The sequence below is a fragment of the Paraburkholderia oxyphila NBRC 105797 genome (genome assembly GCF_000685075.1).
GTDB lineage: Bacteria > Pseudomonadota > Gammaproteobacteria > Burkholderiales > Burkholderiaceae > Paraburkholderia > Paraburkholderia oxyphila.
Map to the genome: position 1 here is coordinate 1 of NZ_BAYD01000059.1, position 56,128 is coordinate 56,128.

55 protein-coding genes and 1 pseudogene (1 of these 56 cut by a window edge) are annotated in these 56,128 nt (G+C 65.6%); 27 read left to right on the top strand and 29 right to left on the bottom strand.

Features of this window, described 5'->3' with window-relative positions; all coding sequences use genetic code 11:
• Nucleotides 1-149: 149 nt before the first annotated feature.
• Complete coding sequence (locus BO1_RS30025; RefSeq protein WP_028220714.1) at nt 150-2,237, bottom strand: T6SS effector phospholipase Tle3 domain-containing protein; 2,088 nt, start codon at nt 2,235-2,237, stop codon at nt 150-152.
• Nucleotides 2,238-3,077: 840 nt separating this feature from the next.
• Between BO1_RS30025 and BO1_RS53355 the strand changes: the two genes are divergently transcribed.
• A complete protein-coding gene (locus BO1_RS53355) occupies nt 3,078-3,338 on the top strand; it encodes a DUF4148 domain-containing protein (RefSeq protein WP_043287210.1) in 261 nt (86 codons plus the stop codon).
• 162 nt (nt 3,339-3,500) lie between these two features.
• On the opposite strand, the gene BO1_RS58090 is transcribed toward BO1_RS53355, so the two are convergent.
• The 4 genes from BO1_RS58090 to BO1_RS53360 form a co-directional block, all read right to left on the bottom strand.
• Nucleotides 3,501-3,905: a hypothetical protein gene (locus BO1_RS58090; protein WP_084688275.1), complete on the bottom strand. Its 405-nt coding sequence runs from the start codon at nt 3,903-3,905 to the stop codon at nt 3,501-3,503.
• Between the two features lie 128 nt (nt 3,906-4,033).
• Nucleotides 4,034-4,228, bottom strand: coding sequence for a YqaE/Pmp3 family membrane protein (locus BO1_RS30045; RefSeq protein WP_028220716.1), 195 nt, complete (start codon nt 4,226-4,228; stop codon nt 4,034-4,036).
• A gap of 28 nt (nt 4,229-4,256) precedes the next feature.
• Nucleotides 4,257-4,451 carry a DUF1653 domain-containing protein gene (locus BO1_RS30050; protein ID WP_028220717.1) on the bottom strand — a complete coding sequence of 65 codons (195 nt, stop codon included), beginning with the start codon at nt 4,449-4,451 and terminating at the stop codon, nt 4,257-4,259.
• A gap of 49 nt (nt 4,452-4,500) precedes the next feature.
• Nucleotides 4,501-4,812: a TetR family transcriptional regulator C-terminal domain-containing protein gene (locus BO1_RS53360; RefSeq protein ID WP_052409656.1), complete on the bottom strand. Its 312-nt coding sequence runs from the start codon at nt 4,810-4,812 to the stop codon at nt 4,501-4,503.
• Here BO1_RS53360 and BO1_RS53365 point away from each other — a divergent pair.
• Nucleotides 4,811-5,164, top strand: a complete 354-nt coding sequence (locus BO1_RS53365) for a glutathione binding-like protein (protein ID WP_052409657.1) — start codon at nt 4,811-4,813, stop codon at nt 5,162-5,164. The genes BO1_RS53360 and BO1_RS53365 overlap by 2 nt on opposite strands.
• Nucleotides 5,165-5,270: 106 nt before the next feature.
• Here BO1_RS53365 and BO1_RS30060 read toward each other — a convergent pair whose 3' ends face one another.
• Nucleotides 5,271-5,984 carry a GntR family transcriptional regulator gene (locus tag BO1_RS30060; RefSeq protein ID WP_028220719.1) on the bottom strand — a complete coding sequence of 238 codons (714 nt, stop codon included), beginning with the start codon at nt 5,982-5,984 and terminating at the stop codon, nt 5,271-5,273.
• A 246-nt stretch (nt 5,985-6,230) separates the two neighbouring features.
• Here BO1_RS30060 and BO1_RS30070 point away from each other — a divergent pair, with 246 nt between their 5' ends.
• From BO1_RS30070 to BO1_RS30105, 7 genes are all read left to right on the top strand, one after another.
• Complete coding sequence (locus BO1_RS30070) at nt 6,231-7,514, top strand: cyanate transporter (RefSeq protein WP_052409658.1); 1,284 nt, start codon at nt 6,231-6,233, stop codon at nt 7,512-7,514.
• Between the two features lie 274 nt (nt 7,515-7,788).
• Nucleotides 7,789-8,256, top strand: a complete 468-nt coding sequence (locus tag BO1_RS53370) for a hypothetical protein (protein WP_156992465.1) — start codon at nt 7,789-7,791, stop codon at nt 8,254-8,256.
• A gap of 429 nt (nt 8,257-8,685) precedes the next feature.
• Nucleotides 8,686-9,360: an NADPH-dependent FMN reductase gene (locus BO1_RS30085; RefSeq protein WP_028220721.1), complete on the top strand. Its 675-nt coding sequence runs from the start codon at nt 8,686-8,688 to the stop codon at nt 9,358-9,360.
• A 461-nt stretch (nt 9,361-9,821) separates the two neighbouring features.
• Nucleotides 9,822-10,115: a hypothetical protein gene (locus BO1_RS30090; protein ID WP_028220722.1), complete on the top strand. Its 294-nt coding sequence runs from the start codon at nt 9,822-9,824 to the stop codon at nt 10,113-10,115.
• Between the two features lie 64 nt (nt 10,116-10,179).
• Nucleotides 10,180-11,112, top strand: a complete 933-nt coding sequence (locus tag BO1_RS30095) for a hypothetical protein (protein WP_028220723.1) — start codon at nt 10,180-10,182, stop codon at nt 11,110-11,112.
• Nucleotides 11,113-11,184: 72 nt separating this feature from the next.
• Nucleotides 11,185-12,639: an indoleacetamide hydrolase gene (gene iaaH, locus BO1_RS30100; RefSeq protein ID WP_028220724.1), complete on the top strand. Its 1,455-nt coding sequence runs from the start codon at nt 11,185-11,187 to the stop codon at nt 12,637-12,639.
• 58 nt (nt 12,640-12,697) lie between these two features.
• On the top strand, nt 12,698-13,501 hold the full coding sequence (locus BO1_RS30105) for a transporter substrate-binding domain-containing protein (RefSeq protein ID WP_028220725.1): 804 nt from the start codon (nt 12,698-12,700) through the stop codon (nt 13,499-13,501).
• A gap of 107 nt (nt 13,502-13,608) precedes the next feature.
• Here the strand turns inward: BO1_RS30105 and BO1_RS30110 are convergent, their stop codons facing one another.
• Complete coding sequence (locus BO1_RS30110) at nt 13,609-14,121, bottom strand: DUF3455 domain-containing protein (RefSeq protein ID WP_043287237.1); 513 nt, start codon at nt 14,119-14,121, stop codon at nt 13,609-13,611.
• A gap of 71 nt (nt 14,122-14,192) precedes the next feature.
• Nucleotides 14,193-14,732, bottom strand: coding sequence for a hypothetical protein (locus tag BO1_RS59570; RefSeq protein WP_156992466.1), 540 nt, complete (start codon nt 14,730-14,732; stop codon nt 14,193-14,195).
• 174 nt (nt 14,733-14,906) lie between these two features.
• On the opposite strand from BO1_RS59570, the gene BO1_RS30120 reads away from it, so the two are divergent.
• From BO1_RS30120 to BO1_RS30135, 4 genes are all read left to right on the top strand, one after another.
• Nucleotides 14,907-15,164, top strand: a complete 258-nt coding sequence (locus BO1_RS30120) for a FeoA family protein (RefSeq protein WP_028220727.1) — start codon at nt 14,907-14,909, stop codon at nt 15,162-15,164.
• Nucleotides 15,161-17,014 (top strand): ferrous iron transporter B, encoded by a 1,854-nt coding sequence (feoB, locus tag BO1_RS30125; RefSeq protein WP_028220728.1) that lies wholly within the window; start codon nt 15,161-15,163, stop codon nt 17,012-17,014. The genes BO1_RS30120 and feoB overlap by 4 nt, the downstream gene beginning before the upstream one ends.
• Entirely contained in the window at nt 17,011-17,328 is a 318-nt protein-coding gene (locus tag BO1_RS30130) for a DUF6587 family protein (RefSeq protein ID WP_028220729.1), read from the top strand. Before feoB ends, BO1_RS30130 begins: the two co-directional genes overlap by 4 nt.
• A gap of 130 nt (nt 17,329-17,458) precedes the next feature.
• Nucleotides 17,459-18,241 (top strand): CDP-diacylglycerol diphosphatase, encoded by a 783-nt coding sequence (locus BO1_RS30135; RefSeq protein ID WP_028220730.1) that lies wholly within the window; start codon nt 17,459-17,461, stop codon nt 18,239-18,241.
• Between the two features lie 15 nt (nt 18,242-18,256).
• Here the strand turns inward: BO1_RS30135 and BO1_RS30140 are convergent, their stop codons facing one another.
• Nucleotides 18,257-18,760, bottom strand: a complete 504-nt coding sequence (locus BO1_RS30140) for a MarR family winged helix-turn-helix transcriptional regulator (protein ID WP_028220731.1) — start codon at nt 18,758-18,760, stop codon at nt 18,257-18,259.
• Between the two features lie 66 nt (nt 18,761-18,826).
• Between BO1_RS30140 and BO1_RS30145 the strand changes: the two genes are divergently transcribed.
• Nucleotides 18,827-19,300: a carboxymuconolactone decarboxylase family protein gene (locus BO1_RS30145; protein WP_028220732.1), complete on the top strand. Its 474-nt coding sequence runs from the start codon at nt 18,827-18,829 to the stop codon at nt 19,298-19,300.
• Between the two features lie 66 nt (nt 19,301-19,366).
• Here BO1_RS30145 and BO1_RS30150 read toward each other — a convergent pair whose 3' ends face one another.
• The 4 genes from BO1_RS30150 to BO1_RS30165 are packed head-to-tail and all read right to left on the bottom strand — an operon-like array spanning nt 19,367 to nt 25,044.
• Nucleotides 19,367-21,376, bottom strand: coding sequence for an acetyl/propionyl/methylcrotonyl-CoA carboxylase subunit alpha (locus BO1_RS30150; RefSeq protein ID WP_028220733.1), 2,010 nt, complete (start codon nt 21,374-21,376; stop codon nt 19,367-19,369).
• A 35-nt stretch (nt 21,377-21,411) separates the two neighbouring features.
• Nucleotides 21,412-22,203 carry an enoyl-CoA hydratase/isomerase family protein gene (locus BO1_RS30155; protein ID WP_028220734.1) on the bottom strand — a complete coding sequence of 264 codons (792 nt, stop codon included), beginning with the start codon at nt 22,201-22,203 and terminating at the stop codon, nt 21,412-21,414.
• A gap of 26 nt (nt 22,204-22,229) precedes the next feature.
• On the bottom strand, nt 22,230-23,837 hold the full coding sequence (locus BO1_RS30160) for a carboxyl transferase domain-containing protein (protein WP_028220735.1): 1,608 nt from the start codon (nt 23,835-23,837) through the stop codon (nt 22,230-22,232).
• Between the two features lie 25 nt (nt 23,838-23,862).
• Nucleotides 23,863-25,044, bottom strand: a complete 1,182-nt coding sequence (locus BO1_RS30165; protein ID WP_028220736.1) for an isovaleryl-CoA dehydrogenase — start codon at nt 25,042-25,044, stop codon at nt 23,863-23,865.
• A 220-nt stretch (nt 25,045-25,264) separates the two neighbouring features.
• On the opposite strand from BO1_RS30165, the gene BO1_RS30170 reads away from it, so the two are divergent.
• Nucleotides 25,265-26,017, top strand: a complete 753-nt coding sequence (locus tag BO1_RS30170; RefSeq protein WP_028220737.1) for a TetR/AcrR family transcriptional regulator — start codon at nt 25,265-25,267, stop codon at nt 26,015-26,017.
• A gap of 134 nt (nt 26,018-26,151) precedes the next feature.
• Nucleotides 26,152-27,162 carry a DUF2891 domain-containing protein gene (locus tag BO1_RS30175; RefSeq protein ID WP_028220738.1) on the top strand — a complete coding sequence of 337 codons (1,011 nt, stop codon included), beginning with the start codon at nt 26,152-26,154 and terminating at the stop codon, nt 27,160-27,162.
• A 113-nt stretch (nt 27,163-27,275) separates the two neighbouring features.
• Here the strand turns inward: BO1_RS30175 and BO1_RS53380 are convergent, their stop codons facing one another.
• The 5 genes from BO1_RS53380 to BO1_RS53385 form a co-directional block, all read right to left on the bottom strand.
• The gene (locus BO1_RS53380) at nt 27,276-28,766 is read right to left on the bottom strand and encodes a chemotaxis protein CheW (RefSeq protein ID WP_052409660.1); all 1,491 of its coding nucleotides are present in this window, start codon (nt 28,764-28,766) and stop codon (nt 27,276-27,278) included.
• Between the two features lie 81 nt (nt 28,767-28,847).
• Nucleotides 28,848-29,345, bottom strand: a complete 498-nt coding sequence (locus tag BO1_RS30185) for a chemotaxis protein CheD (protein ID WP_028220739.1) — start codon at nt 29,343-29,345, stop codon at nt 28,848-28,850.
• Complete coding sequence (locus BO1_RS30190; RefSeq protein WP_028220740.1) at nt 29,332-30,183, bottom strand: CheR family methyltransferase; 852 nt, start codon at nt 30,181-30,183, stop codon at nt 29,332-29,334. The genes BO1_RS30185 and BO1_RS30190 overlap by 14 nt, the downstream gene beginning before the upstream one ends.
• A gap of 15 nt (nt 30,184-30,198) precedes the next feature.
• Nucleotides 30,199-31,896 (bottom strand): methyl-accepting chemotaxis protein, encoded by a 1,698-nt coding sequence (locus BO1_RS30195; RefSeq protein ID WP_028220741.1) that lies wholly within the window; start codon nt 31,894-31,896, stop codon nt 30,199-30,201.
• A gap of 459 nt (nt 31,897-32,355) precedes the next feature.
• Nucleotides 32,356-33,459, bottom strand: a complete 1,104-nt coding sequence (locus BO1_RS53385; protein WP_407670018.1) for a DUF3443 family protein — start codon at nt 33,457-33,459, stop codon at nt 32,356-32,358.
• A 65-nt stretch (nt 33,460-33,524) separates the two neighbouring features.
• Between BO1_RS53385 and BO1_RS62110 the strand changes: the two genes are divergently transcribed.
• A complete protein-coding gene (locus BO1_RS62110) occupies nt 33,525-33,881 on the top strand; it encodes a Cys-every-fifth RiPP peptide CefA (RefSeq protein WP_176572808.1) in 357 nt (118 codons plus the stop codon).
• A 41-nt stretch (nt 33,882-33,922) separates the two neighbouring features.
• Here BO1_RS62110 and BO1_RS30205 read toward each other — a convergent pair whose 3' ends face one another.
• Entirely contained in the window at nt 33,923-34,390 is a 468-nt protein-coding gene (locus BO1_RS30205; protein WP_156992467.1) for a DUF2844 domain-containing protein, read from the bottom strand.
• A gap of 594 nt (nt 34,391-34,984) precedes the next feature.
• On the opposite strand from BO1_RS30205, the gene BO1_RS30210 reads away from it, so the two are divergent.
• A complete protein-coding gene (locus BO1_RS30210; RefSeq protein WP_028220743.1) occupies nt 34,985-35,341 on the top strand; it encodes a hypothetical protein in 357 nt (118 codons plus the stop codon).
• A gap of 25 nt (nt 35,342-35,366) precedes the next feature.
• Nucleotides 35,367-35,888, top strand: coding sequence for a YMGG-like glycine zipper-containing protein (locus BO1_RS30215; RefSeq protein WP_043287222.1), 522 nt, complete (start codon nt 35,367-35,369; stop codon nt 35,886-35,888).
• Nucleotides 35,889-36,054: 166 nt separating this feature from the next.
• On the opposite strand, the gene BO1_RS53390 is transcribed toward BO1_RS30215, so the two are convergent.
• On the bottom strand, nt 36,055-39,285 hold the full coding sequence (locus BO1_RS53390) for a transglycosylase domain-containing protein (RefSeq protein ID WP_084688276.1): 3,231 nt from the start codon (nt 39,283-39,285) through the stop codon (nt 36,055-36,057).
• A 314-nt stretch (nt 39,286-39,599) separates the two neighbouring features.
• Here BO1_RS53390 and BO1_RS30225 point away from each other — a divergent pair, with 314 nt between their 5' ends.
• Entirely contained in the window at nt 39,600-39,932 is a 333-nt protein-coding gene (locus BO1_RS30225) for a hypothetical protein (RefSeq protein ID WP_028220745.1), read from the top strand.
• 186 nt (nt 39,933-40,118) lie between these two features.
• Nucleotides 40,119-40,400 (top strand): hypothetical protein, encoded by a 282-nt coding sequence (locus tag BO1_RS30230; protein WP_028220746.1) that lies wholly within the window; start codon nt 40,119-40,121, stop codon nt 40,398-40,400.
• 215 nt (nt 40,401-40,615) lie between these two features.
• On the opposite strand, the gene BO1_RS30235 is transcribed toward BO1_RS30230, so the two are convergent.
• A complete protein-coding gene (locus BO1_RS30235) occupies nt 40,616-41,335 on the bottom strand; it encodes a response regulator transcription factor (RefSeq protein WP_028220747.1) in 720 nt (239 codons plus the stop codon).
• Between the two features lie 233 nt (nt 41,336-41,568).
• Between BO1_RS30235 and BO1_RS30240 the strand changes: the two genes are divergently transcribed.
• Nucleotides 41,569-43,092, top strand: a complete 1,524-nt coding sequence (locus BO1_RS30240; protein ID WP_028220748.1) for an MFS transporter — start codon at nt 41,569-41,571, stop codon at nt 43,090-43,092.
• 117 nt (nt 43,093-43,209) lie between these two features.
• Here the strand turns inward: BO1_RS30240 and BO1_RS30245 are convergent, their stop codons facing one another.
• The 3 genes from BO1_RS30245 to BO1_RS60335 form a co-directional block, all read right to left on the bottom strand.
• Nucleotides 43,210-43,479, bottom strand: a complete 270-nt coding sequence (locus BO1_RS30245) for a hypothetical protein (RefSeq protein WP_028220749.1) — start codon at nt 43,477-43,479, stop codon at nt 43,210-43,212.
• A gap of 134 nt (nt 43,480-43,613) precedes the next feature.
• Entirely contained in the window at nt 43,614-44,045 is a 432-nt protein-coding gene (locus tag BO1_RS30250; RefSeq protein ID WP_028220750.1) for a DoxX family protein, read from the bottom strand.
• A 251-nt stretch (nt 44,046-44,296) separates the two neighbouring features.
• Entirely contained in the window at nt 44,297-44,458 is a 162-nt protein-coding gene (locus BO1_RS60335; RefSeq protein WP_167338408.1) for a hypothetical protein, read from the bottom strand.
• Between the two features lie 283 nt (nt 44,459-44,741).
• Between BO1_RS60335 and BO1_RS30260 the strand changes: the two genes are divergently transcribed.
• The gene (locus BO1_RS30260) at nt 44,742-45,587 is read left to right on the top strand and encodes a helix-turn-helix domain-containing protein (protein WP_043287227.1); all 846 of its coding nucleotides are present in this window, start codon (nt 44,742-44,744) and stop codon (nt 45,585-45,587) included.
• A gap of 201 nt (nt 45,588-45,788) precedes the next feature.
• Nucleotides 45,789-45,947: pseudogene (locus tag BO1_RS58095) on the top strand (MFS transporter); the annotation flags it as partial.
• 58 nt (nt 45,948-46,005) lie between these two features.
• On the opposite strand, the gene BO1_RS53400 reads toward BO1_RS58095, so the two are convergent.
• Nucleotides 46,006-46,464 (bottom strand): universal stress protein, encoded by a 459-nt coding sequence (locus BO1_RS53400; RefSeq protein WP_043287229.1) that lies wholly within the window; start codon nt 46,462-46,464, stop codon nt 46,006-46,008.
• 822 nt (nt 46,465-47,286) lie between these two features.
• Here BO1_RS53400 and flhD point away from each other — a divergent pair.
• Together flhD and flhC are read left to right on the top strand one after the other, a co-directional pair.
• Nucleotides 47,287-47,607, top strand: a complete 321-nt coding sequence (gene flhD, locus BO1_RS30275) for a flagellar transcriptional regulator FlhD (protein ID WP_028220752.1) — start codon at nt 47,287-47,289, stop codon at nt 47,605-47,607.
• 9 nt (nt 47,608-47,616) lie between these two features.
• Nucleotides 47,617-48,222, top strand: a complete 606-nt coding sequence (gene flhC / locus BO1_RS30280; protein WP_028220753.1) for a flagellar transcriptional regulator FlhC — start codon at nt 47,617-47,619, stop codon at nt 48,220-48,222.
• Between the two features lie 308 nt (nt 48,223-48,530).
• Here flhC and BO1_RS30285 read toward each other — a convergent pair whose 3' ends face one another.
• The 4 genes from BO1_RS30285 to BO1_RS30300 all read right to left on the bottom strand — a co-directional run bounded on the left by BO1_RS30285 (nt 48,531) and on the right by BO1_RS30300 (nt 55,569).
• Nucleotides 48,531-50,138, bottom strand: coding sequence for an efflux transporter outer membrane subunit (locus BO1_RS30285; RefSeq protein ID WP_028220754.1), 1,608 nt, complete (start codon nt 50,136-50,138; stop codon nt 48,531-48,533).
• 63 nt (nt 50,139-50,201) lie between these two features.
• On the bottom strand, nt 50,202-53,387 hold the full coding sequence (locus BO1_RS30290) for an efflux RND transporter permease subunit (protein WP_028220755.1): 3,186 nt from the start codon (nt 53,385-53,387) through the stop codon (nt 50,202-50,204).
• A 73-nt stretch (nt 53,388-53,460) separates the two neighbouring features.
• On the bottom strand, nt 53,461-54,678 hold the full coding sequence (locus BO1_RS30295; RefSeq protein ID WP_028220756.1) for an efflux RND transporter periplasmic adaptor subunit: 1,218 nt from the start codon (nt 54,676-54,678) through the stop codon (nt 53,461-53,463).
• 66 nt (nt 54,679-54,744) lie between these two features.
• Nucleotides 54,745-55,569, bottom strand: a complete 825-nt coding sequence (locus BO1_RS30300; RefSeq protein WP_028220757.1) for an alpha/beta hydrolase — start codon at nt 55,567-55,569, stop codon at nt 54,745-54,747.
• Between the two features lie 368 nt (nt 55,570-55,937).
• Here BO1_RS30300 and BO1_RS30305 point away from each other — a divergent pair, with 368 nt between their 5' ends.
• Nucleotides 55,938-56,128 carry the 5' portion of a LysR family transcriptional regulator gene (locus BO1_RS30305; RefSeq protein ID WP_028220758.1) on the top strand. The gene runs 814 nt beyond the window's last position, so only the first 191 of its 1,005 coding nucleotides appear in the window; its start codon is at nt 55,938-55,940; the stop codon falls past the right edge of the window.

Below are 56,128 nucleotides of genomic sequence, written 5' to 3' on the forward strand. Positions count from 1 at the left end.
GCTCATATCGGAGACCTCAATACCGGTGCTCTTCCTGTACTGGTAAGAGCCAAAGAGAATGAAGGACACCCAGACTATCACCAGAACCGTCAGCGCCGACAGATAAACGCGCAATCCAGGACGCGTAGATTCCGTCAATATATTAATCATTATCTTTTCTCGCGATCCCGGAAGGTTTCGGCATCGACCATATTGGGAGGCTTCTTTGGCACCAGGCTGTCTGGAAACGTACCGAATCTGTAGTACTCAAAGCTCGCTTTAATCAAGGCTTTCGACATTTCTTCGAATTTTGAAATATAATAAACATTCCTTTGAATAGTTTTGTAGACATTCGAATCAATCTTCCAGTCCGCAATCGCAATCAACAGGCTGCGCACAACCGGATCGTCGAGACTTCTGGCTTGTCCTATCGCCACATCCATTGCCGCCACACGACGGATATTGTTGGAATCACGCAAGATCGCCGAGTGATACGAGTTTCTGTCCCACGCCTTCTTGTCCTTCTTTTCAAGACGCTGGCGTACCTCATTCGGCGTCTCTGACCGTATGTACGCGGGCGCTCCGCCAGTCGAGAGCGTCACCGAATCAGTGTGATCTTCCGGGTCCGGTGACTGGCTGTTGAACCATTCCATGACCTTCCGATAACCGCCGTTGAAAACCTCCTGCGGCACATCCTGCATGGCGATTCCACGAATGGAGGCGGTCGCATTGGGATTGCCCAGCAAGGTATCGCGAGAAACGTAGTCCGGCTTATCCCAGCCAGCATGGGTGACGTCACCCTTGATGCCCTCGTCGCCGTACAGGTTCGGCGCATAAGGCGGCACGATGGCCTCCGCATTGATCAGCCGTTGCTCGATCTTGCGGCCGCTGCCCACGATGGTCCCGTCGTAATACTCGGGTGGTTGGCCTACGAATCGAGGTTCGCCAAGATAATCGGTTGTTTTTTTGCTCCAGAGCCGCTGATAGAAACGGTGGCTTTTCAGCGTCTCCATCGCCTTGAGCCGAGTGGTTGATTTTTGCGGCATCCCGAGGATTTTCTTTGTCCCCTGCCATGTCTCCTCGACAGTATCCGGCACCCCGTGCGTGCCAAGACCCTGGACATTCGGCAGGTCGACCGTCGTGTCGTCGGTACAGAAGTACAAATACACCTTGCCGCGATTGTCGCGCTCGGCAAACACGTGAGTGGAGCCGTCCTTGTCGAGGCGGGTTGCTTGCGTGGGAGTCCATCCTTTACCGGTGCGGCCGCCGTGCAATGGATTGCTCGACTCCAACTCACCGAGCGGCGGATTCGGATTGGGTGACGACGTGACTGCCTTGACGATGTTAATCAGCGTGTTGAGTTTGCCGCGCAACGTATAGGGCGTGGCGTCCGGCTGGACCAGTTGTGCCGCTATCGACTCGGTCAGGCTGTACGGCGTATCGACCATGATTACGCAATCCGCGCATCGCTCATGGTTCTCCGCCAGAAAAGCCTGCGCCAGCAGCGTGATCAAGGTGCCCTGGCTGTGCGCCATGATGCTGACCGTTTCGTTCGAATCGATTTTGCGGATTTCATGCACGAGCATCGCCAGGCGCCTGGCAGCCAGCGCGAAATAGCGCCGATGCGGACTGTTACCGCTGTACTGATAGTCGCTCATCATCATGCCGGCGAGCTGGTTCAGCGGGTTGTCCGTCCAGCCTGGATCGAACATCGCGGGGATGTTGGTGGTCGCATTGTTGAACATGCCACCGCCCTTCGCGAAGTGCTTGCTCAGGCGATTGCCGTGAATGTCCTGGTACTGCCCGCGCAGTGTCGACGGGTTCTTCTCGCCACCCTTGATTTCGTCCGGCGCGGCGCGATATCCCCAGTAAAATGGGATGAACATGCTATGGGTTTGCTTCGGCCCCTCCGTAATTTCAGTGCGCTGATACAGATACGCGTCGGGGTCGTATTTCGTGTCCTTCCACTGATCGAAATCCGGGTCTTTAGCGGTGTATTTCAGTGCTTTCCTGAAAGCGATACCATACTCCCCCGGCTTCAAATCCCTGCGGCAAAGACGCTCGTTGAGCCCCTCGCACAGGCCTAGCTCGATATGGTCATAATTCGCGCCGGGGTCGTTCACGCCGTGCAGAAAAATCACGACACCGGGCCTGTCGGCCGGCACTTCGATATTTTTGTAGCCGGGGCGGTTTGGCAGCGTGACACCTGTGCCCTGGGCGACGACATGATATCCATCAAACTGACTGCTAACGGCCATGGTTCGTCCTGTTGCCTGTTCAAAGCGGTCACGATCACGATCTTGACGATACGGATCGCGTCATCGTTCATCTGATCGGTCAATCCGTTTGCGTTACCGATGCGTTCCTTGACGCTGCCGTCGTCCAATGTGATGCGCGGCGACAGCAGCCGTTGGCGCAGTGTCGCCGGGGATGTGCGGCCGGAAGCACAGCTCCATCGGCAAGCGTTGATCGACTTTCTGTAGGACTGCAAAGTGGTTGGACCGCACGATTGAAGCGCGGCGAACAGTCGCTGGTGACTCCATTTGTGCCGACCGTGATGTCGTCCGCGCCGACCTTCAGTCGGTCGACTCGTTATATTCGTCTGAGAATATCAAAGTTACGTAACATCGTGCCGTCAGCCTACCAATTTATGACGCAATTTGACATTTACCTGAATATCGACCAACCCGAAGCGCCGTCCCGACCATCTGACCAGTGGCCCATAAAATAGGGAATTATCGTGCAGATTTGATCAAGGCCTTCATGGACCAGCCCATGTATTCGCCAGCGGTCGTTGCGCAGCCAGCCTCCGAAGGATCGTCGAGTCGCCAGTGGTGGCCTGGCTTCAATGCCTCGCTGGGCGGAAAAAGCCCGTCAGGGCAGGCAGCAGGCATGGCAAAGCAAGATAGGCCCGAAACCAACACTCCATCCAGCCCCTTCAGCGAAATAACCAGACGAAATACGCGCTGGATTGTTGTCGCCAGGAGAACACTGAATTCGCTTTATCAGTATTTACCCTGATGCCCCGAAGACCTAAAGTGTCGCCATGGGTCACGCCATCGCGCGGACCTCTAATAAAGAACTTGGAGGTTACAGTTATGAAGTCGATCATCAAGGCCGCAGTCGTTGCCGCCATCATCACCATTCCGGCGCTTTCGTTCGCCCAATCGCAAGAGCAGCCGGTCACGCGCGCGCAAGTTCGCGCCGAACTCTCCCAACTGCGCGCCGCGGGCTACGATCCGAGCGACTGGATGCACTACCCCGAAAACATTCAGGCTGCGGAAGCGAAGGTCGCTGCCGACAAGGCGAACACGGCCTACGGTCCGTCGACGACCGGCACGTCGCAATCCGGTCAGTAAACAGGCTTGAACGGGCGTAGCCGCGCAGTCGCGGTTGCGCCGCTGTGATTCAGGTGCCGTGGGCCCGGCCAGCAAAGGCTGCGCCGAAGCAAATCAGGCCCGCCACTCGAAAGAGCGGCGGGCCTGATCGTTTCTGCCGTTGATCGATTGGTGCCACGGCCGTCAGTGACGGCCACCTCCGCCGTGACCGCCGCCACGTCCACCACCTCCACCGGAGGGTCCCCACGGGCCGCCACGGCCTCTGCCGCCATGCCAGCCGCCTGAATCGCCGCCGCGGCCGCCCCCATGCCCGCCACCCGGATCGCCGCCGCGGCCGCCATCCGGTCGCCCCTGCCATCCGCTGTGGCCGCCGTCATACCAGCCGCGGCGGTCGTAGTCTCGATCGCGGTAATACCCGCCGCCACCGCCCCAAATGCCGATATTCACGCTGCCATACGCAGGCGTGGCATAGCCAGGCGCGTAGCCGGAATCGTAATAACCGGGTTGACCATAGCCGTAGTCGTAACCCGGTGCCACGCACCCCGCAAGCAGTGCAACGGCACCGGCCATCAGCGCATATTTGAGCATGGCGAAGCCTCCTTTCCGTTTGTAAGAAAAGAGCGCCAGTCTTAAGTTTTCGCTGAATTGTGAGCGTGGGTTACGAATGCGACGGCCCGGTCTGCCGATCCGGCAGCCAGCCGCATCATCGTTTGACCTTAGCTGCGGCGGCCGAGCGCGTCGTCGATCTTGCGGTCGGTCTTATATTGGCTGAGCGAATACACGGCCCAGATAGCGGCGGGAATCCAGCCGATCAACGTGATTTGCAGGATCAGGCAGATGATGCCCGAGATCGGCCGGCCAATCGTGAAGAACAGCAACCAGGGCAAAACGAGTGCAATCAGTAGACGCATCCTGGGACAAGCCTCACAAGTAAAAGAGTCAGTTGACGGGAGCGAATCGCGGTATGAGCGCGCCTTCGAATTCGACCAGTTCGAAGAAGACGGAAGCGGGCCGCGTCCAGATCGTGCCGTTCGCGGCCCGGTACACGATCATCGTGACCGTTGGATCGGATTCAAGCGTCGCCTCGCAAATCAGTTCGTAAATGCCACCCTTGTAGTGCCGATATCGCACCATTGCCTTTCCCTCATCGATCGCGCAAATCGATATTGCGCACCGCCGTAGTTTAGCAACGGTTCGCGGGTGGCTTCGAGGTCGCGTTCGTCTGCGCCGCCGTGCCGCAGATGAGCGCCACGCCCGCCACCGCCGTCGCGCGCACACCGCACGCGGCTCGCCGGCGCGCGCGCAGGGCGATGCTGTGCAAGAGCGCCGATGCCACGCGTGCCAGCATCGCCGGATCGGCATCCGCCGCCAGTTCGCCTTGCTGCACGGCGTGCCGCAGACGACGCTCGAAGGCCTTGTCGAACGCGCGCAGGCCAGTCGCGAGGCGCTCGCGTACCGCCGCGCCGGCCTCCGGCACGCGCGAGCGTGCGCGCATGCAGCAGTGGCTCGGCTTCATCGGCACGGAACTGCACAAGGGCGTGTTCGTGCCGCTGCTGGGCCAGGGCGTGGATGAAGCCGTGAAGCGCTACGCGCGCGACAAGGTGGACAAGCGCTTCGCACTGCTCGAAGCGCATCTTGCCGGGCGCGCGTATCTGCTCGATGCGTTCAGTGTCGCCGATGCCTATCTGGTCACCGTGCTCAACTGGGCCCCGTATGCGGGCATCGATCTCGCGCGCTGGCCCGCCGTTGCGGATTACGCGCGGCGCTTGCGCGAGCGCCCGGCCGTCGCGCGCGCCATGGCAGAAGAACTCGAGCTTTTCAGACGCGAACGCGAAAAGCAGCAGTAGCGGACGAGCTGGCGCGAGTTACGCTCGCGCGCCTCCGAGACGGGCCGCTATCGCTGCGTTGATGCAGCGTTTTCGCGGCGTCGTTGCGTCGGCGCGCGCCACGCGCTCAAGTCGCCAGATCGGCGAACACGGCCTTCAGGTCGCGGCCCGTGCGCAAGCGCGCCTGCCGGACCACCCGCTCCTCGATTTCGGCCAGGTGCGCACGCGCGGTGGCAAGCGCCGCCGCCTGATCGCCCGCCTCCAGCGCCGCGATGATCTGCGCGTGCTCGTCGGGCGCGCACGAAGTGGCCTTCGAAGGATCGAATAGCGCCTTGTAGAGCTCCGTGCGCGCAACGAGGGGCGCGAGCACCGCCACGAGCGCCGCGCCGCCCGCGAGCTCGGTCAGGATCAGATGGAACTGGCCCGCGAGGCGCACCGCCTCGTCCACGCGGTCCTCGTGCAGCGCCTTCTTCTCGCTGCGCACGTGCGCGGCGAGCTGGCGGCGCATGCCCGCGTCGAGTGCGCCGCACAGACTCACGACGACACCCGCCTCGATCACCTGACGCGCCCGGTACGTCGCGCGAATATCCTCCTCGGAGGGCGACGGCACGAAGGCGCCGCGATTGGGCTCGAGCTCGAGCTTGCCTTCGAAGCCGAGGCGCGCGAGCACCTTGCGCAGCGCGCCGCGCGTGCAGCCGAATGCGGCCGCGAGCTCACGCTCGACGAGCTGCTGGCCCGGCACAAGCTTGCCCTGCAGGAGCGCCGAGTTGATCGAGGCGTAGACGAGCGCTTCGACGTCGTCGGCGCTTTCGTCCGCGACGCGCGCCGCATTGGCGGCCATCGCGTCATCGATATGAGGGGGTTCACCCGTGCGGGCGGATCGTGTTGTCGATGCCATGAAAGAAGGCGGATACGAACGGAATCAGGCGGCATTGTAGCGACGCGCCCGCCCAGACAAAATATACGCAGCGCATGCACCCGCGTCATTTTCGCCCTATACCGGGAATAGCTGCAGCAACCATAATTGTTGACAATTACATTGTACAATGGTCAACCAAATATCGCTATTAAAGTTGACCGGATCAGCATGAGTTCCCCCTCCATCGATTCCCGCCAGTACGCCATGGCCGTATCGGCGCGTACGAGCGCGCTCGCCTGGTACGCCGCCATCGTCGCCATCGGCTTGAACCTGCGGCCGCTGCTCACCTCGATCAGCCCGCTCATGGCGACCATCCGCCAGGCCACCGGTCTCTCGTTCTATGGCGCCTCGCTGCTCACGAGTCTGCCGGTCGTCGCGATGGGGCTGGGCGCGTTCGGCACCGGCCTGCTCGCGCGGCGGCTGGGCGAGACGCGTGGCGTGGCGCTCGGCCTCGTCGCCATTGCAGCGGCTTGCGGCGCGCGCGCATTCGCGTCGACGGGCGGCGCGCTCATGCTCACGGCCACGGCGGCCGGCGCCGGCGTCGCGGCCATCCAGGCCCTGCTGCCCGCGGTGATGAAGCAGCGCTTCGCTCACCGCGTACCGCTCGCGATGGGGCTCTTTTCGGCATCGATCATGGGCGGCGGCGGCCTTGGCGCGAGCCTGAGCCCGCTGGCCGCGCGCCTTGGCGGCTCGTGGCACGCGGGGCTTGCCGTCTGGGCCTTGCCAGCGCTCGCCGCGCTCGCGCTGTGGATCTGGCTCAGCCGCAGCGCGCAGCAAGGCGCGCAGGCCCGGACGAGCGCGTCGGCAAGCAAGACGGCCGAAGCGGCCGGCGCGCCCCTGCATGTGCCGGTATGGCGCAAGCGCCGCGCATGGACGCTCGGCCTGCACTTCGGCCTCGTGAACGGCGGCTATACGAGCCTCGTGGCGTGGCTGCCCGCGTACTACCAGCAGCACGGCGCGAGCGTCGCGGCCAGCGGCTCGCTGCTCGCCGCCATGACGGTCTTCCAGGCCATCTGCGCGCTCCTGCTGCCGCTCGCGGCGGCCCGCTTCAAGGACCGCCGCCCCTGGCTCGTCGCCGGGCTGACCGCGCAGTTGATCGGCATCGTCGGCCTCACCGCCTGGCCCGAAGCCGCGCCGCTTCTGTGGGTGGCGTTCGCAGGCGCGGGACTCGGCGGCACCTTCTCGGTTTCGCTCGTGACCGCGCTCGATCACTCGGGCGATCACCGCATCGCAGCACGCCTCGTCGCGTTCGTGCAGGGGCTCGGCTTCGTGATCGCGGCGATCGCACCAGTCGTGGCCGGCCGCGTGCGCGACCTCACCGGCGGCTTCACCGGCGCGTGGATCATGCTCGCCATTTGCATCTCCTCGATGATCGTGCTCACGCTGGCTTTCTCGCCGCGCAGCTATGGCCACTGGCTCGGACGGCACGGCGCTACCGCCTCCGACGCCTGAGCCAGGGCCGGTTCACGCCCGGAACCGGCCCTGCGGCCCTTCGCACGCGGGTTGCCCCATCCGCGCAACATTGGCGCAACATCGGCACGATATGCTCCGTCAAACGTTTGCATTCACCGCTGTACGAATGTACAGTGCGTGCAGCCGACCCTCCGTGCCGCCCACTTGCCGTACCGGACCGCGCCGCCTTCAGGCAGGCGCGTCCGTCAGCCTCGCGCACTGCGCGAGGCCGGTGCAGCCAGGCGGGTCTGCTCACCGAAACGGAGATCACGACGTGCGATTCATTTTGACGGGGACCTTGCTGTGCGTCCTCGCATCCAGCGCACTCGCTGGGGAACACTACACCGAGGTCTGGAATCCACCGGAGGCACGCGTGCCCGCAGCACGCACGCAAGACGCCCATCCGGCCACGCCCGGGAAGAAGACCCACGCCCACCATGGCACGAAGCACAAGCTCACGACCGCCGGGCGCCTGGGCGCGCGCAAGGTGGCCGAGCCCGCGGTACGCGCTTCGGCAGCCACCGTGCCGATGCTGCCCACGGTGCCCAACGGCGCGGGCCACGGAAGCGCGAAGCCGAACCGCGACCGCACGCCCTACATCCCGCCGCAGATCGGCCCGGACGGCAACGTCCTGCAAGTGAGCTACGCGCCCCCCGCACCACCGGCACGCGGCGCGCAAAGCCCGTTCATGCCCGTGCCCACCGTCCCGGCCACCGCGCCGTCCATCTCGCGCACGCACTGAGCGCCGCCGTCTCCAGCCCAGACCAGAATCGCAAAAAAAAGCCCCGTCACCTTGCGGTGCGGGGCCGAATCCCATGTCAAGGAGATGCTCATGGAGGAGACGGTTTCATCGTAGCCGCGCCCCTCGGGCCGACCAACCAATGCTTTCAGCTATGCATATGGCGCGTTGCACGCACAACCGACCCTGCCCCGTATGCATATCCTTAGAACAAAAAGTCGTTTCGCGCGGGCCGGCGCGCTCACTAAGATGACAGTTCAGGCTTCGGTCAGACTAAAACGAGGCTATAGCCAGGCCAACCAGGCGCGAACAAGGCGTTAGCCGGGCTTCACCCGCGCCAGCCCGGAGTCGGGCACCGGGAGCGAAATCACGCGTTGCCGCGCGTCGCCGAAGGCCCGTACCGAGCCCCACCGCATATCCGAGGAGCACCCCTTGAGCATTACCGATTCCAGACACCGCCCGCTCGTGGTCGGCATTGGCGGCACGACGCGCGAAGCGTCGTCGACCGAGCGCGCACTCGCCTTCGCGCTGCGCGGCGCGGAGCAGGCCGGCGCGCGCACGCGGCTGTTCGGCGGCACCTTCTTGCACAGCCTGCCTCACTACGCGCCCGAAAGCGGCACGCTCACCGACGCCCAGCGCGAGCTGATCGAAGCTGTGCGCGCCGCGGACGCCGTCATCATCGGGACGCCCGGCTATCACGGCGGCGTCTCGGGCCTCGTGAAGAATGCGCTCGACACGCTCGAAGAGTTGCGCGCCGACGCGCGCCCGTATCTCGACGGCCGCGCCGTGGGCTGCATCGTCACCGCCTATGGCTGGCAGGCCGCCGGCTCGGTGCTCACCTCGCTGCGCTCGATCGTGCACGCGCTGCGCGGCTGGCCGACGCCATTCGGCGCCGGCATCAACACGCTCGAGACGCGCTTCGAGAGCGCGCATCAATGCTCGGATGCGAAAGTCGTCGATCAGCTCTTCACCGTCGGCCAGCAGGCCGCGCAGTTCGCGCTCGCGTTCGACGCGCAGCGCGCCGCCTCTCAGGCTGGCGACGCGCGCGCAATCGCGGCCGGCGCCGGCGCGGCGCGCAATGAGGATCGACTCAGCCTCGCCGTTTGAAGCGGCATTCGGAACGTTGTCCGCGTGCTCCGCGCACGCGCGGTTCCATCCCTGACTTGCGTTGCACCATGGGCTGCTGACCCGGGCGCCATCCCGGTGCAGGCCTCCCCAATGCGAGGCGCGCCAGGCGTGCCCTGGCGTGCCTCGCGTACATGTTGCGCGCCGCTTCCCCCTCTGCTGCGCACGCGCTGCGCGCGCTTGCGCACACAGGCACGCGCGTTGCGTCATCCAGCACACAGACGCTTCGCGCCGCGCGATCCACATTGAAGGCAAACCGTAATCTCGCCTCATCCTGATCATTCTGCTGACCGTTCCAGGCCACCCGTGATTTGCTTGCGACGAATGATTGGTTCCACCCGCGCGCGGCAGCCCCTACGCTTCATTCGTACCGGGAAACGAGCAACGAGGCGCCCATGCGTAATACGCACAAGAGCAGGACGCACCAGCAGGATGCAGAGGCCATGAACGCACCTATCCGCTATAAAGGCTACGAAGTCGCGCCAAGCGCACAGCAGCTTCCGAACGGCCTGTACGCCGCCAATCTCACGATCGGCACGCTGTCGGCCGCGCCGGCGCCGTCACAGCCCGCGACGGGCACTCCATCGAACGACGCGTCGGACGCGCTGCGAAGCGCCGCGCGCGGCGCGCTTGTCTCGTTCGACGCGCTCGACTACTTTTTCGACGAACGCCACGCGCTCGCCTACGCCTGCCGCTGGGCGCGCATGTGGATCGACGAACAGCGCCGCTGCGCGTGACGCCGCCGCCATCCTTACAGTTGTGACAGAATAGGAGTCAAATCACCGTCCTCTTTCACGCTCAATGGCCGACACCCTGACGCATCCAGCCGAAGGCGCAAGCGTTGACGAAAGCGCCCTCGCCGACCAGGACGCCGCACTGCGGCACTGGACGCACGACACGCCAGGACCCATCAGGATCGGATCGGACGAACATCGGACGATGTTCTGCCGGATGCTGCTGGACACGCACGATCCCTACCGCCCCGCCGTGCTCGACTGGCCGAAGCTCGAGCCCGACGCGCTGCGGCGCCTGACTTCGCTGCCGATCTGGGACATCGCCGTGCAGACCGAGGGCCGCGCGTCGATCCGCGTGAAAACCTATGCGGCCACGGTGACCGATCCGCTCTTGCGCGCCGCCATCGACATGGACGGCGACGAAGAAGCGCGCCACAAGGTCGTGCTCTCGCATCTCGTCGAGGCCTACGGCATCGCACTCGCCCCCGAGCCCAGCTACCCGCCGCCGAAACATCCGGCATGGGCGTGGATGTTCACGGGTTACAGCGAGTGCGTCGACAGCTTCTTCGCCTTTGGCCTGTTCCGCTCCGCGCAGCGCTCGGGCTTTTTCCCCGCCGGGCTCGTCGAGACCTTCGAACCCGTGATCCAGGAAGAAGCGCGCCATATCCTCTTCTTCGTGAACTGGGTCGCGTGGTATCGCAAGAATCTGCCCTGGTGGCGCCGGCCGTGGCACTCGCTGCGCGTCGCGGCAATCTGGATCAAACTGGTGTGGGACCGCATGGCGATCGCGCGCGGCATCGACGCCGACGGCGTCGCGCACGACTCGAACTTCCTGCCCGCCAACCGCGAAGTGCTGGGCGACTCGCTCAAGCCGCGCGAAATGATCGAGTTGTGCCTGAGCGAAGACGAGGCGCGCATGCGGGGCTACGATTCGCGCCTGTTGCGCCCGACGCTCGTGCCCACGCTCGCCCGCATCGCGCTGCGCTTCATGAAGAAGTAGCGCGCGCACCGGAGCACCCGGCGCGGGCGCATCGCGAGCCTCGCCTCCACGGCCGCACGAGAAGGAGATTGCATGACCTGGACTGTCGACCAGCAACTGGCGCTGACCGCGACGCAAGCCGTCGAGGCCATCCGCGCGGGGCAGCTCAAAGCCGCCGATTACGTCGCCACCTTGCTCGCGCGCGCGCAGGCGCTGGAGAACCTCAACGCGCTCACGACGCTCGATGTGGAAGGCGCGCTGGCCGCCGCGCGGCGCATCGACACGCTCGGCACGAACGAGCGCGCGCATCTGCCGCTCGCGGGCCTGCCCGTGGTCGTGAAGGACAACATCAACACGCGCGGCCTGCAGACCTCCGCGGGCACACCCGCGCTCGAAGGCTTCGTCCCCGCGCGCCATGCGCCTTCGGTGCAGCGGCTCGTGGATGCCGGCGCGATCCTGCTCGGCAAGGCCAATATGCACGAGCTCGCGTTCGGCATCACGAGCACGAATCTCGCGCCGCACGCGGGCCCCGTGCGTAACCCCTGGGACCCCGAACGAATTCCCGGCGGCTCGTCGGGCGGCACGGCCGCCGCCATCGCGGCGCGCATCGTGCCTGCGGGCCTCGGCACCGACACCGGCGGCTCCACGCGCATACCGGCCGCGCTGTGCGGCATTGTCGGCTTGCGCCCGAGCGTGGGCGACGGCGGCACCCAGCGCCGCTACCACGACCCGCAGGCCGTCGTGCCGCTCACCCATACACGCGACACCGTCGGGCCGATGGCGCGCACCGTGGCCGACACCGCGCTCATCGACGGCGTGATCACCGGGCACGGCCCGCTCGCCCAGGCCGCCGTGACGAACCTGCGCGTGGGCTTGCCCGCGCCGTTCTGGGCGGACCTCGAGGCCGCGACCGAGCGTGTGGCCCGCGCGGCGCTCGCGAAACTCGAGGCGGCCGGCGTCACGCTCGTGCCCGTGGAAATGAGCGAAGTCTTCGCGCTCAATGAGCGCGTGAGCGTGGCCATCGCGCTGCACGAGCCGATCGAGGACCTGCAGGCGTGGCTCGTCGCGAATCCCACCCACGCACGGACCGTGGCGGACGTGGTGGCGCGCATCGCGAGCCCGGACGTGCGTGCGGGTTACGACGACATCCTCGCAGATACGCGCGGCAGCGACTACCAGACGGCGATGACCCTATGGCGGCCGCGGCTGCAGCAGCTCTATGCGCAGACCTTCGCCGCCAGCGGCCTTGACGCGCTGCTCTTTCCGACGACGCGCCTCGCGGCGGTGAAGATCGACGGGGTGAACGGATCGTCGAGCGTGTCGATCGATGGCGGCGCACCGATCGACGAACTGGAGGCGTATCTGCGCAACACCGATCCCGCGAGCAACGCGGGCATCCCGGGCCTCGCGCTGCCCGCGGGGCTGATCGATGGACGGCTGCCGGTCGGCCTCGAGCTCGACGGGCCGACCGGCAGCGACCGCAGGCTGCTCGCGATCGGGCTCGCGTTCGAGGAGATTTTGGGGACATTGCCGGCGCCGGAAATTTGACGGGGTAACATGCTTTGGCGCGGCGTCGCGCACTATTCGAAGAACCTGGAGACGAACAATGAAGCTTTCGAAGCTCTTCCTTACCGGCGTACTGGCCGTATCGGCTTTTAGCCTGACCGCCGTTGCCGCTCATGCGGAAGACCTGCTGGACAGCGTCAAGCAGGCCGGGGTGCTCAAGATCGGCCTGGAAGGCACGTATCCGCCCTTCGACTCCCGCAACAGCCAGGGTGAGCTCGTGGGCTTCGACGTCGACGTCGCGAAAGCGGTGGCCGCCAAGCTGGGCGTGAAACCCGAGTTCATTCCCACCGAGTGGAGCGGCATCATCGCGGCACTGCAGGCCGGGAAATTCGATGTGATCGTCAATCAGGTGACCATCACGCCGCAGCGTCAGCAGGCGCTCGATTTCAGCCAGCCCTATACCTATTCCGCCGCCCAGTTGATCCAGCGCGCCGACGACAGACGCGAGTTCAAGTCGCTCGACGAGTTCAAGGGCGACAAGAAGCTCGGCGTGACGCTCGGGACGAACTATGACCAGATGGCGCGCGCCGTGCAGGGCATCAACGTGCAGACCTACCCGGGGGCGCCCGAAAAGCTGCGCGATCTGGCGGCGAAGCGCATCGACGCGACGATCGACGACCGCTTGATGCTGCCATACATCATCAAGACTTCACAGCTGCCGCTGCGCCCGGGCGCGGTGCTCCAGGGCGCCAATCAGGAAATGGGCATTCCGTTCCGCAAGGGCAATCCCAAGTTCGAGAAGGCGATCAACGATGCGCTGACTTCGTTGAAGCAGGACGGGACGCTGAAGAAGATCTCGGAGCATTGGTTCGGGACCGATGTGACGGTGCCGATCGCGCAGTGATCTTTGAGAGCTTTTACTCGCGCACGTCGGCTGGGTAAGTGGTCGGCGTGCGTGCCAGAGATGAATGTGATCGACCTATCCATAAGGATTACGAAGAAAGATAGCCACTACCGATAGAAAACATAGTCCGCAAGATAAGGCGAGCTGCCAACCTGGTGTTCTGTCGAACACGGCGCGGGAGGCATCAGCCCGCCGACAGTATGTACACGCTGTACATACCGGATTGCCGACAGCGTACCGGCACCGCCCGCGCCATGCGTTTCAAGCAAGAGTTGCGGGATGCTTGCCGACGTTTCACTGGGCCGTTGCGCAATCACATGCCCCACAATCCGGCTGCCATCCTCGGCCTCCCATGAAGGCCCTGCGCCGTGCCGAACCACCGCGTGACCGCTCGGATCGAACAGCGTTGCTTGCGGGCTCTTGAACACCCAACCCAAACGATGCTGCGCGTCGAACTCACACGAATAGTTCTGCACGCCCGACGCGTTCAGCGTCATCACGCGTTCTGCCTGCGGTGGATCGATCGATGCGGCGGCAGGGCCCGCAGGCGGCATCGCACACGCCCCCAGCATCGATACAACGGCAGCCGCCAAGCCTGCTTGCAAAGCATTTCTGAGCATGGTTTTCACCCCGGCGAAATGAAGCACGACCCAAAGCGTTGACCGATCAGCCAACTCGCCCATCGACTCCGCTAGCGGTGATAGTACGCGCACTCTTCCTTGCGGCCCCGTTCCTTGCACCTTATGACGTCGCGGACTACCGGCAATAACTGCGCGGCGCCAAATGCCAGTTCGACGACGAGGAAAGGCACAATCAGCGGCGTAGCACCGTGATAGAGCGCGACACCCTCCCATAAAGCGAAGAGCACGCGCGCAACGCCATCGAACAAGCCGTGTGCAGGCACGGTGCGCCAGAGACGAACGGCGGCCCAGACAAGCACGACGGAGCCCAGCAAGTTGGCAAATAGCGTATGCACTGGGTCGAACGGCGGCACTGGGGTCGTGCTCATCGCCGCAGCCGTATCGAGCATGGCGCGAGCATTCGCGCGGCGGCGAATCCCGAACTGGAATTGTCGAAGCTGCTGAGCGCAAAGCTGAAGGTAGTCGAGTCGCGTATTGCCGAGTTCGAAGCCCTTCGTCAGGAAATTGCTTCCCGAATTGGCCAGACGTGTCCGCTGCGGGCTTGACTGAAAGTGGCCGCACGCGGCCAGACGAGGCCTGGCGATCCCCACGTCTCTCCCCCATGCGTCAATTCCACGCACCCACCCATCCGCCGCCCGCCCCAGCCCGCCGTTCCCACCTCACACCGCATCTGCATCAACCCGCCCCGGCCCGATTGGCCACCCAATCCCTTTCATCGCCGTTACAATGAGAACCGTTCTCATTTCAAGACGGCAAGAATCCCCATGCGGTTGACCGACCTGACCAAGGGCGCCACTGCCTACGTCGAGCGCGTCGATGACGCCTCGGCCCGCGACCCCATCGCCCAGCGTCTGCGCGATCTCGGCTTCGTCCCCGGCGAGCCCGTGCGCGTCGTCGCGCGCGCGCCGTGGGGCGCCGATCCGCTGCTCGTGCAGATCGGCTCGACGCGCTTCGCGCTGCGACGCGCGGAGGCGCAGCGCGTGAGCGTGAGCCTGAACGTCGACGCGGGAGCCGCCGCATGAGTCAGGCACCGCTGCGCATCGCCCTCGTTGGCAATCCCAATTGCGGCAAGACCGCGCTCTTCAATCTGCTCACGGGCGCGCGCCAGAAGGTGGCGAACTATGCGGGCGTGACTGTCGAGCGCAAGGAAGGCCGCTTTGCCACGCCCACGGGCCGTCACATCCAGGTGCTCGATCTGCCCGGCGCCTACAGTTTCGATTCGGCCAGCCCCGACGAGCGCGTCACTCACGACGTGCTGCTCGGCCGCTATCCGGGCGAGGCGGCGCCCGACCTGATCGTCTGCGTCGCCGACGCCACCAACCTGCGCCTGCATCTGCGCTTCGTGCTCGAGGTCAAGCGCATGGGCCGTCCGGTCGTGCTCGCGCTCAACATGATGGACGCCGCGAAACGCCGGGGCATTCAGGTGAACGTCGCCACGCTCTCGCGCGAGCTCGGCATGCCCGTAGTCGAGACCGTGGCCGTGCGGCGCGGGGGTGCCCAGGCGCTCATCGAGCTGATCGACCGCGCAGGCACCGATGCGTCGCCCGCTTCGCATGAAGGCAGCACGAGCCAGAACCACGACGCCGACCTGCACGCCACCGTGCGCCGCATCCTCGCCGACGCCGTGACCATGCCGCGCGCCACCGACGCGCGCGACGACGCCATCGACCGCTTCGCGCTGCATCCGGTATTAGGCCCGCTGATTCTCGCGGTGGTGATGTTCCTCGTGTTCCAGGCCGTTTACTCGCTCGGCAAGCCGCTCACCGACGCCATCGGCGACGCCTTCGGCTGGCTCGGCGGCGTCGTGGGCGCGGCGCTGCCCGACGGCCCGCTGCGCAGCCTCGTCACCGACGCGCTCTTCGGCGGCGTAGGCACCGTGCTCGGCTTTCTGCCCGAGATTCTCGTGCTGTTCTTCTTCATCCTCGTGCTGGAGGAGTCGGGCTATCTGCCGCGCGCGGCCTTCCTGCTCGACCGCATGATGGTTTCGGTCGGCTTGACGGGCCGCTCGTTCATTCCGCTCCTGTCGAGCTTCGCCTGCGCGATTCCCGGCGTGATGGGCACGCGCAGCATCTCCGATCCGCGCGACCGGCTCGCCACGATACTCGTCGCGCCGCTCATGACGTGCTCGGCGCGCCTGCCCGTCTACGCACTGCTGATCGGCGCGTTCATTCCGCACCGGCTGATCTTCGGCGTATTCAATCTGCAGGGGCTCGTGCTGTTCGCGCTCTACGCGGCCGGCATCGTGGGCGCCATGGCCGTGGGCTGGGTGATGAAGAAGCTGCGCCGCGACCGTGGCGAGCACGCGCTGCTGATGGAATTGCCGTCGTACCGCCTGCCGCGCGCGCGCGACGTCGCAATCGGCTTGTGGGAGCGCGGCTCGATCTTCCTGAAGCGCCTCACCGGCATCATCCTCGCGCTGACCGTGCTGATGTGGTTCATCTCCACGTTCCCCTCGCCGCCCGATGGCGCGACGCAGCCGGCCATCGACTACACGATCGCGGGCTATCTCGGCCGCGCGCTGCAATGGCCGTTCGCGCCGCTCGGCTTCAACTGGCAGATGAGCCTCGCGCTGATTCCCGCGTTCGCCGCGCGCGAAACGGCGGTGGCCGCGCTCGCGACGGTCTATTCGGTGGCGAGCGGCGATGGCGACATCGTCGCGCTCGGCCACACGCTCGTGCAGAATTTTTCGCTGGCCAGCGCGCTTTCGCTGATGGCATGGTTCGCGTTTGCGCCGCAGTGCATGTCGACGCTCGCCGTGATCCGCCGCGAGACGCGTTCGTGGCGCGCCGTGGTGATCTCGTTCAGCTATATGTTCGTGGTGGCCTACGCGGCCTCGTTCATCACGTACCAGATCGCGAGCCGCTTCTTATGAGCACGAGTCTCGTTCTTCAATATGCGCTCATCGCGCTGCTCGTAGCCGCAAGCCTGTGGACGGCGCTGCGCAAGCTTGCGCCCACCACGACCGCGCGCTGGCAAGCCGCCGCCGCGGCTGCGCTGCTGCGGCCGCAGCGAGGCGCATTCGCACAACGCCTGGGCCGCTTCGTGCAGCCGAAAGGCGCCACGGGCCATTGCGGCGACGGCTGCGGCACGTGCGGAACCTGCGGGCCGGCCGATGCGCCTGTCGATGCCCGCGCCGATGCCTCCTCGCGCGAGCAGCCCGTTACGTTCCACCCGCGCCATAAATAAGCGCGTCACCTTGTTTCGGCTACACTCGCGGCAGCAAGGCCAGCCCGTGCGAGCGCGCCGTGTGCAAGAGCGCGGCGAAACGCATCGCGCGGTCCGTTCCCGATTTGCCCGACTCTCCCGTTTAGCGCCGATGCCTCACGTCCCCACTTTTGCCGCCCATCGCAAGTCTGCCTTTGCAGCGCTATGCGTTTCGCTCATTGCAGCGTTCGGTGCCACCGGCTGCGTGCGCCTCTCCACGCTCGACGCAAACGGGCTCTGGAAAGTCGTTGGCGAACAATGCGTGGCGAACGCGCGCGACAGGGGCGACCCCGGCCCGTGCACGACGGTGGACTTCCAGAAGCGCTATGCGGTGCTCAAGGACATCAACGGACGCGCGCAGTATCTGCTGATTCCCACCGACCGCGTATCGGGCATCGAAAGCGCCGAGATACTCTACGGCGGTTCGCCCGAATATTGGGTAGGCGCATGGGCCGCGGGCCGCTACGTGGACGCCAAACTGAAAACGACGCTCGCGCCCACCCAGCTCGGCCTCGAAATCAACTCGTCGCAACAGCGCTCGCAGGACCAGTTGCATATCCACGTCGATTGCATGCGTAACGACATTGTCGATGCGCTCGCGCCGTATCGTCGCGACACACCCGGCACGTGGCGCTGGACGACGCTGGACGGCAAGCGCTACCGCGTCACGCGCGTGACGCGTCTCGACGACGGCGGCAACCCGTTCCGCGTGGTCGCACGCGACCTGAGTGCGCAGCAAAGCATGGCTGTGCAGACGATCCTCGTGACCGGTGCCGGCCCCGACACCGCGCGCGACGGCTGGCTCGTCGTCAATAGCGGTCTCGACGTGGAAGGCGGCACGGGCACCGCCGAAGGCCTGCTCGATCATTCGTGCGCGCTCGCTCGCGCGCAATAACGCGGCGCGCGACGCTCATACGGCATCGTCTTCGCGTGCCAGGCGCGCCAGCCAGCGGCGAATCACCTGCTCTTCGGCGGGCGTGAAGCCTTCGGTCATCTGCGCCTCGAGCTTCTTGACGCGCGCGCGGCACTGCTTGAGCAGCGTCTCGCCTGCGCCGCTCACCTCGATCTGCTGAATGCGTCCGTGCACCGGATGCGGCCGGCGCTCGATCGCGCCGCTGCGCTCGAGGTTGGCGACGATCACGCTGACCGTCTGCGGCGTGAGCACCGCGAGCCGGGCGAGATCGGCTCCGGAGATGCCGGGATAAGCCGCGAGCATCGTCAACACCACGAATTGAGGCGGTGTGATCGCGAGGTCGGCCAGCGCGCGCTCCATGCGCAAGCGCTGCGCCGCGCCCGCCTGGCGCAGCAGATAGCCCATATGGCCGGCCTCGCCGCGCTTGCCCTCGCCCGGTGCAGGAATGAGCGGGTTGCGCTCGCCGTCGTGCTTCGGCGCAGATGTCACAGTCTTGCGCATGATGTCAGAGTTCGAATATGATATTCGTGCTCTGATATTATCCTGTCACCGACGCGAGGTCCAGTCATGTCCAGCCCATCCTCCCGCATCAGCTACGAAACTTTCAGGCGCGACGCCGCGCAGGTGGCCGCCGCGCTTACGGCCATGAGCAAGGCCGTCGACGAGTCGGGGCTCGAAAAGCCGCTCACTGAATTGCTGAAGATCCGCGCGTCGCAAATCAATGGCTGCGCGTTCTGCATTCAGTTCCACCTGAATATCGCGCGTGAGAAGCATGTGCCGCGTGCAAAGCTCGATCTGGTGGCGGCGTGGCATGAGGCGCCCGCGCTCTATACCGAGCGCGAGCAGGCCGCGCTGGCTTACACGGAAGCGCTCACGTCGAAGCTGCACGAGGGTGTGAGCGACGCGTTATACCAGAAGGTGGAAGAGCAGTTCCCCGGTGCGCAGCTGGCGTTTCTGACTGCCGCCATTGCCAACATCAACGCATGGAACCGGATTGCTGTGGCGTTGCAATTTGCGCCGCCGGTTAAGGAAGAAGCGTAAAAAAATGGCGTTTCGCTCTCGCGAAACGCCCCAGGGTAAAACTCTCAGGTCTTCACTCTCAGATCATCACTCGGCTTCCAGCATCAGCAGTTGGGCACCGTCGGCGACCTGGTCGCCCACGCCATAGAGCACCTCGGTCACCTTGCCCGCCGCTGGCGCGCCGATGGTGTGCTCCATCTTCATCGCCTCCATCACGATCAGCGGTGCGCCCTTTTCCACCAACGCGCCCGGCTCCACGAGCACCGCGATCACCTTGCCCGGCATCGGCGCCGTGAGGCGGCCTTCGCCGTGCTCCGCGTCCGCCGCGTGCGCAAGCAGGTTCTGCCATTCGAACACCATGGCCGTGCCAAGGCAGAACACGTGGAAGACATCACCGTCGATGAACACACGGCCCGTCACGCGCCTGTCGCCTATCGTCACGCCGTATTCGTCGGTGCCTTCGCCGCGCCACCACGTGTAGCGCGCTTCCTCGCCCGCCAACGATAGCGTCTGTGCACCGCCGTCCTGCGTGAATGCCGTCGTGTACGCCGCATCGCTTTCGACATCGCGCCATTCGAAGGTCTGCGCAAAGCCGCCATTGAGCCGCCAATGCGCGAGCGCCTGCCACGGCGATGCGCCCTGCCCCAAGCCGCCCTCGCGCGCGATCAGCGCCGCGCAAGCCAGCGCGAGCACCTCGCGCAGCGGTTTGTTCTGCGGCGCGAACAGCGCGTCGTTGTGACGTTCGATCAGGCCCGTGTCGAGATCGGCGCTCGCGAACGGCTCGCAGGTCACGAGCCGATGCAGGAACTCCACGTTCGTATGCGGACCGACGACTTCGCATTCCTCGAGCGCCCGGCGCATGCGCGCGAGCGCATCGTCGCGCGTCGCGCCATGCACGATGAGCTTGGCGATCATCGGGTCATAGAACGGCGTGATCGTGTCGCCCTCGCGCACGCCGCTGTCGATGCGCACGCTCGCGCGCTCGCCCGCGTCGCCAATCCTGAACTCGACGCCCGCGGGCATGCGCAGATGCTTGAGCGTGCCCGTCGAAGGCAGAAAGCCGCGCGCCGGATTCTCGGCGTAGATACGCGCCTCGAGCGCATGACCCGTCACCGTGAGTTGCGACTGCTGGAGCGGCAGCGGCTCGCCCGCCGCCACGCGCAACTGCCATTCGACGAGATCGAGGCCCGTGACCATTTCCGTCACCGGGTGCTCGACTTGCAGGCGCGTGTTCATCTCCATGAAGTAGAAGTCCGCGCCGGTCATGATGAACTCGACGGTGCCCGCGCCCTCGTAGTTCACCGCGCGCGCCGCGGCCACCGCCGCTTCACCCATTGCGCGCCGCACGCTCTCATCGAGGCCCGGCGCGGGCGCTTCTTCGAGCACCTTCTGGTGACGGCGCTGCACAGAGCAATCGCGGTCGAACAGATACACGGCGCCGCCGTGCTTGTCCGCGAACACCTGCACTTCCACGTGGCGCGGGCGCGTGAGGTATTTCTCGATCAGCACGCGGTCGTTGCCGAAGCTGCTCGCGGCCTCGCGCTTGCACGAAGCGAGCGCCGCCGCGAAGTCCTCGCTGCGCTCGACCACGCGCATGCCCTTGCCGCCGCCGCCCGCGCTCGCCTTGAGCAGCACGGGATAGCCCATCGCGTCGGCTTCGCGCTGGAGCAGCGCGGGGTCCTGGTCGTCGCCGTGGTAGCCCGGTACGAGCGGCACGGCTGCTGCATGCATGAGCGCCTTGGCCGCGGCCTTCGAGCCCATCGCGGCGATCGCCTCGACCGGCGGTCCGATGAAGACGATGCCGGCCTCTTCGCACGCACGGCCGAAATCTTCGTTTTCCGAAAGGAACCCGTAGCCAGGGTGAATCGCCTGTGCGCCGGTCGCCTTCGCGGCGGCAATGATGCGCTCGATGCGCAGATAGCTCTGCGCTGCGCCAGCCTCGCCGATATGCACGGCCTCGTCGCACGCGGCAACGTGCTTGGCGTTTGCATCGGCATCCGAATAAACGGCCACGCTCTTGATGCCGAGGCGTCGGCAAGTCGCCGCGACCCGGCAGGCAATCTCGCCGCGGTTGGCGATCAGAATCTTGTTGAACATAGGAAGTCTCGCAATCGTTCTGGTGCGCCTGTCATTCACGCCGGATCACGCCAGCGTGGCGTGCGCTTCTCGAGGAACGACGACACGCCGTCGCGTCCCTCCTCGCTCGCGCGGATGCGCGCAATCCGCACGGCCGTGTCTTCGATCAGCGCGTCGTCGATCGTCTCGCCCGCGATGTCCTGCACGAGCTGCTTGCACTCGCGCACCGCGTTCGGGCTGTTAGCGCAGAGCGTGTCGGCGATGCGCTCGACGGTGGCGTCGAGCTCGGCCGCGCTCACCGCTTCGCTCACGAGGCCGAGGCGCAGCGCCGTCGCGCAGTCGAATGCCTCCGCCGTCACGAAATAGCGGCGCGAAGCCTGCTCGCCGAGCGCGCGGATCACATAGGGCGCAATGGTCGCCGGCATCAGCCCGAGGCGAGCCTCGGAGAGGCAGAAGTGCACCGTCTCCACGGCCACGACGATATCGGCCGCGCACACGAGGCCCATGCCGCCCGCGTAGGCGTCGCCATGCACGCGCGCGATCACGGGCTTCGGGCAGCGATAGACGGCTGAGAGCATGCGCGCGAGACGCAGTGCGTCGGCGCGGTTCTCCTCGTCGGAGTAGCCGGCCATCTTGCGCATCCAGTTCAGGTCCGCGCCCGCGCAGAAAGCCTTGCCGTTGCCCGCGAGCACGATGGCGCGCACGTCGTCGCGCGCGCCGAGCGCGGTGAAGGCCGCGTTCAGGTCGGCGATCATCGTCTCGTTGAACGCGTTGCGCACGTCGGGGCGATTGAGCGTGACGGTCGCGACATGGCCGGTCACCTCGACCAGCAGCGTTTCGTATTGCATCGTCATGTTCTCTTCTCCGCGCGCGCTTACATGCGGAACACGCCGAAGCGCGTGTCTTCGATCGGCGCGTTCATCGTGGCCGAAAGACCGAGGCCGAGCACGTCGCGCGTCTGGGCCGGATCGATCACGCCGTCGTCCCACAGGCGCGCGCTCGCATAGTACGGGTGACCCTGGAGTTCGTACTGGTCGCGGATCGGCTGCTTGAATGCCTCTTCCTCTTCCGCGCTCCACGTGCCGCCCTTCGCCTCGATACCGTCGCGGCGCACCGTGGCGAGCACGGAGGCGGCCTGCTCGCCACCCATCACCGAGATGCGCGCATTCGGCCACATCCAGAGGAAGCGCGGCGAGTACGCGCGGCCGCACATGCCGTAGTTGCCCGCGCCGAACGAGCCGCCGATGATGACCGTGAACTTCGGCACCTTCGCCGTGGCCACCGCCGTCACCATCTTTGCGCCGTTACGCGCGATGCCTTCGTTCTCGTACTTGCGGCCCACCATGAAGCCCGTGATGTTCTGCAGGAACACGAGCGGAATCTTGCGCTGGCAGCACAGCTCGATGAAGTGCGTGCCCTTGAGCGCCGACTCGGAAAAGAGAATGCCGTTGTTCGCGATGATCCCGACCGGATGGCCCCAGATGTGCGCGAAGCCCGTGACGAGCGTGGTGCCGTAGCGCGCCTTGAATTCGTCGAAGGCCGAGTCGTCGACGATGCGCGCGATCACTTCACGCACGTCGAAGGGCTTGCGCGTGTCGACGGGAATCACGCCGTAGACGCTCTTGGCGTCGTAGCGCGGCGGCAGCGGCTCGCGCATCACGACGGGCGGCGTCTTCGTGCGATTGAGATTGCCGACGATCGAACGCGCGATGGAAAGTGCATGCGCATCGTTCTGCGCGAGGTGATCGGCCACACCAGAAAGACGCGTATGCACGTCGCCGCCGCCGAGGTCTTCGGCGCTCACTTCTTCGCCGGTGGCGGCCTTCACGAGCGGCGGGCCGCCCAGGAAAATCGTGCCCTGGTTCTTCACGATGATCGACTCGTCGCTCATCGCCGGCACGTAGGCGCCGCCTGCCGTGCACGAGCCCATCACCACAGCGATCTGCGGGATGTCCTGCGACGAGAGATTCGCCTGGTTGTAGAAGATGCGGCCGAAGTGGTCGCGATCGGGGAATACGTCGTCCTGGTTCGGCAGGTTCGCGCCGCCCGAGTCGACCAGATACACGCAAGGCAGGTTGTTTTCCTGCGCAATTTCCTGCGCGCGCACGTGCTTCTTCACGGTGACGGGATAGTACGTGCCGCCCTTCACGGTCGCGTCGTTGCAGACGATCACGCACTCCTGGCCCGCAATGCGCCCGATGCCCGTGATGATGCCCGCGCCCGGCGCGTCATCGTTATACATGCCGTAGGCCGCGAGCTGCGAAAGCTCGAGAAACGGCGTGCCCGGGTCGAGCAGTTGCGCGATGCGCTCGCGCGGCAGCAGCTTGCCGCGCGAGACGTGCTTGTCGCGCGCAGCCTCGCCGCCGCCGAGCGACAGCTTCTGGATCTTCTCGCGCAGGTCCGCCACCAGCACTTCGAGCGCGGCGGCGTTCGTCTTGAAGTCGTCCGAGCGCGGGTTGAGTTTCGATTCGATGATCGGCATCTCGTGTTTCCTCAGGATGGCGAAATCAAGCGGTTTCCGCGAACAGCTCGCGGCCGATCAGCATGCGGCGAATCTCGCTCGTGCCCGCGCCGATTTCGTAGAGCTTCGCGTCGCGCCAGAGACGCCCGACCGGATATTCGTTGATATAGCCGTTGCCGCCGAGGATCTGGATGGCCTCGCCGGCCATCCACGTGGCCTTTTCGGCGGTGTAGAGAATCACGCCGGCGCAGTCCTTGCGCACCTGGCGCACGTGATCGGTGCCGATCGTGTCGAGCTGACGGCCGACCGCGTAGAGATACGCGCGGCACGCCTGGAACGTCGTATAGAGGTCGGCAACCTTGCCCTGGATGAGCTGGAATTCGCCGATGGCCTGGCCGAACTGCTTGCGCTCGTGAATGTACGGCACGACCGCGTCCATCACGGCGGCCATGATGCCGGTGGGGCCGCCCGCGAGCACGGCGCGCTCGTAGTCGAGGCCGCTCATGAGCACCTTCACGCCACCGTTGAGCTGGCCGAGGATATTTTCTTCGGGCACCTCGACGTCCTGGAACACGAGCTCGCCCGTGTGCGAGCCGCGCATGCCGAGCTTGTCGAGCTTTTGCGCCACCGAGAAGCCCTTCATGCCCTTTTCGACGATGAACGCCGTGATGCCGCGCGGGCCCGCTTCGAGATCGGTCTTCGCATAGACCACCAGCGTGTCGCAATCCGGGCCGTTGGTGATCCACATCTTCGTGCCGTTGAGCACGTATTTGTCGCCTTTTTTATCGGCGCGCAGCTTCATGCTGACGACGTCGGAGCCGGCGTTCGGCTCGCTCATCGCGAGCGCGCCCACGTGCTCGCCCGAGACGAGCTTGGGCAGGTACTTGCGCTTTTGCGCCTCGGTGCCGTTGCGGTGGATCTGGTTCACGCACAGGTTCGAATGCGCGCCATAAGAAAGGCCGACCGAAGCCGAGGCGCGCGAGATCTCCTCCATCGCCACCATGTGCGCCGTGTAGCCCATGTTCGCGCCGCCGTATTCCTCGGAGACGGTCATGCCGAGCACGCCCAGGTCGCCGAACTTGCGCCAGAGGTCCATCGGGAACTGGTCGGTGCGGTCGATCTCGCCCGCGCGCGGGGCGATTTCCTTGGCCGCGAAGTTCTGGATGCTGTCGCGCAGCATTTCGACTTCTTCGCCAAGCGGGAACTGCAAACCGGGTACGTTGCTCATCCTGTGTCTCCTGTGTAGGGCGCGGGCGTTCTCGCGGGTGACGCGACTTGCCCCTTGGGGACACATTTCACGCCACATTTACGTTAACGTCAATAGAAATTTTTGAGTAACGCTCAGATTTCTTGTAACCTCCACTTCATAGCGCTTTCATCGCATTGCAAAGCGTGAGACATCGTGCATAATTGACACGAATCCCGTCGTAAACTGAACCTTACTCAGAATGTCTACCGCCCCCAATACCTTCCTGCCCGCATCGCGCCGCCAGCCGGCCGGGCGCAAGTCCCAGCAGCGCGTGAAGGAGATACTCGAGGCCGGGCGTGAGGTGTTCTCCGAAAAGGGCTACACGCGCGCCACCACGGCCGAAATCGCGCAGCGGCTGGGCATCTCCGAAGCCACGGTGTTCAGCTACTTTCGCGGCAAACGCGAGTTGTGCTCGCGCGTGATCGGCGACTGGTATGACGAATCGATCGAGGCGATCGAGGCGGGCCTGCCGCGCGACGGCACCGTGCGCCAGCAGTTTGCATTCATCGTGCGCATGCATTTGCGGCTGATGCTGGAGAGCGGCACGGGCATCTGCGAGCTGGTGCTTTCGGAGGGACGTACGCGCCATCACGAGCTCAGCGAGGCGCTCACGGAAATGCAGCGGCGCTACACGGCGCCGCTCATGCGCGTGCTCGCGCGCGGCCAGGAATGCGGGCAGATTCGCAACGACATGCCGCTGCGCCTGTTGCGCTCGCTGATCTTCGGGCCGATGGAGCACGTGCTCTGGGACGCGACGCTCGGCAACCGCCGCACCGATATCGACGCCACAGCGGAGAAACTCGCCGACGTATTGTGGAATGCGCTGCAGCCGCCCAATATCGAGCTGGCCGCGCTCGCCCAATTCAGCCAGGACGTGGGTGAGGCCATGCGCCGGCTCGAGCGCGAACGCGCGCCGCGCAAGGCGGGCGCGCAATCGTCTTCACAGGATTAGCGTCCGGTCACGCCGCTAGCTGGCGTCAAAGCACGGCGCCCCTGGCTCGCGCAACGCGCCGGCAAGGTGTGGGGGTTTCGCGCTAAGCTGGTGCTTTCGCATCAGTCCCTTCAAGCCGCCACGCACAGACCGCCATGCACACCACGCTTACCGCTGCGCTCGCCTCGCGCTTCGCGTCGCTCGCGCTCGCCCACCTCACGCGCGAGTATCCGAACAAGCTCACCCATTCGCTGGCCGGTCCGCAGGACGTGCAGGGCCCGCGCGCGCTGCATCCCGTGTTCTACGGCAGCTACGACTGGCATTCATGCGTGCACGGCTACTGGCTCGTCGCGCATCTGCTGGAGCGCTTCCCCGACTTGCCCGAGGCGCCGCGCATCGTCGCCGTGATCGACGAGCACTTCACTGAGGCGAACATGGCCGGCGAGCGCGCCTACCTCGACCTGCCGCACAACCGCGGCTTCGAGCGTCCCTACGGCTGGGCCTGGCTGCTCGCGCTCGCGGGGCAGTTGCATGGCATGAAGACGCCTGAGGCCCAGCGCTGGTCGCGCACGCTGACGCCGCTCACCGAGGCGTTCGTCGAGCGTTTCGAGGAATTTCTGCCGAAGGCGACTTATCCGCTGCGCGTGGGCACGCACTTCAACACCGCATTCGCGCTCACGCTCGCACTCGACTTTGCGCGTCGGACGTCGCGCGATGGGCTCGCACGCCTGATCGAGGAGACGGCACGGCGCTGGCACGAAGGCGATGCGGGATGCCAGGCGTGGGAGCCGTCGGGCGACGAGTTCCTCTCGCCCTCGCTCATGGTCGCGGTGCTGATGAGCCGCGTGCTGGGCGCCGACGCGTTCGCCGCGTGGTTCGAGCGCTTTCTGCCCGCGCTGGCCGCGCGCGAGCCGGCCACGCTGTTCCTGCCCGCCACCGTCACCGACCGCAGCGACGGCAAGATCGCCCATCTCGACGGCCTGAACCTGAGCCGCGCGTGGTGCCAGCGCACACTCGCGCGCGTGCTGCCGGAAGGCGACGCGCGTGCGCTCGCGCTGCGCGAAGCCGCGCAGACGCATCTGGACACGGCGCTCGAGCACGTCGCCGGCGACTATATGGGCGAGCACTGGCTCGCCAGCTTCGCGACGCTGGCGCTCGAAGCCTGAGCGTAGCGGGCACACCTGGCGTCGCTGTGCGCGCCTGGGTTAGCGGCGCACGCTGACCGCTCGCAGCGAGCGCCCCTCGCCCCCCCATCGCGCGCTGCCTGCCCTCGCGGCGATCAGAACGCCGCGGCTTCCTCGGCCACGCGCTCGCACAGCGGCACGGGGTCGAGCAGCATCAAGGTGCCCTGCCCCGGCAACTCGACCGCCTCGCGCATGTCGCCGCGCGTCTGCGTACCGGCGGCGCGCGTGAACATCGCGGGCATCGTCAGCTGGGCGCTGCCATTGAGCGTCACGATATCCTCGACCGAATCGACCAGCAGTCCGTACTTTTCTCCACGATGCTCGACGATCAGGATCTTCGCGTGCGCGAGATCCTCGTAGGGCGGCATCGCATACATCGAACGCACGTCGATGACCGTCACGATCACGCCACGCAGATTCAGCACGCCGCGCACGAAAGCGGGCAAGCCCGGCGTCTTGACGATGTCGTCGCGGTAGTCGATCACCTCGCGCAATTCGGCAATGCGCACGCCGATCAACTGGCCGATGCGGAACGTCACGAGGGTCTGCCGGGTGCCGCCGCGCTTTTGGGCGGCATCGCCCGCTTGCACGACCTTGCGATAGAGATCGCGATGGCCCGTTGCCAGCGTCGCGATGCGCTCGTTCGCAAAGAGCGCATCGGCGTTCACGAGCAGCACGCCCGTCGAGTCGCCCGCGGCGAGATAGCCCGCGAACAGCGAGCGATGCGCGCTTCCATAGGAAGGCATCGGCAAGAGCTCATCTTCGCGGTACGCGACGATGCTCGCGACTTCGTCCACCAGCAGGCCAAAGCAGCCCTCGTCGCGGTTGAGGACCACGATGCGCCGCTCATCCGCGGCGACCTCCGCGTCGGGCGCACGCGCAAAGCCTAGAAAGGTGCCGAAATCGAGCACCGGCAGCGTCGCGCCACGCAGGTTGAGCATGCCGATGCACACGTCGTCGGCCATCGGCGAATGCTGCAGCGCCGGCACGCGGATGATCTCCTGGATAGCGCCCATCGGCAGCGCCAGCGCAGTGCCGCCCACCTTGAACGAAACATTCTGGCGACGCTGCCCTTGTTGCGCTCTTCGCCCGGTTGTGCGCGCAACTTGATCGACGAAATGCGGCACGTCGCGCAGCCCGAGCAGCGCCGCCGCCGACAGCACCTGCAGCACGTGCTCGCCGCCGTCGAGCTTGAGCACCGCGCCGATCACCGCCGGCGCACTGCCTTCGGCTGTCTGGATCGCGATCACCTGATCCTTCGGCACACGCAGAATCTCGCCAGTTGCGTCGAAGCGCAATCCCACGCGCACGCCCGCGGTCTCCACGATCGCGATCTTGCGCGCGAGCGCGGTGCCCTCGTCGCGCAGATTCAGCAACTGGTGCAAATCGACCACGGGAATCAGCGTGCCGCGCAGATTGAACAAACCGAGCAGATAAGGCGGCGCGAGCGGCACCGGCGTGAGCGTCTCGGGATGATTGACGACTTCCTGGAGCGCGGCGACGGGCAACGCGAGCTCCGTGCCGGCCAGGTGAAACGACCCGTACAGCTCGAGCTGGCCGGCGGCGGCCAGCGAACGATGGTTCATCGTGAAGCTCCGTAGCGAATGGGAACGATGGGCGTCGAACGGGAGGCAAATACCCTGCGTAAGTGGAGCCAGGCGCGCCGTTCACCCCGGGCGCGAAAAGCGGCGCACCGCGTAGTCCTGCTGCCCGCAATCGATGGTCAGTTGCCGCCCGCACTCGCCGCCCACATCCGTGTGGATGACGCGCACGCGCGCGTGCGCCAGCAGTTGCTGCGCCATGCGCACGTTCAGTTCGCCGATCGGCTCGTGAATCGTGGTCCGGTGGTGCATCATGTTCGCGCCGCCCGCCAGCACGGCTTCGATTTCACCCTCGGGCGCCGCCTGGGCGCCCATCATCGAGATCAGCGCAGGCAGCGCGTCGACCACGTACTTGGCGTCCTGGCCGTGACGCTCGGCCGGCACGGCGCGCGGCCTGCCCACCGGCTCCGGCAGCAGGCAATGCGCAAGCCCGCTCGTACCGCGCGCGCGCCACAGCAGCCCGATGCCCACGCACGAGCCCAGCGTGGCGCGCAGGATTCTGGCGTCGTCCCGGGTGCTGACCGCGATCTCGCACATCCGCACCTGCACGTCACGCGTGCTCATGGTCGCGCTCCTCGCGATGCTGGCCGTTGCGGTAGATGAGCGGCTGCTCGAACGTGAACCCCGTCGTCACGCGGCTCAGGGATTCCGACTCGCCCACGATCAGCACGGCATTCGGGCGCATCGCGCGGCGTACGTTCGCGAGCACCGCCTTTTGTCCTTCGAGGTCGAAATAGATCAGCACGTTGCGCAACAGCACCAGATCGAACTGCCCCAGCTCGCGCGGCGCCGCATAGAGATTGTGGCGCCGGAACGCGACGTGCGCGCGCAGCGCCTCGCCCACGCCCGCCTGCACGCCCTCGCTGCGAAAATACTTCTGCAGCAGCGCGGGATGGCTCTGGCGCAGGCCCTCGATGCTGCGGCCCCGATAGCTGCCGGCACGCGCGTTCGCGAGGATGCCATCCGAGATATCGGTGCCAACGATCGCGTAACGAAACGCCGCCTCGCGCGCCCGAAACTCTTCGCAGAGCATCGCCGTGGACCACGCTTCCTCGCCGCTCGACGCCGCCGCGGACCACACGCGCAGCGCCGAGCCCGGATGCGCCGCGAACCACTGCGGCAGGAAGCTCTGCGCGAGATAGTCCCAGATGCGCGGTGTGCGGAAGAACGACGTCTCGTTGGTCGTCACAAGGTCGATGAAATCGTCGATTTCATCGGCGTTCGTGTCGAGCACCTGCAGATAGTCGCGATAGTCCGGCAAACCGAGCGCCATCACGCGACGACGCAAGCGACCCTTGAGCATGGTCCACTTGCGCTCGTTCATGGCGATGCCGGTATGGCGGCGCACCTGCTCGAACAGCGCGCGCTGCACCGAAGGTTCGACATCCTGATCGATATCCACTCCGCCCCCCGGCGTTTAGACGACGAAGCGCGCTACCGTGCTGTCGAGCCCCTCGGCGCCGCCCTTGAGCGATGCGGCCGCACGGGCGATGGTGTCGCAGGCGCCCGCCGACTTCTCGGTCTCCTCCGCCACCTGCTGGATCGCGGCGCTCACTTCGCGTGCGGCCACGAGTTGCTCGTCGGCACCGCACGAGATCTCGGAGATCGCCTGGGTGGTGCGGGCCACGCCCGCCACGATCTTCTCGAACGCCTCGCCCGCCTGCTTCGAGATTTCGCTGCCCTGCGCGACGCGCTTGACCGACTCGTTGATGAGCTTCGAGATCTCCTTGGTCGCCTGCGAGGACCGCTCGGCCAGCTTACGCACTTCGTCGGCGACCACCGAGAAGCCGAGCCCGTGCTCGCCGGCGCGCGCCGCCTCGATCGCGGCGTTGAACGCGAGCAGATTGGTCTGGCTCGCGATCTCGCCGATCACCTTGATGATCTCGGCGATGTCCTCCGAGGAGCGGTTGATGAGCTCCATGGCTTCGATCGAGCGCGTCACCGCCTTGGCGCCGCGCTCCGCTTCCTGCTGCGTGTCCTTGGCCAGTTGATCGGCGCCGCGCGAATTGTCGGCAATGGAGTTGATCGACGCCGTCAGTTCTTCGATCGACGCGTTCATTTCCTCGACGGTCGCGCCGAGCAGTTGCGCACCGCCAGCCACCGTATCGGCTCGCGCTGCGATGTCCTTCGACGAGTCCTTGAACGTGCCCGCCGATTCCACGACCTTGCCGATCACGCCCGCGAGGTCGCTCATCATGCTTTTGATGCCCGCCGCGAGCTGGTCGATGGGCTCGTCGCCGGCCACGTCGACGTGACCGGTCAGATCGCCCGACGCGGCGTTGCGCACGACCGCAAGCAACTGTTCGACCTTGAGCTGATCGCTCTCCGCGCGGCGCTTGACGCTTTCCTCGAGCTCGACCTGCGCGCTCACGTCGTTCGCGAACTTCACCACCTTGTAGAGGCGGCCGTTCACGTCGAAGATCGGGTTATAGGTGGCCTGAATCCACACGACGCGCCCGCCCTTGCCGACACGCTTGTAGCGGCCCGAGTCGAACTCGCCGCGATTGAGCTTGGCCCAGAACTCGCGATACTCCGTGCTCTGCACGTAGGCATCGTCACAGAACAGGCGGTGGTGCTTGCCCTGAATCTCCTCGAGCCGGTAGCCGAGCGTGTCGAGGAAATTCTGGTTCGCCTGCAGCACGATGCCGTTCGTGTCGAACTCGATCACGGCCTGCGCCTTGTCGATCGCGCGCAAGCGGCCTTCGTAGTCGGCATGCTGCTGCTTGGCCTGGGTGATGTCGGTGGCGAACTTGATGACTTTGTAGGGACGCCCGTCCGCGCCGAGCACCGGGTTGTAGGACGCGTTGATCCAGATCTCGCGGCCGCCGCGCCCGATGCGGCGATATTCGCCACGATCGAACTCGCCGCGGCCGAGGCGTTCCCAGAACTGGCGATAGGCCTCGCTATGCACATAATCAGGATCACAGAACATTCGATGATGCTTGCCGCGGACTTCGTCGAGCGTATAGCCGAGCACGGCCAGGAAATTGTCGTTGGCATGCAGGATGATGCCCTGCAGGTCGAACTCGATCACGGCCTGCGCGCGGTTCAGTGCTGCGCTCACTGCACTCAGCTCGATCATCTCGAGCTGCCGGTCCGGCGTCGCATGTTCCATCGTTTTACCCCCGTTGTCGTTGCAGCGGCTGTGCCTCGCGGCGCAATCCAGCGATCCGCCCGCAGCTAGCAGGCGTTCTCTCATTCATTTTATTGACGTGTTTTATAACGTCTAATTTTTGCATCGAATCCGATCGAGAACGGCAAATTCCTGTGCCGAAGCTGCCGCTCGCAATAGGGCTTCCCTACTTGCGTGATATCGGCGTTTACGCGGTGCGGCTTGACTAGGGGTTTTCTCTAATGCAAACGTTTTCTTTACGGGATTTTTTGTGCTCTGATCGAGCAATTGTCATGCGCTCGCAACACGGGCTTTTAAAACGCATACACAATGAAAATTGAATGAAAGGCTTTCCCTTTCCGCGCAATTTCCTTTATGGCGTTTTGGATATGGTGTGGTTATGTCTTTCAAGAAAAAAGCGCGCCGTTGCGGCGCGCTTTTCATGGCACTCGAGCGGGAGAACTAGTTCGACACGTAGCCGACATACGGCCCCGTCGCGCCCGCCCCTGACGACGTGCCGTCGATCCCGTAATAGATGCGCCGGCCGTAGAAGAACGGCATGCCCAGATCGACGGTCTGCGCGAGGAACGAGGCGAGATTGCTGAACGCGAAGTTCAGCGTCGAAAACAGCGCATCCGCATTGCCGATGACAATGTTCGTCGTGGCATTCACGCCGTTCGTGTCAGATAGCGCGACGGTACGCTTGAGCGGCGAGGCGGGCACATACCAGACACCATCCTGGACGATCGACCAGTCCTCGAAACTCAGCGTGTTCGAGCCCGAATCCATGAATGTCTGCACCGTGCTGCCATTGCCGACGCTGCCCGTGAAGTTGCCCCAGCGATCGGTCGCGAGCACGGTGGCGCCCGTACCGGCCAACAGGTTGTTCGACTGCGTGCCGATGCCGAACGTGACCGTGCCGGTCGCCGTGGGCGCGCCGCCGGCAGCGACTGCCGGCATGTCCACGATCAGGCCGTTATTGTCGACGGGGAAAAGCGCCACCGGATTCGTGACCTGATTGACGAGCGGCATCGAGATCGGCGTGGCCGGAGCGGTATCGGCGTAGTAGTAGCCCGCGCGCGGCGTGCTGCCTGCACACGAGGCACCGCAGTCGTAGCGCGCGACCCCGACGCCGAGTATCCCGTTCGCGCCCAGCACGGCCGGGCTCGTGAGCGCCGTGTTCCAGACACACGAGGCCGGCACCGGCGAGACGATCGCGGCGTCGCCCATCACCTGGATCGGCACGGCGGCCGCCACCTCGCGCGAGAGCTTCACGTCTGCCGTGCGCAGGCTTCCCCACGTGTAGCCCGAGCCGAATGCGGCACAGGCGGCCACGCTCTTGCCGCTGGCGGGATCGGTCTGCACGGGCAGCGCGGCGAGCGTCGAGGCAGGAATCGCCGACGCATAAAGGCGCAAGCCGAACGAGCCCGTGTCGAGCAAGACGTTGTCGATCGTCGCGCAACTGGTCTGTCCGCTGCTGCCCGGCTGACAAACCGTGACGCTCACGAGCGGGAAATTGCGCACGGCGGTCGCGGACGAGACGCGTACGGGAATCGTGTTGCCGATATCGGCGGTGGAGCCGCCGCCTGACGAACCGGAATTGCCGGAACCGGAACCGGAGCCGGAGTCCGATGTGCCGGAGCCGGAATTGCCCGAGCCGGAGTTGCCCGAGCCGGAGTTGCCCGAGCCGGAGTTGCCCGAGCCGGAGTTGCCCGAGCCAGAGTTGCCCGAGCCAGAGTTGCCCGAGCCAGAGTTACCCGATCCAGAGTTGTTCCCCGAGCCGGAGTTACCCGATCCAGGGTTGTTCCCCGAGCCCGAGCCGCCAGAACCCGAAGTACCGTTATTCGTATTGCCCGAGGCGCCTCCGCTTGACGGGCCCGACGCCCCCGAAGCACTCGAAGCGCCGTTCGACACCGCCGCGCCGTTGTTCGGCGTGCCATCGCCACCGCCCCCACCGCCGCAGGCCGACAGCAGCACACCGGCGCTGAGCGCGCAAACCATGATGATCTTGTTCATCGCGCGTCCCCGCTTATTGGATCTGATCGGCACTCATGCCGAGAGGCAGCGCCTTCGGCAGCCACGCCCGCCCCGTCAACGCGCCCATATGGCCGCCCGTTTCGACGACAAGGTCGTCCTGATGCACGGCAACCGGCCCGTAACCGCCGCCGCGCGCGGCGTGCGCCGCCGCGAGCCCCTTCTGCCAGTTGGGAAAGTAACTGCCCAGCAGCGTATCGAGCGAGCCGACACGCGGTCCGCGCCAGGAGACGGCGAATACGGTGCCGCTGGCGTCGAGATATTCGTGAATCACCGTACCGGTGTCGAGCGTGGTCGTCGTGACGGTCCAGGGCACCGCAACCGAGCTTGCAGCGGCCATCAAGCGCGTACCGGGTGTGCGCTGGGCCTGCGGAAAGGCGGGTGCACCGCCCAATGCCGCCCATGCGGGTGCCGCGGCGAGCCCCATCGCGGCGGCCACACTCATTGTCAGAATCCCCTTCATGTTGTAGTCCTTAGTAAATCGATGACGTCAACGGATGCTTCGCGCCCCGCACGGAGCGTCCGGCGAGTCTAAGCGGGTCTGAGCACGCGCATCTCGCTCGGCGAATCGAAATGACTATTCGAGTTTTTTGCGTCCGGGCGGCGCGCCATCGGCTTACACGCTGAAAGCCCGTGTGCATCGGCGTCTGACGCGCCGCGGCACAGGCGTGCATGGGCATGGAACACCCGGCGATCGATGAAAATGCGTGAAAGCTGATCGAGCGCTCTTGCGCCGATGGGAAAATTCGGCTCGCTGATCGATCTCCAAGTATTACAAGACAGCGGTCCCGCCCACCGAGGCGCCCAGGCCTCGCCGCTCGAGAGAACGCGGGTAAATCGTTCCATATAACGGCCGCTTGCACGCCGATCGCCACCGACGGGTGCCGCCGGCGCCGGCCACGCGCGCGCTACGCCGCCTGCGTTGTAACAACTCGAAAAAACAGTGGCGTTTGCGTAATTGCAATGAACCTCGCAATGTCATAGCGTTGCAGAATGCACGGGTGTGCAAGGCCAGGCCGGCACGCGCGCCCGGCCCAATTCCGTTCTGGAGATCGTTGTGAGAAGGTCGAAATTGATTCTCGGGGCCGCGCTGGCCGCTGTGGCCTGCGCAAGCGGCGCGGCGCACGCGGCGCGCGTGGGCGTCGCCATCGGTGTCGGCGTGCCTTTCGGCGCACCTTATTACTATCCGGTCGCCCCCTACTACTACGCGCCGGCGCCCGTGATCGTCGCGCCGCCGCCGGCGCCCGACTACGTCGAGCAGGGCCAGCCGCAAGCCCAGGCGCCCGGCGGCGACAACGGCGCGAACGACGACACGTGGTACTACTGCGACGCGTCGAAGACCTACTATCCCTATGTGAAGCAATGCTCGTCGGGCTGGCGCGCCGTGCCCGCCCAACCGGCGCCTTCGAACTGATCTGACGACATCGATCGAGTTAATCATGAAACCGACCTATTTCGCGCTGTTCGCCGCTGCAGGCCTTCTGAGCGCGTGCGCCGTGGTCCCGACCGGGCCGAGCGTGATGGCCTTGCCGGGCAGCGGCAAGACCTTCGACCAGTTCCGCAACGACGACTACAACTGTCGCCAGTTCGCCTTCCAGCAGGTGGGCGGCACCACCACCAACCAGGCCGCGACCAATAGCGCCGTGGGCAGCGCCGTGGTCGGCACGGCGCTGGGCGCCGCCGCGGGCGCGGCGTTCGGCGGCGGCAGCGGCGCGGCCATCGGCGCGGGCGCCGGCCTGCTCGCGGGCAGCGCCGTCGGCATGGGCAACGCGCAAGGCTCGGCCTACGACGTCCAGCGCCGCTACGACTACGCGTATCTGCAGTGCATGTACGCCAACGGCAACCGCATTCCCGTCGCGGGCCGCATGCAGACGCAGCAGCCGTCCTATCAGACGCAGCCGCGCTATCTGCCGCCTCCGCCGCCGGGATCGCCGCCCCCGCCGCCGCCAGGTTCGTACTGAGCGACGCGCGGCCGGCCACGCTGGCTTGCGCACTCGCCTGCGCGAGCGCTCGAGTGGCCCCAAAAGCAACGCGCCCTTAACGGGCGCGTTTGTCTATCGTTACAAGGCTCGACGACACAAGCACATCGTGTCAATCAGCCCGGCAAAATCGCCATGCGATACGACGTCATTTCATGTGCATCTTCGCCTGAATTGATTCGACATCCGAATAAAATCCCGGCGCGGTGCTGGACCAGCCAGCCGCCGCACGCAGTTGCGCAAGCGGCAAGCTCACGCGTTGCACGGCGCCCGTCTGCTGATCGATCAGCGTCATCTCCTGCGAGTCGCCTCCGGCCTTCAGCTTGCCGTCCGGCGCCTCCTTGTCCTCCAGCAGCGGCTGCAGCACCGGCGCGAGCGACTTCAGCAACTGCACCGAAAGCGCGCTCGTGAACGAAAAGCGTGCTGCATAAGGCTCGTGCACGAACGCGGTGAGCGTGCCGTAGAAGCGGTTGCCAATGACGAACACGAACGTCGCGGTGCGGTTCACCTTGCGCGACTCGATGAGGCGCGCGCCCGGCGCATACACGTTAAAGCGCTGATCGCCCGTGCCGGTCTTGCCATAGACCGGCAGCGTCTTGCCGTCGGGAAGCGTCATGCCATCGGCGAGCCGCTTGGCCGTGCCGCCTTCCACCACCGAAGTCAGCAACTCGCGCACCACCTGCGAGATCTGCGGCGAAATCAGCGGCTGCGGCGGCGTGGCCGCGTGCACGAAGCGCGTTTCGTACGGCGTGCCGCGCGCGAAGTCGAGCGTTTCGAAGCTATGCGTCGGCAGCTTCTCGCCATTGCTCGAGACGAGACCGATCAGATACGCGAGCGCCGAAGGCCGGTCGCCTGACGCGCCAATCGCCGCGCCATAAGAAGGCGTGATGTTGTCGAACGGATAGCCGAGCGCGCGCCACGACTTGCCGATCTCGGCGTAGGCCTTCATCTCGATCATGCGGCGGATGCGCCGGTTCTGCGTCGCGTAATAGCGCGTCTTGAAGAGCCACTTGTAGGTATAGAGACGCACATCGCGGCTTTGCGCCTGAACCTGCGCGAGCGTCGCGTCGGGATGCGTGCGCAGATAGTTCAGCAGCCACAGCTCGAGCGGGTGAATGCCCGCGATATAGCCGCGATCGTTGAGGTTGAACTTGTCGATCGCGTACTTGTTGTAGTAGTTGGCGAGGTCTTCGTCGTCGAGCCACTGGAACTTGGTGTTCTTCAGCTGCGCGCGCATCAGCGCGTTGAACCACGTCTGGTCGCCGTTGGGGTTCACGCTGCGCAGCACCGTCGCAATACGCGCCGGTCCCTTGCGCGTGTGCTGCAGCAGCACCTGCAGCGCCTCGTCGTTGCTCTTGCCCGCATAGCGCGTGTAGAAGCGCTTCATGTAGACCTGGCTCTCGCCATCGGCGAACTGCGTCAGGTAGTGGTTGCGCACGGCCGGATCGTCGAGATAGGTCGAGGGCGGCCCCGAGACCTGGATCATCTCGTAGTGGACGATGTCGCGCATGAGCCGCACGAACACGAGATTCACCGAATGCTGGAACGCGCGCTGCACGGTGAGGATCTGCGCGTTGTCGCTCGACTCGAAGTTATTGAAGCTCTGCGCGCCGCCGCCCGTGTAGAAAGTCTCACCCGGATTCGCGGAATACTTGCGCTGCACGGCCGCTTCGAGCATGGCTGACAGCGAACGGTCGGGCGTCGTGGAGAGGTAGTCGAGCGCCCAGCGCGTGAGTGCGTCGCTCGGGTCCACTTGCGGAATCATCGCGCGCAGCGTCTTCGCATCCTCGCCGGCGTACTTCTCGTGCAGCGCGCTCACGATCTGCAAGTACAAAATGAGCGTGCGCAGCTTCGCCGTCGAGCCGAGATTCAGGCGCGCGCCCGAGTTGATGTCGAACGGCTCGTTCACGCTATCGGTCTGCACGCGCACGAGGTTCTCGCCGCCGCGCCGCTCGAACAGCGTGAAGCTGTAAGCGATCTTCGACGGATCGTCCCACGGTTGCAGCATCTCGTAGCCCACGAGTCCCGCCGCGCGCGCACCGTCCTTGGTCGCGGCATCGGCGAGCCGGTCGCCCACGGCCTGCTGCACGGCGGCGTCGAGCGTGGAGGTGGCCGAGAGATCGAGGCGGTCGAGATCGTAGAGCGTCTTCAGGCCCAGCGCCTGCATCAGTTGCGTGCGCATCGTGAGCACCGCCTTGCGCTCGGCGTAGGAGGCCGGCGCGCGCGGCGCGGGCTTCGAGCGGTCGAGCGTGAGCTGCGTCGCGAGCGCGGCGTCGCGCAGCGCGGGCGAAATCACGCCGCCACTGCCGAGCAGGCGCAGATAGCTGTCCGTAAGCTTGGCTAGCGCGTCGTTGTTCTTCTGCAGGAAATACGAGGGCGCGCGCTGGGCGATCAGCAGCGAGAGCACCTGGCGGAACGCGAGCGCCTGCTCGTCGAGCGTCGCGCTCGAAATGGGCTCGCGCAGGATGCGGTTGACGTCGCGGAAGTCGCGCCCGTACCAGGCCGCGAGGCCGTCACCGATGCCATTGACTTCGCCCACGCCGGCCTTGGCCGAGAGCGGCACGGAATTCAGGTAGTGCACGAGGATCTGCTGGCGCGCGGGCATCGTCTGCGGACCGTCCAGATAGGCGCGCACCGAGGCCGACGCAATCTGGCGCAGCTTCTCGGGCGGCGTGGCGGTGCGCCCGCCCGCGGAGTGGCGGAACTTCTCGATCTGCGTGGCGAGCGTGCTGCCGCCCGGCGTCTGCTGATGCTTGTTCACGAGGCGCGCGCCCTGATCGACGAGTGCGCGGGAGAAGCGCCCCCAGTCGATGGCCGGATTGCGGTTGGGCTGGTCGGCGGCGAGCAGGTACTTGTCTTCGATGAAGAGCAGCGAATCGCGCACGAGCGGCGGCACGGCTTCGAAGTTCTCGTAGACACGCTGCGGATAGCGCGTATGGAACAGCATCGCGCCATTTGCGTCGCGCAGCACGATGCCGGCCTGATCCTTTTCCTCATAGGGGAGGAAAAGGCCATCATCGGCGAGCGAGATCATGCGTTCTGAATCGCGGGCCTGCGCCGCGACGGCGAAGCCGCGCTTTTCGAGCCGGTCGGTGAACGCCGGCAGTTGCGCGTAGCCGAGCCGCACGTCGTAAGGACCATTCGTCGTGGGAAAGCGGATGCTGTGGCTCGCCCCGGGCTCGACCGCGAAGCCGATGTCACGCGTGAGTTCGGAGAGGTAGCGCGCCTGCAGTCTCGACGTGTCGATCTCGATCTGGACGATGCGCACCACGATGGCGATGGCCGCCAGAATCGCGACGAGCAAACCCCACTTGATCCACCGCCAGACTGAACCGGCATGGGTGGCAGGAAGAGGAAAACGGACCGACGGGCGGCTCATGGTTATTCTCCCTGACGTCGCGTCAGATCGCGGAGTACACCTCTGAGATAGTCTATCTCGCCTGGTTGATTCGTGTGTAGCGGTGTCGCATCACGGCGGCGTCAGTCGCATGCCCGCAACAGCCGTGCCCGCCCGGTGCGTGCGGCACCGTACATTTCTTCTCGTATTACTAGTCGTGTTTCCACTGTATCCGGCCTGGATGTCGCGCAAATGGCGGCCGCCAGCCCATGTCACGCGGCGCCGGCACGCGGCGTGCTCGCCGTTATAATCTTCAGTTCCTTGCCGTTTGCGGCCGCCCACTCCATTTGAGAAATATGAAGAAGCTTGCCGTGCCCCTCGCCCTTTCGCTCAGCCTCGGCGCCTGCGCCTGGTTCCAGAGCAATCCGGATTCCGGCCAGCCCGTCATCGATTCCACGACCAACCGGTCGGTTCAGGATGTCGTCTCGTGCCTGACGGCCGAAGCCACCCGGCACGGCGCGAGCTTCGAGACCACCGCGTTGCCGCAGGGCCAAATGCTCGACTTCGGCGACTCCAACGTCATCAAGATCCGCGCGGACAACGGCACGACCACCTATCGCTTCTACGCCGGCAAGCGGCACGCAGCGAACCTGTGGATCGAAGGCGCGAGCAAGACCTGCGCGCCCTGAGCCCGGCGCTTTGCCACGCCCGTTTGCGCGTGCGAGCGGCACGCCGGCGCAAGTCCGCTTACGAATGATTACGAGACGTAGAGCCGTGTAGTACGGCGACACATCTTCGCGGCGGGTTTTAAGAATCGCTTAAGTCTTCGTCCGCATCATCGCGTCACCCAGAAAAAACGCTGCAGGAGGTACCCAGTGAACTGGACAGGATCGAAAAATCAGGCAGCCACCGAGGCGCAACCGGCCCGGCCCGCAAAGCGCACAATACTGCGGCGCCTGCTGAGCCATCACGAGCTCGCCACGCTGTTGCTGCTGCTGCATGCCCCCATCGACGCGCACGCCAAGCCCGAAGTCGCCACGCTGCAGGAAGCGGGCCTCGTCGAGCAGGTGCCCGGCGACGCCACCGCAGGCGCCGCGCAGATCCGCCTGACGCCGGAAGGCAACGCGGTGCTGCAGGGGCTCGGCCTCGCACGCTGATATCGGCATGGAAACAGGCGTGGGCGCGCGGGCGCCGCACGTCGAACGCGGACGGCACGACCGCGGACCAGACAAAGCAAAACGGCGGCACGCCAAAGCGTGCCGCCGTTTTTTATTGCCCTTTTGCCTGAGCCGTTCCGCCGCGCCTCGCGCCACCATGCGCCGATGCGCGTGGCGTCACACGAGACCGGCGGGAAGCCCGGGATGATGCAGCGTCACGCCGCCTCGCGCTCGAAAGGCATCGACCCCTCCTGCAAACGCAGCAGCCGGTAGCCGCTCTTGTAGACGGGCTGCAGGCGAAAGCCGTTGTGCTCCTCGATTTCCAGCAGCACGCGCAGGCGCGAGACGTGGCTGTCGATGGTGCGCGTGAGCGTGTGCAGCTCGCGGCCCCACACCATCGCGTAGATATGATCGCGCGAGAGCACACGGCCGACATTTGCGAAGAACAGCGAGGCGAGCCGATACTGGGTGCCCGAGAGTTCGACGGGCTTGCCGTGCACAGTGACGCTCTGGCGGCGCATGTCGAAGTGATACGGGCCGGCGTCGAGCGCCACATTGTCGTAACGATCCGGAAAGGCCCGCCGCAGCAATGCGTTCACGCGTGCGCGAAACACCGACGGACACACTGGCAGGCTCACATAGTCATCCGCGCCCACCGAGAACGCGCGCACCACGCTTTCGTCCGAGGCGTCCTCGGAGGCGAACAGCACCGGAATCTGATTGCCGTTCACGGCGCGCACCGTCTTCAGCAATTCCGTGCCCGAGAGCCGCGAGCCCTGCCAGTCGAGCACGAGCATGTCGACGGTGGATGCGGCCAGCGCCTTGGCGAGCGCAATCCCGTCGCTGAATGGCATGCACGCGTGCCCGGATTGTGCGAGCGTACGCTCGATCAGCCCACGCTGGGCGGCGTCGCGCTGAAGAATCGCGATACGCATTGAGACCTCCCTTATACGAACAAAGCGGGTGCAATTCTGTGGAGATGTGCAAAGGCCGCCCATAAGAGGACTCTTAATTGCGCCGGTGTAGGGAGATTTCCTGCGGCGTCGGTGCGCAAGGCTGACAGGCACGGGCTCAAGGCGATAGCGCGCGCCGTCGGACGATGCGGCTTGCTTCGACCTTTCACGCCGGACTGAAACGTCGAAGCGGCCAGCGTCCTAAGATAAGTCGCATGAATACGTCACCTACCTCCGCCCCCCCGTCGCAGCCCGGCCACCCCGTCCGCTTCACGCCCGCGCTCGCGCGTGTCGTGGCGACCGTGAGCGTGGGCTTCGTCGTGACACAGCTCGACGTCACGATCGTCAATATCGCGCTTGCGCGCATCGCCGCCGATCTGCACGCGAACGTCGCCCGGCTGCAATGGATCGTCGACGCCTATACGCTCGCCTTCGCCGTGCTGATGCTCTCGGGCGGCGTGCTCGGCGACCGCTACGGCGCGCGCCGCATGTACGCGGCCGGCCTCGTTGTGTTCGCGCTCGCCTCGCTGGCCTGCGGGCTCGCGGCCAATCCGGCCCTGCTGATCGCCGCCCGGGCGCTGCAGGGCGCGGGCGCGGCCGCCATGCTGCCCAATTCCCTCGCGCTGCTCAACGAAGCCTGCCGCCACGAACGCACGCTGCGCGCCCGCGCCGTGGGGTTCTGGACGGCCGCCGGCGCCATCTCCATCGCCGCCGGGCCGATCGCCGGGGGGCTTTTGATCGCTGCGTTCGGCTGGCGCAGCATCTTTCTCGTCAATCTGCCGCTGTGCGCGGCGGGCCTCGCCGCCACGCTGGCGTGGATTCCCGCATCGCGCCATGAGAGCGCCCCTTCCGCGACCCCGGGCGCACCCGCTGCCCCTGTGCAACAGGCGCGCAGCCTCGACGTGCGCGGCCAGCTGCTCGCCGTCGTCGCGCTCACGGCATTCACGGGCGCGGTGATCGAGTGGCGGCCGCTCGGCCTCGCGCACTGGGCTGTGTGGGGCGGTTTCGTGCTCGCCTTCGCCGCGGGCGCAGCGTTCGTTGCGCTCGAAGCGCGCATCGAAGCGCCCATGTTGCCGCTCGCGATGCTGCGCAACCGCACCTTCAGCGCGGCCGTGCTGTTCGGCGTGTGTGTGAATCTGACGTACTACGGCACCGTGTTCGTGCTCGCGCTGTTCCTGCAGCATGCGCGCGGCCAGTCGCCGTTGCAGGCGGGGCTCACCTTCATCCCGCTCACGGGCGGCTTTCTGCTCTCCAACATCGCGAGCGGACACGTGGTCGCCCGCTACGGCACGCGCGTGCCGATGATCGGCGGCGCGCTCGTCGCGGGGCTCGGTTATGCGCTCCTGATACCCGTCGATGCGAACACGCCGCTCGTCGCCCTGCTCGCGGCGTTTCTGCTGATTCCCGGCGGCATGGGGCTCGCGGTGCCGGCCATGACCACGACCGTGCTGGCGTCGGTCGAGCCGGCGCGTGCGGGCACGGCCTCGGCGCTGCTCAATACGGCGCGCCAGGCGGGCGGCGCGGTGGGCGTGGCGGCGTTCGGCGCCCTCACGGGCAGCGGGACGGCCGCGCAGGTCGTGAGCGGCCTGCATGCCGATACGGCGATTTCGGCGGCGCTTCTGCTGGTGGCCGCCTGCCTTGCCTGGAATATGCGCGCGGACGCGGCGCATCCGGCCCAGGCCCCTGCGGACGTGAAGCGGATGAAGGCGATGCGCCGGGACAAGCGCGCGTACGAGTGAGGCAAGGGAGACGATGAGGTGTCGCCGCAGCCCCGGAGATAGCGCTCGCGAGGCGCAGGCATGCCGGCCGCCGGGCCTTTGCCCCGGCGCCGGGGCGCCGCGCGCGAACGCGCCCGCCTAAAGCGGCGCTTCCTGGATCGCGCCCGTGCTCAGCGCACGCTCGATCAGGCCTTCGGTTTGCGCTTTGCGAATGGCATGCGCGATCAGCCGGTCCGGCTCCTCGAGCTCGGCCTTGAGCGTGCCGATCAGCCCCGAGGCATCGAAAATCACCAGCGTCTTCGCCGTGTCGGCAGCGCTGATCAGCACGCGCCGCGTGCCTTCTTCGGCAAGGCTCGCGCAGAACTGCCCAACCTTGCCGCCCACGTTGAAATCAAAGTTCTCTATCACGACCCGCTCCCACGTTTCTCGTTGGATCTTGCTCGTTGCCGGCGTGCAGCGCCGAACGGCGCCGCGCCTGCGGCAAGTGCCGTGCCGCCCGGACGCACTACCCGGGGCCACCGCAAGGCCCACGACGGAGCCATTCAGCCCCGCAGGCCGCCGCGCGGCGCGCGCATTCCATCAATGGAAGCACGTCCCGCGCCCGTTACTGTCAGCAACAGGAATCCACCGGCGATCGCGATGTTTTTCCAGAAATGCACGACCGCGTCCTGCTGCAGTGCCGCTTGGGTGACGTTCCAGAAATCGTGCCCGAGAACGGCCGTGACGATCGTGTACACGGCCAGCGCGAACGCCACGAAACGCGTGCGCACGCCGAACACGAGCGCGAGACCGCCGAGCAGCTCCACCGCCGTGGCGACGGGCGCCGTGAATTGCGCATAGGGCACGCCGTGCGTGTGCAGATAAGCGATGAACCCCGCGTACCCCAAAAGCTTCATGGCGCCGCCCCACAAAAACAGAATCGCGAGCGCAATACGGGCGATGAAGATGATCAGGGAATCGGCGGGACGTGTCATGAAGGGCTCCGGTATGCAATATGGCAGTGACCCCGACCCCGTCCTACAGTTCCCTACCTAATGGATTACGCGCATAGCGGCGGCGTGTGGATCCTCCGCCGCTGGGCTCGCGCCCGCGTCCAGACGACTGCGGCAGCCTCGAAAATTGCTTCGGACTGCCATCTATTTAGCATCGCAGAATACGTGTGCCAGGCGCGCGATCCGCGTTTACCCGCACACGCTTGATTTCGGAGATCGGCTTGCTGGCACGCTCAATGCTTGTGGCGCATGCCGTGTCCGCGGTGCGCGTCGAGCCAGCGGGTCACGCGCTCTTCGAGCACGCCCCGGCTACGGCGCGACACGGCCCACATGGCCGCGCACACCACCAGCATCACGGCAGGACCCAGCAGATAAGCAGCAACCGTTTCCCTCATGGCTCCATCTCCTGTCGCTGGGACTTGGTGCCCTGGCACCGGGTCCCATCCCATGCAAAGCTCGCCATGCCATCGACAAATTGTGAGATATCAATTCTAGGTGAAACGCGCACACATCGATAAGCGGCCCGCGTGAAAGTCGCGGACAATTTTTCGCGCGGATTTCTTATGTCGCCGCTCTCCACCCGGCGCAGCCAGCGCCGGCGGGCGCCCAAGCCCTGTACGCCAATCCATTACCTCGCGGGTAATCGATCGAACGCGCCATTTCGCTAGAATCGGCGTCATGAACACGCTCGCTCACGCCTTCGCCGCTCCCTCCAACGTGCCCCCGGCCGCCGGCGCGGCGCGCCGCAGCGTCGGCGAGCTGCTGCGCGAGTGGCGGCTGCGCCGCCGCATGAGCCAGCTGCTGCTCGCGACCGAGGCGGACATCTCCACGCGGCACCTGAGCTTCGTGGAGTCGGGCCGCTCGCTGCCCAGCCGCGAGATGGTCATGCATCTTGCCGAGCGCCTCGAGGTGCCGCTGCGCGAGCGCAACGCGCTGCTCGTCGCGGCGGGCTATGCGCCGCTCTACCGGGAGCGCGCGCTGGACGACCCACAGCTCGCGGCGGCGCGCGAAGCCGTCGAGCTGGTGCTGCGCGGCCATGAGCCCTACCCGGCCCTGGCGGTCGACCGGCACTGGAATATCGTGGCAGCCAACGCATCGCTCGCGCCGCTCGTCGGCGACGCCTCGCCCGCGCTGCTGGCCGCGCCCGTGAACGCGCTGCGCCTGTCGCTGCATCCCGAAGGCGTGGCGCCGCGCATCGTCAACTGGCATGCCTGGCGCGCGCACCTGCTCGCGCGCCTGCAGCGGCAAATCGAGGCGAGCGCCGACCCGGCGCTCGTCGCGCTGCACAACGAGCTGGCCGCCTACCCCACGCCGCCGCACGCCCTCCCCGCGGCCGCCGAGCCGCTCCAGCAGTCCATCGCGGTGCCGCTGCGCATCCGCACCGCGCGCGGCGAACTGTCGTTCTACAGCACGACCACCGTATTCGGCACGCCCGTCGACATCACGCTCTCCGAACTCGCGATTGAAGCGTTCTTTCCCGCCGATCCACAAACCGCACAAACGTTGCGTGAGCAATCAGTTTGAAGCGTCATGCGTAATGCTCACCGCCTCAATTCCACATCAGGCGAAACGCCCTTTTACCTTTTCTGCCGCATTCTTCCAGACAGGAAAATGGGCGATTAATCGCCTCAGCGCGATTTTCTATTGCTGCAAGAGCACATTGAAATCCGATGTTCGGCGACTCCCGCGTCTAACGCCTGTGCCAGTACTACTCGATCACGTTCCGCGCTGCTCGACCTGCTCAAGATCCGCTCGAGCTGCTTCATGCTGCTCTACGGCATCGTGTGGGTCTCGCTCATCCTGCTCTATATCACCGAGGTCAAGCGCGTGCCGATCCTCGGCGACAAGCGGGCCACGGTTGCCGGAGCGCACGCGCACTCGTAGGCGCTCCCAGCACGCGCTCGCGCGGCCAGGGTCTGCTCGCCCATGCGAACAGACCCTTCTAGGCGGCCGCCGCTTCGGCGGCCTCCGGCGCCGTGACCACGAGCACGCTGCACGACACGCGGTCGAGCAGCTTGCGGTCGTCCCGGCCCTCCCACCAGCGTGCGAACGGGCCCCGGCGGTGATGAGCCAGCACGATGAGATCGGCGTTGAACGACGCGCTTGCACGCGCGATCTCGTCGATCGCGCGGCCCACGACGAAATGCCCCGTGGCCTCCAGCCCGAGCGCCTTCAGGCGCGCCACGCCGTCTTCGAGAATCTCTTTCGCCGCTGCCTCGGCGGCTTCATAGGGCACGGCGGAGGCGATGTCGGTGCCCCACTGCAACGGCGACTGGTCGAGCACTGCGAGCAGATGCGTCTGCGCCTGGCATTCGAGCGCCAGATCCTTGCCCTCGCGCAGCGCGCGACGCCCTTCGCGTGTCGCGTCGTAACACAACAGAATGCGGTTGAACGCGCCCATCTCGGTTCTCCCTGGTTCGCGCTGCCCGAACCCAACGCGCCGATTGAAACGGTTACATTATTTATATCACGTCATGATATAAAATGACAGCAAAGCCTACGTGGCCCGGCTTTCGCTGGCGTCCACGCTGATCGGCCTCACGCTGGTCGAAGCGGTGCCAATGCTGACGTGAACGTCCCGCTCTCCCGAAGCGGCGCCACGCCGCCGCTTGCCACCGCTACAGCCTCGTCGACAGACGACGCGGTTCCGGCTCATGCAATTTACATATCCGCGTAAACGAACCGTGTTACAAAGCGCGTCAACGTGTCCCACGGCCCGCCCGTTTGTCACATCTTGACAAAACTAGTTACATAGGGTCGAAACACTTGTTACAAGTCAATCATCATACTTATTGAACTTGCATCCTGCATTTATTACCGATAAATACAAATTCTTTCAATTTCATTAATCAGGAAAAGGCTGTTAAAGCGGATTTCGCCATTCATTGCGCATCTCCCGACACCCCTCCGGAAAACCCTTACGGCACAGCGTCTTACGACGAATTCCCCGCCCCTCAAGGGCTCGCGCCTCCCGGTCACAAATGCATCACGGCTAACCAGAAAAAATTACCGAAAATATTTGTAACAGCCAGATTATTTTTTGCGAAGGGGATTGATTTCTCGAAGTTGTCCTCATACAATTCGCTCCAACATGTTACTAGTTGTAACGTGTTGTATCAAAGAGTCAGGCGACGCCACCAATGAGCGGGCCGGCCAAAGACCAAAAAAAAGTTACAACGGCGAACAACGCCGGGGGGTTAATCGGGGCTTCGGAAAAGAGAAAATGGACCGCAGCAGCGAGACGCTGGATTCAATCCGCGAAATTAACTTGTCGTACCTGATGCTCGCACAGCGCATGCTGCGCGAGGACAAGCCAGTCGGTATGTTCCGGCTGGGACTGTCGTCGGAACTGGCCGATCTGCTTTCCGGTCTGTCGCTCGCGCAGATCGTGAAGCTGGCCGCTTCCGACCAGCTCCTTTGTTTGTTCCGCTTCGACGACCATGCCATGCTGTCCGCACTCACGCAGACAACCCGGCATGCCGACGTGGCGGCCACCCACGCGGCCATCCTGCTTGCGGGACAGCCTGCGGTGCAATTCGCCTGAGGACGGGTCATGTCGACGAACCGCCGCAGCCTCACCGAAGACGCACAAGAAGTTTTTCGCGCGATCGCGCTGATCGAGCTGGGTGCGCGCATGCAGGTGCTGGAGAGCGAACTGTCGCTCTCGCGCGACCGCATGATCCGCCTGTATCGCGAGATCCGCGGCGTGTCGCCGCCCAAGGGGATGTTGCCGTTTTCGGCGGACTGGTACATGACGTGGCTCGCGAACATCCACGCGTCGCTGTTCTACAACACGTACCTGTTCCTGAAGCATGAAGCGCGTTGCTCGCATCTCGACGCGCTCACCAAGGGGTTCCGGCTGTATCTGGAACACTGCCAGCATAGCGGGACCGAGCCGGTGCTCGATCTCACGCGTGCCTGGACCCTGGTGCGGTTTTTTGATGCCGATATTCTGCAGATGACGCCTTGCTGCCGCTGTGGCGGCAAGTTCGTCGCGCACCGCCACGACCTGCAGCACAACGTCGTGTGTGGCGCATGCCAGCCGCCTTCGCGCGCGGGCAAGACGAAGAAGGCGGCTGCAGCGCGACGGGGCGCCGAGCAGACCGAACGCGACCTTCCGGTAGAAGTCACGCCGGATGGCATTGCCGAGGCTGCATAAGCGTAGGAGACCAAAGATCCGGACGGGCCGAGCAGGTTAAACCGGACATAGCAAGACAAGACGCGAAGCCGTTCGGCACTTGGGACGAGTGCCGGACGGCGAAGCGCATTCAGGGCTGTTCTGCCGCACCCTTCTCGCGAGCGCCGCGCGCCCCGCCTTCCTGCCGTTTCCCTATGGCCTGTTCACGCTAATAACTGGCCCTAAATTCCCAATGAACGTCTGCCGGCTCTTTGCGGGCGGTGCTGCCGGAGCGCACCGCGAGACGCTGCAGTATCGGCTCCGGCAATTCCCGCGTAAGGACCCGCCGCTCAGCGCGAAGCGAGCGGCGCGGTCGGAGCCGCACTCGCTGCCGGCGCAGGATCGGGATTGACCGCCGGTTGCACAGCGGGCTGCCCACCAACCTGCACACCAGGCTGCACATCAGGCTTCGCATCGCCCCACCCGCCGCCCAGCGCGCGGATCAGATTGACGGTGGCCACCGCCTGCGAGCCTTGCAGATGGCTCGCCTGCAGCTGCGAGACCAGCACCGAGCGCTCGCTGTCGATCACGTTCAGATAGCTCACCTCGCCCTCCTCATACTGCGTGCGCGAGAGATGTGCCGCGCGCTGCGAGGCGCTCACCGCGTCGTCCTGCGCGCTGATCTGGTCATTGAGCAGGCGCAGGTCGGAGAGGTTGTCCTCTACGTCGCGGAACGCCACGAGCACCTGCTGGCGATACTGCGCGACATCCTCGTCGTACTTCCCGCGCGCCTGCGCGAGGTTGGCCTTGCGACGCCCGCCGTCGAACAGGGGCAGCGTGAGCGCCGTGCCCGCGAACGGCCCGAGCAGGAACGCGCGGCTCGACCACATGAAGAGGTCGCCGAGCGAGGCCGACTCGAAGCCGAACGCGCCCGTGATGTCGAGCTTCGGAAAGAACGCCGACTTCGCGAGGCCCACGCGCGCGTTCGCGGCGGCCATCGCGCGCTCGGCGGCGGCAATGTCGGGACGGCGTTCGAGCAGCGTCGAAGGCAGGCCCGGCGGCACCTGCACGACCACCGGCGCGAGCGGCGTCTCGGGGAACGTGAAGTCCGCCGGCGCCTTGCCGAGCAGAATCGCGAGGCTGTGCTCCGAGGCCGCGCGCTGACGCGCGACGCCCACGGCGTCGGCGCGCGCGCTCGCCAGCTCGTTGCGCGCCTGCGAAACGTCGAGCTCGCTGATGTCGCCCTCCTTGAAGCGGCGCTCGACGAGCTTGAGCGCGTCCTCGCGTAGCGCCACCGTGCGCCGGTACAAATCGACGTCGGAGTCGAACTGGCGCAGCTGGAAGTAGTTCTGCGCGACGTCGGCCTGCAGCGCGAGTTGAACCGAGCGGAACAGTGCCTCGCTCTGCTGCTCATCGGCCTGGGAGGCGTGCACGTTCGAGCTCACGCGGCCGAACAGATCGACTTCGTAGCTCGCCGTGGCCTGCGCGCGCCAGAGCGTTTGCGTGGGCACATTGGCGTTCTGCGGCAGATATTGCGAAGCGGGCGATGCGCGCTCGTAGGTCGGCCCGAAGCCCGAGTCGATGGACGGGAACCACGAGGCGCGCGCCGCCTGCGTGAGCGCACGCGCCTGCTGCACGCGCGCGGCGGCGGCCTTGAGGTCCTGGTTGGCGGCCTGCGCCTGCTCTTCGAGCTGGTCGAGCGTGGGGTCGCCGAACACCTTCCACCACTCGCCGCGCTGCGCGTCTTCGGCCGGTTGCGCGGGCGTCCACGAACCCACGTCGTGCGGGCCGGCTGGCTGGCCCTGCGTTTGTCCCTGCGTTTGCAGCGGCGCTTCCTTGTACGCCTTCGGCACGCCTGCATCGGGTGCCTTGTAGGTGGGCTCGACCGAGCAGGCCGCGAGCCACGCGAACAGCGCCACGCTCGCGGCAAGCCGCGTCAAGCGCCACAGGCCGCCCATGTCGTCGATGCCGCTCGCCTCTATCGGCGAAACTGAATAGTTAGTCATATTTATGATCCTTCCTTAGGCATCCACCGTAGAGCGCGACGTCCGTGCGTTGTCTTTCTGCGCAACGTGTATCGTGCCGCCCGCGATCGTGCGCAGCACCACGTAGAACACCGGGGTCAGCAGCAGGCCGAAAGCCGTCACGCCGAGCATGCCGAAGAACACCGCCACGCCCATCGCATGACGCATCTCGGAGCCCGCGCCCGACGAAAGCACGAGCGGCACCACCCCCATGATGAACGCGATGGACGTCATCAGAATCGGGCGCAAGCGCAGCCGGCTCGCCTCGATGGCAGCCGTTAGGGGCGTGTGTCCGTCGTGCTCGAGCTCACGCGCAAACTCCACGATCAGGATCGCGTTCTTCGACGCGAGACCCACCAGCACCATCAGCCCGATCTGCGTGAAGATGTTGTTGTCGCCCTGCGTGAGCCACACGCCGGTCAGCGCGCACAGCACGCTCATCGGCACGATCAGGATCACTGCGAGCGGCAGCGTCAGGCTCTCGTAGAGCGCCGCGAGCACGAGGAACACCAGCAGCACGCTGATCGGGAACACCCAGATGCCCGAGTTGCCGGCGAGAATCTGCTGATACGTGAGGTCGGTCCATTCGAACTTGATGCCGCGCGGCAACACCTCGGCCGCGATGCGCTCAGCCGCCGCCTGCGCCTGGCCCGACGAGTAGCCCGGCGCCGGGCCGCCGTTGATATCGGCCGCCGTGTAGCCGTTGTAGCGCACCACCATCTCGGGACCGTACGTGGGCGTCACCGTCACGAGCGACGAGAGCGGCACCATATCGCCCGCGGCGTTGCGCGTCTTCAGTTGCAGGATGTCGTCGGCCTTCTGGCGGAACGGCGCATCGGCCTGCACGCGCACCTGATACACGCGCCCGAAGCGGTTGAAGTCGTTCACGTAGAGCGAGCCCAGATAGATCTGCATCGTGTCGAACACGTCCGTGACCGGCACGCCCAGCTGCTTGGCCTTGGTGCGGTCGAGATCGACGTTCAGCTGCGGCACGTTGATCTGATAGCTCGAGAAGGTCGGGCCCAGCTCGGGTGTCTTGGCCGCACGCTTCACGAAGTCCTCGGTCGCGCGATTGAGCGCTTCATAGCCGAGCGCGCCGTGATCCTCCAGCTGCATCTTGAAGCCGCCGAGCGTGCCGAGGCCGAGCACCGGCGGCGGCGGGAACACGGCGATGAACGAGTCCTTGATGCCCGCGTACTGCTGATTGAGCGCCCCCGCGATCGCGCCCGCCGCAAGCGCCTTGCCCTTGCGCTCCTTGAACGGCTTGAGCGTGACGAACACGATGCCGGCGCTCGAGCTATTGGTGAAGCCGTTCACGGAAAGGCCCGGGAACGCCACGGCGCTTTCCACGCCCGGCTGCTTGAGCGCGATCGCGCTCATGTCGCGGATCACGTTTTCGGTGCGGTCGAGCGAAGCGCCGTTGGGCAGTTGCGCGAACGCGATCAGATATTCCTTGTCCTGCGCCGGCACGAAGCCGCCCGGCACGACGCGCGCCATCAGCACCGTCGCGCCGATCAGCACGGCGTAGACCGCGAGCATCGCGCCCTTGTGGCGCAGCACGCCGTTCACACCTTGCCCATACTCTTCCGAGCCGCGATGGAACACCTTGTTGAACTGGCGGAAAAAGCCGCCCAGCACGCGGTTCATCACGCGCGTGAGCCAGTCTTCCTTCGCGCCATGGCCGCGCAGCAGCAGCGCCGAGAGCGCCGGCGAAAGCGTAAGCGAGTTGAACGCCGAGATCACCGTCGAAATGGCGATGGTCATCGCGAACTGCTTGTAGAACTGGCCCGTGAGACCGCTCATGAAGGCGAGCGGCACGAACACGGCCACGAGCGTGAGCGCGATTGCGATGATCGGCCCGCTCACTTCCTGCATGGCCTTGTAGGTGGCGTCGCGCGCGGAAAGCCCGCTGGCGATGTTGCGCTCGACGTTCTCCACCACCACGATCGCATCGTCCACCACGATGCCGATCGCGAGCACCATGCCGAACAGCGAGAGCGCGTTGATCGAGAAGCCGAACGCGAGCAACAGCGAGAAGGTCCCGACGATCGACACCGGCACGGCGATGAGCGGAATGATCGACGCGCGCCACGTCTGCAGGAACACGATCACCACGATCACGACCAGCGCGATCGCCTCGAGCAGCGTGTGCACGACCGCCTCGATGCTCGAACGCACGAACTGCGTGGGGTCGTAGACGATGCGGTAGTCGACGCCCGCGGGCATGTCGGCCTTGAGCTCCTTCATCGCGGCGCGCACCTCGTCGGAGATCGCGAGCGAGTTCGCGCCCGGCGCCTGGTTGATCGCGAGCGCAACGGCCGGTTTGTTGTCGAGCAGCGAGCGCAGACCATATTCGGAGGCCGCGAGCTCGATGCGCGCGATGTCGCGCAAGTAAGTCACGCCGCCGTCGGGATTGGTCTTGACGATGATGTTGCCGAATTCGCTTTCCGTGCGCAGACGCCCGCGCGCGTTCACGTTCAGCTGCAGCGGCGTGCCCGGCACGCTGGGCGAGGCGCCGATCACGCCCGCCGCCACCTGCACGTTCTGCTCGCGAATCGCGTTCACCACATCCTGCGCGGTGAGATTGCGCTGCGCCACCTTCTGCGGATCGAGCCAGATGCGCATGGCGTAATCGCCCGCGCCCCACAGTTGCACCTCGCCCACGCCGCGGATGTTCGAGAGGCGGTCCTTGACGTTGAGCAGCGCATAGTTGCGCAGATACGTCATGTCGTACTGATTGTTCGGCGAGATCAGGTGCACCACCATCGTGAGCGTGGGCGAGCTCTTGATGGTCGTGATGCCAAGGCGCTGCACGTCCTCGGGCAGGCGCGGCAAGGCCTGGTTCACGCGGTTCTGCACGAGCTGCGTGGCCTTGTCGGGGTCGGTGCCCAGACGGAATGTGACCGTGAGCGTGAGATTGCCGTCGCTGTTCGCCTGCGACTGCATGTAGAGCATGTTCTCGACGCCATTGATCTGCTCTTCGAGCGGCGCCGCCACGGCCTCGGCGATCACCTTCGGGTTCGCGCCCGGATACTGCGCATGGACGACCACCGAAGGCGGCACGACCTCGGGATACTCGGAGATCGGCAACTGGAACAGTGCGATCACCCCGGCCAGCAGGATCAGCACGGACAGTACGCCCGCGAAGATCGGCCGGTCGATGAAGAATTTCGATATGTTCATGGGTTGCTCAAATAATTTCGGATGACTAACCGTATGCGGGGATCGCACTCGCCCCGGAGGCGAGTGCCGCGCGTCAGGAAGTCTTGGCGGTCTTGGGCGCGGAGTTCGCGAGTGAGGAGGCGGCGTCGCCGTCCAGGTCGCCGTTCATCGGCACCATGTTCGAGCGCACGGCTTCGCCCGGCCGCACGCGCTGCGTGCCGTTCACGACCACGTGCTCACCCGCCTGCAGGCCGCCCACGATCACGCGCAGATTGCCTTGCTGGCCGCCGATCTGCACGGTGCGATAGGCCACCTTGCCCGTGCCATCCACGACATAGACGAACTTCTTGTCCTGGTCCGTGCCGATGGCCGCTTCGTCGACGAGCAGCGCCGGGTGAGGCGCGCTCCCGCTCACCTTGATGCGCGCGTAGAGGCCCGGCACGAGCGCGCCATCCTCGTTGTCGAAGCGCGCACGCACGCGGATCGTGCCCGAGGCGGTATCGAGCCGGTTGTCCACCGACTCGATCGTGCCCGTGCGCGAATAGCCGGTCTCGTTCGCGAGCCCCAGATCCACGGGGACTTTCGAGCCGTCCTTCATGCGGCTGATGTAGTCGAGATAGGTCTGCTCGTCGGCGTCGAACTCGGCGTAGATCGGCGAAACCGAAACCAGCGTCGTGAGCGGCGGCGCGCTCGCGCCGGCCGAGACCACGTTGCCCACCGTGATCTCCGCGCGCGAGACGCGCCCCGACACCGGCGCCACGATGCGCGTATAGCCGAGGTTGATCTGCGCGGCCTCGAGCGCGGCCTGCGCGGCCTTCAGATTCGCGCTCGCTTCGCGCGCGCCGTTCTGCTTTTCGTCGTAGTCGCGCTTCGCGATGGCGTTATCGCCGATGAGGCGCTGCGCGCGCTCCCAGTCGCTCTGCGCGTAACCGGTGCGCGCCTGCGCGGCGGCCACCTGAGCCGCGGCCTGGTCGACGGCGGCCTGATACGGGCGCGGGTCGATCACGAAGAGCGTGTCGCCCTTTTTCACGAGCGCGCCGTCACGGAAATTCACGGAGACGATCGTGCCCGAGACTTGCGGGCGCACCTCGACCTTCTCGACGGCGGCCATGCGGCCCGAGTAGGTCTGCCAGTCGGTGACATTGCGCTTGACCACGGCGGCGACATCGACCTCTGGCGCCGGCGGCGCCTCAGCGGCGACGGCCGGGTGCGAATCCAGACGCATGGCGACGAGCGAGCCGAACCCCGCAACGACGAGAAAAGCGGCCATCGCAAGTGCTATGCGCTTACGGGAATACGAGTTGAGTGACATCGCGAGCTCCAGAAAGATGAGTGGTTATTGTTCGAGTAATGCGATCTTCGGCGCGCTGCGCCGACGCTAACAGGAGGCGCCGGCTTCAAAACAACAGCGGAAAAAGCGCACCGCTTCGGCGAGCGCTTCCGGATGCGCACCAATCTGCGCGTGCGAGACGCTCGGGTAGCGCACGACATGCGTGCGCACGCCCGCTTCGATCAAACGCACGGCGTACTTCTCCGCTTCGATATGCAGCACGTCGTTCTGCGCCGTGACGATGAACGTCGGCGGCAAGCCAGCAAGACGCGAGGATTCCAGCGGCGCCGCATATGGATGCATGCGCTGCGAAGCTTCAGGCAGATACGCCCGATAGCAGGCGGCGCATTCGCTCGCGGAAATGTCCGACGCGAGCCGCGCTTCGTCGCCAAGACGCGTGAGGCTCGGATCGAGCATCGGCGCAAAGAGCGCCTGCGCGGTGAGCCGCACGTCGCCACGATCGCGCCCGATAAACGCCAGCACGTTGGCGATCTGGCCGCCTGCGTCGTGTCCTGCCGCCACAATGCGCTTCGTACTGCCGCCGAATGCGCGTGCCCGTGTGAGCACCCACTGTGCGGCGCGATGCGCGTCTTCGGGCGCGGCCGGAAACGGAAACTGCGGCGCGAGCGAATAGCCCACCGAAACCACGAGCGCAGGTAAGCGCTCTGCGAAAAAGCGGCTCGCGGCATCGGCGTCGTCGAGCGTGCCGCGCACGAAGCCGCCGCCGTGGAAATACAGCAGCACGGGCAGATTGTTCGCGCCGCGCGGCCGATACAGGCGCAGCACGATGTCCTGCGCATAGCCTTCGATCGTCACTTCGCTCACGTCGATGGGCGAGGACGCGCGCGCCTTGCCCGCTGGCGCCGGCACCACTGCCGGCGCCGCTGCGGGCGCCGCAACGAGGCGCGCTGCCGCGGACTTACCCGCCACAGCGCGATCCGCCACGGACCGCTCCGCCAAAGGGCGCTCCGCCAGAGGGCGCGCCGAAACGGGCGCGGATTCAGAGGCAGGCTCGGAAAGATCGGCGGAGATCCACGGCGTCGAACGTTTGAAGGCATCCATGTCGAAACGGCGCAATGCGCGAGAATAGATTCGAATGGTGCGAATTGTCGGTTCGGCAGACTTGCAAATAAATGCCTATAATCCGGCAACACAATTCGGCGCACCTGAACAATCTGTTTCCCAGTATTTGCGCGAATCTCGCCGCGCAACGTGCGTCTGATGTCTTTTGGAGAATGGCAATGGACCGCCTTCAGGCCATGCAAGTGTTCACCCGCGTCGTCGACACCAACAGCTTCACGCGCGCAGCCGAAACCCTCGACATGCCGCGCGCCTCGGTCACGACGATCATCCAGAATCTCGAAGCCTTTCTCGGCGTGCGGCTGATGCACCGGACCACGCGCCGTCTTTCGCTCACGCCCGACGGCGCCGC

Excerpts from the sequence above, each read along its gene's own strand:
- BO1_RS30240 (WP_028220748.1), top strand. The coding sequence starts at position 41,569 with ATGAATACGTCACCTACCTCCGCCCCCCCGTCGCAGCCCGGCCACCCC.
- BO1_RS30070 (WP_052409658.1), top strand. The coding sequence starts at position 6,231 with ATGAGTTCCCCCTCCATCGATTCCCGCCAGTACGCCATGGCCGTATCG.
- BO1_RS30285 (WP_028220754.1), bottom strand. The coding sequence starts at position 50,138 with ATGGGCGGCCTGTGGCGCTTGACGCGGCTTGCCGCGAGCGTGGCGCTG.
- BO1_RS30295 (WP_028220756.1), bottom strand. The coding sequence starts at position 54,678 with ATGTCACTCAACTCGTATTCCCGTAAGCGCATAGCACTTGCGATGGCC.
- BO1_RS53365 (WP_052409657.1), top strand. The coding sequence starts at position 4,811 with ATGCAGCAGTGGCTCGGCTTCATCGGCACGGAACTGCACAAGGGCGTG.
- iaaH (WP_028220724.1), top strand. The coding sequence starts at position 11,185 with ATGACCTGGACTGTCGACCAGCAACTGGCGCTGACCGCGACGCAAGCC.
- BO1_RS30155 (WP_028220734.1), bottom strand. The coding sequence starts at position 22,203 with ATGCAATACGAAACGCTGCTGGTCGAGGTGACCGGCCATGTCGCGACC.
- BO1_RS30130 (WP_028220729.1), top strand. The coding sequence starts at position 17,011 with ATGAGCACGAGTCTCGTTCTTCAATATGCGCTCATCGCGCTGCTCGTA.
- BO1_RS30135 (WP_028220730.1), top strand. The coding sequence starts at position 17,459 with ATGCCTCACGTCCCCACTTTTGCCGCCCATCGCAAGTCTGCCTTTGCA.
- BO1_RS30025 (WP_028220714.1), bottom strand. The coding sequence starts at position 2,237 with ATGGCCGTTAGCAGTCAGTTTGATGGATATCATGTCGTCGCCCAGGGC.
- BO1_RS30185 (WP_028220739.1), bottom strand. The coding sequence starts at position 29,345 with ATGAGCACGCGTGACGTGCAGGTGCGGATGTGCGAGATCGCGGTCAGC.
- BO1_RS30235 (WP_028220747.1), bottom strand. The coding sequence starts at position 41,335 with ATGCGTATCGCGATTCTTCAGCGCGACGCCGCCCAGCGTGGGCTGATC.
- flhD (WP_028220752.1), top strand. The coding sequence starts at position 47,287 with ATGGACCGCAGCAGCGAGACGCTGGATTCAATCCGCGAAATTAACTTG.
- BO1_RS30045 (WP_028220716.1), bottom strand. The coding sequence starts at position 4,228 with ATGCGTCTACTGATTGCACTCGTTTTGCCCTGGTTGCTGTTCTTCACG.
- BO1_RS30060 (WP_028220719.1), bottom strand. The coding sequence starts at position 5,984 with ATGGCCGCCAATGCGGCGCGCGTCGCGGACGAAAGCGCCGACGACGTC.
- BO1_RS53360 (WP_052409656.1), bottom strand. The coding sequence starts at position 4,812 with ATGCGCGCACGCTCGCGCGTGCCGGAGGCCGGCGCGGCGGTACGCGAG.
- BO1_RS60335 (WP_167338408.1), bottom strand. The coding sequence starts at position 44,458 with ATGAGGGAAACGGTTGCTGCTTATCTGCTGGGTCCTGCCGTGATGCTG.
- BO1_RS30120 (WP_028220727.1), top strand. The coding sequence starts at position 14,907 with ATGCGGTTGACCGACCTGACCAAGGGCGCCACTGCCTACGTCGAGCGC.
- BO1_RS30250 (WP_028220750.1), bottom strand. The coding sequence starts at position 44,045 with ATGACACGTCCCGCCGATTCCCTGATCATCTTCATCGCCCGTATTGCG.
- flhC (WP_028220753.1), top strand. The coding sequence starts at position 47,617 with ATGTCGACGAACCGCCGCAGCCTCACCGAAGACGCACAAGAAGTTTTT.
- BO1_RS30165 (WP_028220736.1), bottom strand. The coding sequence starts at position 25,044 with ATGAGCAACGTACCCGGTTTGCAGTTCCCGCTTGGCGAAGAAGTCGAA.
- BO1_RS30225 (WP_028220745.1), top strand. The coding sequence starts at position 39,600 with ATGAAGAAGCTTGCCGTGCCCCTCGCCCTTTCGCTCAGCCTCGGCGCC.
- BO1_RS53355 (WP_043287210.1), top strand. The coding sequence starts at position 3,078 with ATGAAGTCGATCATCAAGGCCGCAGTCGTTGCCGCCATCATCACCATT.
- BO1_RS62110 (WP_176572808.1), top strand. The coding sequence starts at position 33,525 with ATGTGCCGGAGCCGGAATTGCCCGAGCCGGAGTTGCCCGAGCCGGAGT.
- BO1_RS53400 (WP_043287229.1), bottom strand. The coding sequence starts at position 46,464 with ATGGGCGCGTTCAACCGCATTCTGTTGTGTTACGACGCGACACGCGAA.
- BO1_RS30095 (WP_028220723.1), top strand. The coding sequence starts at position 10,180 with ATGGCCGACACCCTGACGCATCCAGCCGAAGGCGCAAGCGTTGACGAA.
- BO1_RS30260 (WP_043287227.1), top strand. The coding sequence starts at position 44,742 with ATGAACACGCTCGCTCACGCCTTCGCCGCTCCCTCCAACGTGCCCCCG.
- BO1_RS30195 (WP_028220741.1), bottom strand. The coding sequence starts at position 31,896 with ATGGAACATGCGACGCCGGACCGGCAGCTCGAGATGATCGAGCTGAGT.
- BO1_RS30050 (WP_028220717.1), bottom strand. The coding sequence starts at position 4,451 with ATGGTGCGATATCGGCACTACAAGGGTGGCATTTACGAACTGATTTGC.
- BO1_RS30110 (WP_043287237.1), bottom strand. The coding sequence starts at position 14,121 with ATGCTCAGAAATGCTTTGCAAGCAGGCTTGGCGGCTGCCGTTGTATCG.
- BO1_RS30170 (WP_028220737.1), top strand. The coding sequence starts at position 25,265 with ATGTCTACCGCCCCCAATACCTTCCTGCCCGCATCGCGCCGCCAGCCG.
- BO1_RS30140 (WP_028220731.1), bottom strand. The coding sequence starts at position 18,760 with ATGCGCAAGACTGTGACATCTGCGCCGAAGCACGACGGCGAGCGCAAC.
- BO1_RS30145 (WP_028220732.1), top strand. The coding sequence starts at position 18,827 with ATGTCCAGCCCATCCTCCCGCATCAGCTACGAAACTTTCAGGCGCGAC.
- BO1_RS58090 (WP_084688275.1), bottom strand. The coding sequence starts at position 3,905 with ATGCTCAAATATGCGCTGATGGCCGGTGCCGTTGCACTGCTTGCGGGG.
- BO1_RS30205 (WP_156992467.1), bottom strand. The coding sequence starts at position 34,390 with ATGAAGGGGATTCTGACAATGAGTGTGGCCGCCGCGATGGGGCTCGCC.
- BO1_RS30160 (WP_028220735.1), bottom strand. The coding sequence starts at position 23,837 with ATGCCGATCATCGAATCGAAACTCAACCCGCGCTCGGACGACTTCAAG.
- BO1_RS30150 (WP_028220733.1), bottom strand. The coding sequence starts at position 21,376 with ATGTTCAACAAGATTCTGATCGCCAACCGCGGCGAGATTGCCTGCCGG.
- BO1_RS30175 (WP_028220738.1), top strand. The coding sequence starts at position 26,152 with ATGCACACCACGCTTACCGCTGCGCTCGCCTCGCGCTTCGCGTCGCTC.
- BO1_RS30215 (WP_043287222.1), top strand. The coding sequence starts at position 35,367 with ATGAAACCGACCTATTTCGCGCTGTTCGCCGCTGCAGGCCTTCTGAGC.
- BO1_RS53380 (WP_052409660.1), bottom strand. The coding sequence starts at position 28,766 with ATGAACCATCGTTCGCTGGCCGCCGCCGGCCAGCTCGAGCTGTACGGG.
- feoB (WP_028220728.1), top strand. The coding sequence starts at position 15,161 with ATGAGTCAGGCACCGCTGCGCATCGCCCTCGTTGGCAATCCCAATTGC.
- BO1_RS53390 (WP_084688276.1), bottom strand. The coding sequence starts at position 39,285 with ATGAGCCGCCCGTCGGTCCGTTTTCCTCTTCCTGCCACCCATGCCGGT.
- BO1_RS30105 (WP_028220725.1), top strand. The coding sequence starts at position 12,698 with ATGAAGCTTTCGAAGCTCTTCCTTACCGGCGTACTGGCCGTATCGGCT.
- BO1_RS30290 (WP_028220755.1), bottom strand. The coding sequence starts at position 53,387 with ATGAACATATCGAAATTCTTCATCGACCGGCCGATCTTCGCGGGCGTA.
- BO1_RS30090 (WP_028220722.1), top strand. The coding sequence starts at position 9,822 with ATGAACGCACCTATCCGCTATAAAGGCTACGAAGTCGCGCCAAGCGCA.